The 48,523-nt window shown below is 63.4% G+C and carries 46 protein-coding genes, 1 tRNA gene and 1 rRNA gene (1 of these 48 only partly in view); 35 read left to right on the top strand and 13 right to left on the bottom strand.

Features of this window, described 5'->3' with window-relative positions; translation table 11 throughout:
* Nucleotides 1-186: 186 nt before the first annotated feature.
* From rrf to AB0362_RS04570, 20 genes are all read left to right on the top strand, one after another.
* Nucleotides 187-303: ribosomal RNA gene (gene rrf, locus AB0362_RS04665) — 5S ribosomal RNA — on the top strand.
* 72 nt (nucleotides 304-375) lie between these two features.
* A complete protein-coding gene (locus tag AB0362_RS04660; protein ID WP_094641563.1) occupies nucleotides 376-1,257 on the top strand; it encodes a M48 family metallopeptidase in 882 nt (293 codons plus the stop codon).
* Nucleotides 1,254-2,243 (top strand): HAD-IIA family hydrolase, encoded by a 990-nt coding sequence (locus AB0362_RS04655; protein ID WP_366234959.1) that lies wholly within the window; start codon nucleotides 1,254-1,256, stop codon nucleotides 2,241-2,243. Before AB0362_RS04660 ends, AB0362_RS04655 begins: the two co-directional genes overlap by 4 nt.
* 77 nt (nucleotides 2,244-2,320) lie before the next feature.
* Nucleotides 2,321-2,563 (top strand): hypothetical protein, encoded by a 243-nt coding sequence (locus AB0362_RS04650; RefSeq protein WP_068050998.1) that lies wholly within the window; start codon nucleotides 2,321-2,323, stop codon nucleotides 2,561-2,563.
* 1 nt (nucleotide 2,564) lies between these two features.
* Nucleotides 2,565-3,386 (top strand): TlyA family RNA methyltransferase, encoded by an 822-nt coding sequence (locus tag AB0362_RS04645; RefSeq protein WP_366234958.1) that lies wholly within the window; start codon nucleotides 2,565-2,567, stop codon nucleotides 3,384-3,386.
* Nucleotides 3,383-4,348, top strand: a complete 966-nt coding sequence (locus AB0362_RS04640; RefSeq protein WP_149405664.1) for an NAD kinase — start codon at nucleotides 3,383-3,385, stop codon at nucleotides 4,346-4,348. Before AB0362_RS04645 ends, AB0362_RS04640 begins: the two co-directional genes overlap by 4 nt.
* A gap of 2 nt (nucleotides 4,349-4,350) precedes the next feature.
* Nucleotides 4,351-6,120: a DNA repair protein RecN gene (gene recN, locus AB0362_RS04635; RefSeq protein ID WP_317784993.1), complete on the top strand. Its 1,770-nt coding sequence runs from the start codon at nucleotides 4,351-4,353 to the stop codon at nucleotides 6,118-6,120.
* An 84-nt stretch (nucleotides 6,121-6,204) separates the two neighbouring features.
* Nucleotides 6,205-7,389, top strand: a complete 1,185-nt coding sequence (gene steA / locus AB0362_RS04630; RefSeq protein ID WP_149405666.1) for a putative cytokinetic ring protein SteA — start codon at nucleotides 6,205-6,207, stop codon at nucleotides 7,387-7,389.
* On the top strand, nucleotides 7,386-8,333 hold the full coding sequence (locus tag AB0362_RS04625) for a copper transporter (protein WP_094632063.1): 948 nt from the start codon (nucleotides 7,386-7,388) through the stop codon (nucleotides 8,331-8,333). Before steA ends, AB0362_RS04625 begins: the two co-directional genes overlap by 4 nt.
* Before the next feature lie 150 nt (nucleotides 8,334-8,483).
* Nucleotides 8,484-10,214, top strand: coding sequence for a CTP synthase (locus tag AB0362_RS04620; protein WP_149405668.1), 1,731 nt, complete (start codon nucleotides 8,484-8,486; stop codon nucleotides 10,212-10,214).
* Nucleotides 10,211-10,843, top strand: coding sequence for an NUDIX hydrolase (locus tag AB0362_RS04615; RefSeq protein ID WP_366234957.1), 633 nt, complete (start codon nucleotides 10,211-10,213; stop codon nucleotides 10,841-10,843). The genes AB0362_RS04620 and AB0362_RS04615 overlap by 4 nt, the downstream gene beginning before the upstream one ends.
* A 5-nt stretch (nucleotides 10,844-10,848) precedes the next feature.
* On the top strand, nucleotides 10,849-11,763 hold the full coding sequence (gene xerD / locus AB0362_RS04610; protein ID WP_094641577.1) for a site-specific tyrosine recombinase XerD: 915 nt from the start codon (nucleotides 10,849-10,851) through the stop codon (nucleotides 11,761-11,763).
* 109 nt (nucleotides 11,764-11,872) lie between these two features.
* Complete coding sequence (locus tag AB0362_RS04605; protein WP_068051009.1) at nucleotides 11,873-12,835, top strand: ParA family protein; 963 nt, start codon at nucleotides 11,873-11,875, stop codon at nucleotides 12,833-12,835.
* A gap of 26 nt (nucleotides 12,836-12,861) precedes the next feature.
* Nucleotides 12,862-13,668, top strand: a complete 807-nt coding sequence (locus tag AB0362_RS04600) for a ScpA family protein (RefSeq protein ID WP_256989338.1) — start codon at nucleotides 12,862-12,864, stop codon at nucleotides 13,666-13,668.
* The gene (scpB, locus tag AB0362_RS04595) at nucleotides 13,665-14,348 is read left to right on the top strand and encodes an SMC-Scp complex subunit ScpB (protein ID WP_094668762.1); all 684 of its coding nucleotides are present in this window, start codon (nucleotides 13,665-13,667) and stop codon (nucleotides 14,346-14,348) included. Before AB0362_RS04600 ends, scpB begins: the two co-directional genes overlap by 4 nt.
* 12 nt (nucleotides 14,349-14,360) lie before the next feature.
* Complete coding sequence (locus AB0362_RS04590) at nucleotides 14,361-15,557, top strand: pseudouridine synthase (RefSeq protein WP_366234956.1); 1,197 nt, start codon at nucleotides 14,361-14,363, stop codon at nucleotides 15,555-15,557.
* Complete coding sequence (gene cmk, locus AB0362_RS04585; protein ID WP_094668760.1) at nucleotides 15,557-16,240, top strand: (d)CMP kinase; 684 nt, start codon at nucleotides 15,557-15,559, stop codon at nucleotides 16,238-16,240. Before AB0362_RS04590 ends, cmk begins: the two co-directional genes overlap by 1 nt.
* On the top strand, nucleotides 16,237-17,685 hold the full coding sequence (gene der, locus AB0362_RS04580; RefSeq protein WP_149405670.1) for a ribosome biogenesis GTPase Der: 1,449 nt from the start codon (nucleotides 16,237-16,239) through the stop codon (nucleotides 17,683-17,685). The genes cmk and der overlap by 4 nt, the downstream gene beginning before the upstream one ends.
* A gap of 85 nt (nucleotides 17,686-17,770) precedes the next feature.
* Nucleotides 17,771-17,844 (top strand) — tRNA-Pro (locus AB0362_RS04575).
* A gap of 547 nt (nucleotides 17,845-18,391) precedes the next feature.
* On the top strand, nucleotides 18,392-18,844 hold the full coding sequence (locus AB0362_RS04570; RefSeq protein WP_366234955.1) for a helix-turn-helix transcriptional regulator: 453 nt from the start codon (nucleotides 18,392-18,394) through the stop codon (nucleotides 18,842-18,844).
* Nucleotides 18,845-18,939: 95 nt separating this feature from the next.
* On the opposite strand, the gene AB0362_RS04565 is transcribed toward AB0362_RS04570, so the two are convergent.
* From AB0362_RS04565 to mftR, 3 genes are all read right to left on the bottom strand, one after another.
* On the bottom strand, nucleotides 18,940-19,944 hold the full coding sequence (locus tag AB0362_RS04565; protein ID WP_366234953.1) for a GAF domain-containing protein: 1,005 nt from the start codon (nucleotides 19,942-19,944) through the stop codon (nucleotides 18,940-18,942).
* Nucleotides 19,945-19,998: 54 nt separating this feature from the next.
* The gene (locus AB0362_RS04560; RefSeq protein WP_366234952.1) at nucleotides 19,999-20,814 is read right to left on the bottom strand and encodes an SDR family NAD(P)-dependent oxidoreductase; all 816 of its coding nucleotides are present in this window, start codon (nucleotides 20,812-20,814) and stop codon (nucleotides 19,999-20,001) included.
* A gap of 306 nt (nucleotides 20,815-21,120) precedes the next feature.
* Nucleotides 21,121-21,726, bottom strand: a complete 606-nt coding sequence (mftR, locus tag AB0362_RS04555; protein ID WP_366234950.1) for a mycofactocin system transcriptional regulator — start codon at nucleotides 21,724-21,726, stop codon at nucleotides 21,121-21,123.
* A gap of 106 nt (nucleotides 21,727-21,832) precedes the next feature.
* On the opposite strand from mftR, the gene mftA reads away from it, so the two are divergent.
* The 5 genes from mftA to mftD (AB0362_RS04530) all read left to right on the top strand — a co-directional run bounded on the left by mftA (nucleotide 21,833) and on the right by mftD (AB0362_RS04530) (nucleotide 25,932).
* On the top strand, nucleotides 21,833-21,946 hold the full coding sequence (mftA, locus tag AB0362_RS04550) for a mycofactocin precursor MftA (protein ID WP_080733295.1): 114 nt from the start codon (nucleotides 21,833-21,835) through the stop codon (nucleotides 21,944-21,946).
* Nucleotides 21,947-21,948: 2 nt separating this feature from the next.
* Complete coding sequence (mftB, locus tag AB0362_RS04545; protein WP_366234949.1) at nucleotides 21,949-22,233, top strand: mycofactocin biosynthesis chaperone MftB; 285 nt, start codon at nucleotides 21,949-21,951, stop codon at nucleotides 22,231-22,233.
* 98 nt (nucleotides 22,234-22,331) lie between these two features.
* Entirely contained in the window at nucleotides 22,332-23,573 is a 1,242-nt protein-coding gene (gene mftC, locus AB0362_RS04540) for a mycofactocin radical SAM maturase (RefSeq protein WP_366234947.1), read from the top strand.
* Entirely contained in the window at nucleotides 23,573-24,751 is a 1,179-nt protein-coding gene (gene mftD / locus AB0362_RS04535) for a pre-mycofactocin synthase MftD (protein WP_366234945.1), read from the top strand. Before mftC ends, mftD (AB0362_RS04535) begins: the two co-directional genes overlap by 1 nt.
* A complete protein-coding gene (gene mftD, locus AB0362_RS04530) occupies nucleotides 24,748-25,932 on the top strand; it encodes a pre-mycofactocin synthase MftD (RefSeq protein WP_366234944.1) in 1,185 nt (394 codons plus the stop codon). Before mftD (AB0362_RS04535) ends, mftD (AB0362_RS04530) begins: the two co-directional genes overlap by 4 nt.
* 169 nt (nucleotides 25,933-26,101) lie before the next feature.
* On the opposite strand, the gene AB0362_RS04525 is transcribed toward mftD (AB0362_RS04530), so the two are convergent.
* Nucleotides 26,102-27,547, bottom strand: coding sequence for an MFS transporter (locus AB0362_RS04525; protein ID WP_366234943.1), 1,446 nt, complete (start codon nucleotides 27,545-27,547; stop codon nucleotides 26,102-26,104).
* Between the two features lie 64 nt (nucleotides 27,548-27,611).
* On the opposite strand from AB0362_RS04525, the gene AB0362_RS04520 reads away from it, so the two are divergent.
* Nucleotides 27,612-28,259: a TetR/AcrR family transcriptional regulator gene (locus tag AB0362_RS04520; RefSeq protein WP_366234942.1), complete on the top strand. Its 648-nt coding sequence runs from the start codon at nucleotides 27,612-27,614 to the stop codon at nucleotides 28,257-28,259.
* Nucleotides 28,260-28,329: 70 nt separating this feature from the next.
* Here the strand turns inward: AB0362_RS04520 and AB0362_RS04515 are convergent, their stop codons facing one another.
* Nucleotides 28,330-28,920, bottom strand: a complete 591-nt coding sequence (locus tag AB0362_RS04515) for a TetR family transcriptional regulator (protein ID WP_366234941.1) — start codon at nucleotides 28,918-28,920, stop codon at nucleotides 28,330-28,332.
* Nucleotides 28,921-29,011: 91 nt separating this feature from the next.
* Between AB0362_RS04515 and AB0362_RS04510 the strand changes: the two genes are divergently transcribed.
* The 6 genes from AB0362_RS04510 to AB0362_RS04485 all read left to right on the top strand — a co-directional run bounded on the left by AB0362_RS04510 (nucleotide 29,012) and on the right by AB0362_RS04485 (nucleotide 35,182).
* Nucleotides 29,012-29,839, top strand: coding sequence for a mycofactocin-coupled SDR family oxidoreductase (locus tag AB0362_RS04510; RefSeq protein ID WP_366234940.1), 828 nt, complete (start codon nucleotides 29,012-29,014; stop codon nucleotides 29,837-29,839).
* Entirely contained in the window at nucleotides 29,839-30,231 is a 393-nt protein-coding gene (locus tag AB0362_RS04505; protein ID WP_366234938.1) for an SDR family NAD(P)-dependent oxidoreductase, read from the top strand. The genes AB0362_RS04510 and AB0362_RS04505 overlap by 1 nt, the downstream gene beginning before the upstream one ends.
* 694 nt (nucleotides 30,232-30,925) lie before the next feature.
* A complete protein-coding gene (locus AB0362_RS04500; RefSeq protein WP_366234937.1) occupies nucleotides 30,926-31,783 on the top strand; it encodes an NAD(P)-dependent oxidoreductase in 858 nt (285 codons plus the stop codon).
* Nucleotides 31,780-32,673, top strand: a complete 894-nt coding sequence (locus tag AB0362_RS04495) for a TIM barrel protein (RefSeq protein WP_366234936.1) — start codon at nucleotides 31,780-31,782, stop codon at nucleotides 32,671-32,673. Before AB0362_RS04500 ends, AB0362_RS04495 begins: the two co-directional genes overlap by 4 nt.
* 9 nt (nucleotides 32,674-32,682) lie before the next feature.
* Nucleotides 32,683-34,407, top strand: coding sequence for a dihydroxy-acid dehydratase (locus tag AB0362_RS04490; protein WP_366234935.1), 1,725 nt, complete (start codon nucleotides 32,683-32,685; stop codon nucleotides 34,405-34,407).
* A gap of 7 nt (nucleotides 34,408-34,414) precedes the next feature.
* Complete coding sequence (locus AB0362_RS04485) at nucleotides 34,415-35,182, top strand: TetR/AcrR family transcriptional regulator C-terminal domain-containing protein (RefSeq protein ID WP_366234934.1); 768 nt, start codon at nucleotides 34,415-34,417, stop codon at nucleotides 35,180-35,182.
* Nucleotides 35,183-35,204: 22 nt separating this feature from the next.
* Here AB0362_RS04485 and AB0362_RS04480 read toward each other — a convergent pair whose 3' ends face one another.
* From AB0362_RS04480 to AB0362_RS04460, 5 genes are all read right to left on the bottom strand, one after another.
* Entirely contained in the window at nucleotides 35,205-36,179 is a 975-nt protein-coding gene (locus tag AB0362_RS04480) for a hypothetical protein (RefSeq protein WP_366234933.1), read from the bottom strand.
* Nucleotides 36,176-37,501 carry an aminotransferase class III-fold pyridoxal phosphate-dependent enzyme gene (locus AB0362_RS04475; RefSeq protein ID WP_366234932.1) on the bottom strand — a complete coding sequence of 442 codons (1,326 nt, stop codon included), beginning with the start codon at nucleotides 37,499-37,501 and terminating at the stop codon, nucleotides 36,176-36,178. Before AB0362_RS04475 ends, AB0362_RS04480 begins: the two co-directional genes overlap by 4 nt.
* A 3-nt stretch (nucleotides 37,502-37,504) precedes the next feature.
* Complete coding sequence (locus tag AB0362_RS04470; RefSeq protein WP_366234931.1) at nucleotides 37,505-38,269, bottom strand: amino acid ABC transporter ATP-binding protein; 765 nt, start codon at nucleotides 38,267-38,269, stop codon at nucleotides 37,505-37,507.
* The gene (locus tag AB0362_RS04465) at nucleotides 38,266-39,084 is read right to left on the bottom strand and encodes an amino acid ABC transporter permease (protein WP_366234929.1); all 819 of its coding nucleotides are present in this window, start codon (nucleotides 39,082-39,084) and stop codon (nucleotides 38,266-38,268) included. Before AB0362_RS04465 ends, AB0362_RS04470 begins: the two co-directional genes overlap by 4 nt.
* Before the next feature lie 128 nt (nucleotides 39,085-39,212).
* Nucleotides 39,213-40,157: an ABC transporter substrate-binding protein gene (locus AB0362_RS04460; RefSeq protein ID WP_366234928.1), complete on the bottom strand. Its 945-nt coding sequence runs from the start codon at nucleotides 40,155-40,157 to the stop codon at nucleotides 39,213-39,215.
* A 1,529-nt stretch (nucleotides 40,158-41,686) separates the two neighbouring features.
* Here AB0362_RS04460 and AB0362_RS04455 point away from each other — a divergent pair.
* The 3 genes from AB0362_RS04455 (at nucleotide 41,687) to AB0362_RS04445 (ending at nucleotide 46,009) form a co-directional block, all read left to right on the top strand.
* Nucleotides 41,687-42,547 (top strand): 3-carboxyethylcatechol 2,3-dioxygenase, encoded by an 861-nt coding sequence (locus AB0362_RS04455; RefSeq protein WP_366234926.1) that lies wholly within the window; start codon nucleotides 41,687-41,689, stop codon nucleotides 42,545-42,547.
* 166 nt (nucleotides 42,548-42,713) lie between these two features.
* Nucleotides 42,714-44,339, top strand: coding sequence for a bifunctional 3-(3-hydroxy-phenyl)propionate/3-hydroxycinnamic acid hydroxylase (locus AB0362_RS04450; protein WP_366234925.1), 1,626 nt, complete (start codon nucleotides 42,714-42,716; stop codon nucleotides 44,337-44,339).
* Between the two features lie 32 nt (nucleotides 44,340-44,371).
* Nucleotides 44,372-46,009 carry an FAD-dependent oxidoreductase gene (locus AB0362_RS04445; protein WP_366234924.1) on the top strand — a complete coding sequence of 546 codons (1,638 nt, stop codon included), beginning with the start codon at nucleotides 44,372-44,374 and terminating at the stop codon, nucleotides 46,007-46,009.
* Nucleotides 46,010-46,094: 85 nt separating this feature from the next.
* Here AB0362_RS04445 and AB0362_RS04440 read toward each other — a convergent pair whose 3' ends face one another.
* The 3 genes in view from AB0362_RS04440 to AB0362_RS04430 are tightly spaced (at most 31 nt apart) and all read right to left on the bottom strand, a layout consistent with a single transcriptional unit that may run on beyond the window.
* Nucleotides 46,095-46,808, bottom strand: a complete 714-nt coding sequence (locus AB0362_RS04440) for an SDR family NAD(P)-dependent oxidoreductase (RefSeq protein ID WP_366234923.1) — start codon at nucleotides 46,806-46,808, stop codon at nucleotides 46,095-46,097.
* Nucleotides 46,809-47,618, bottom strand: coding sequence for a crotonase/enoyl-CoA hydratase family protein (locus AB0362_RS04435; RefSeq protein WP_366234921.1), 810 nt, complete (start codon nucleotides 47,616-47,618; stop codon nucleotides 46,809-46,811).
* A 31-nt stretch (nucleotides 47,619-47,649) separates the two neighbouring features.
* Nucleotides 47,650-48,523 carry the 3' portion of a CaiB/BaiF CoA-transferase family protein gene (locus AB0362_RS04430; RefSeq protein ID WP_366234920.1) on the bottom strand. It continues 206 nt past the right edge of the window, so the window shows 874 of its 1,080 coding nt (coding positions 207-1,080); the start codon falls outside the window, past its right edge; its stop codon occupies nucleotides 47,650-47,652.

Below are 48,523 nucleotides of genomic sequence, written 5' to 3'. Positions count from 1 at the left end.
GTCGGGTAACCGATGCAGGTGACTGGTACTAATAGGCCGAGGACTTACCACAAAGAAGCTACGCGTCCACTGTGCAATATCTGAAACAACACACGTTTCAGCACAACACAATTGAATGAACCAGTACGTCACCGATCTTGATCAGGTGGCACCGCTGATGTTCCGTGTGACTTTGTTTCGCAGAGTTACGGCGGCCATAGCGGAGGGGAAACGCCCGGTCCCATTCCGAACCCGGAAGCTAAGCCCTCCAGCGCCGATGGTACTGCACTCGACAGGGTGTGGGAGAGTAGGACACCGCCGAACACCCGTTGTAAGAAGGGGACCCACTTGGTGGGTCCCCTTTTTGCGTTTGTACCGAAATCCGAAAGGACGCCCGTGTCGGAAGACAACAACGATCGTCGCCCGTCCCGTGGGGACGGCGGCAACCGCCCGAGCGAGTCCCGAGACCGCAATCCCCGCGCTCAGGACCGCCGCGGAGACCCGCGTCGTTCGGACGGTCCTCCCCGCAGACGTGGCGGTGAAGGTGGGTTCTCCGGCGATCGTCGCGGAAACAGCGCACCGTCGGACCGTCGACCACCACGTCCAGAAGAGCCGGATCTGCCCGACGAGGTCGAGGCCGGACAGCTCGAACCAGCAGTGCGTCGAGACCTGTTGAGCTTGGACAAGAACAACGCAACCGCCGTCGCTCGTCACCTCGTGATGACCAGCAGGCTGCTGGACGACGATCCCCAGTTGGCGCTGCTGCATGCGCGCGCTGCTCGTCAGCGCGCCGGCCGCATCGCCGTAGTGCGTGAAACCGCTGGTATCGCGGCGTACCACGCCGGTGAGTGGGCCGAAGCGCTGTCCGAGCTTCGCGCCGCCCGACGCATGGCTGGCGGACCGGGCCTGATCGCTGTGATGGCCGACTGCGAGCGCGGACTCGGACGCCCCGAGCGCGCCATCGAACTCGGTCGCAGTGACGAGGCTCGTGAGTTGACCGGCGAGGAAGCGTCGGAGCTTCGGATCGTCGTGGCAGGTGCTCGAATGGATCTGAACCAGTACGACCAGGCCGTCGTCACACTGCAGACCCCCGATCTCGACGCGTCGCGCTCGGGCACGGCTGCCGCTCGCTTGTTCTACGTCTACGCAGATGCGCTGGTTGCGGCGGGTCGCGTCGACGAGGGTGTGAAGTGGTTCCTCAATGCCGCTGCAGCCGATGTCGATGGTGAGACCGATGCAGAAGAGCGGGTCGAGGAGTTGTCCGGAGGCGGTCAGTGACCGCGCTACGCGACCTCCATGACGTTCTGCTGCTCGACCTCGACGGCACCGTGTACGCAGGCAAGGACCCCATTCCCGGTGCAGTAGAAGCGCTGTCGGGTGGTACGGAAAAGCAGTACTTCGTCACCAACAATGCCAGTCGTGCCCCCGAGGACGTTGCCGAACATCTGCGTGGTCTCGGGTTCGACACCACGGCAGAGTTCGTCGTCACCAGTTCCGAGGCCGGTGCCCGTGTGTTGGCGGACAAGTTGGACCCAGGTTCCCGCGTGCTCGTCGTCGGTACCGACGCGTTGGCGAACGAGATCACCAAGGTAGGTCTCGAGCCGGTGAGATCTGCCGACGACCATCCGGTCGCGGTGGTGCAGGGGCATTCGGTCGATACAGGCTGGAAGATTCTTGCCGAGGCTGTCCTCGCCATCCGTGCAGGTGCACTGTGGGTGGCAACGAACATCGACGCAACCCTGCCGACCGAGCGGGGACTCGTTCTGGGGAACGGCTCGATGGTCGCAGCGGTTCGCAACGCCACCGAGATCGAGCCGATCGTGGCAGGCAAGCCCGCCGCCCCGATCATGCACGACGCCATCGAGCGCAGCGGAGCACGTTCGGCACTGGTCGTCGGAGACAGACTCGACACCGACATCGCCGGAGCGAACGAAATCGATCTGCCGTCGCTGCTGGTATTGACCGGCGTGAGTACCGCTGCGGAGTTGTTGCATGCTCCTCGGCATTTGCGCCCGACTCACATCGGCCCCGATCTCGGAGTCCTCAACAAGGACGAGATGTCGTCGAGCGTCGGCAGCAAGACCGGTTGGACGGTCGGCATCGAGAACGAGGTGCTTTCCGTGCAGTACAGCGGGGACGGTGTGCCGGATGCGTTCGAGGGGGCGCTCGCCACACTGCACGTCGCCTGGTCCGGTTCGACGTTCTCGGACGTTCACTTCGAGGGAGATCGACTCGGCGATCTGCGTTCGCTCCTCGGCTGTTGAGGCTGCGTTCGACAGCAGGGTTCGGCGAGCGGCGGCGATCGGGCGTTCGTCGGACCCATCCGATAGCGTGAGTGGCGATGAGCGCGCCTATTCCACTACCAGGACAGCACCGGCCGAGCGGTGTCGTCGACGAGTCGTCGGCAGATCCGGACACTATTCGCACCGAGGTCGGTTCGCTGCTGAATCAGCTCACCATCGAGTCGGCGGACGACGAGGGATCCGAAGCCGTGGACTCCGAGGCCTTGGCACGCGATGCGAGTCTGCTCGACCGAGCGCACGAGGTACTCGTTCGTGCCCTGAACACCGTCGACAAGACCTGACATGGCTCGTCGCGCACGTGTCGACGCCGAATTGGTTCGTCGTGGACTCGCCCGATCTCGCGAGCACGCTTCGGAGTTGATCGAAGCGGGTCGGGTGAAGATCGCCGGGACGGTGGCCTCGAAGCCCGCGACCGCGGTGGAACCGGGCACACCGCTGTTGGTGGCCGAAGAAGACAACGAGATCTCGTGGGCCTCCCGCGGGGCGCACAAGTTGCTCGGTGCCCTCGACGCCTTCGAGCCGCTCGGGTTGACCGTCGAGCAGGCTCGTTGTCTGGACGCCGGGGCGTCCACCGGTGGGTTCACAGATGTTCTTCTCAGCCGTGGAGTGCGCGAGGTCGTTGCCGTGGATGTGGGATACGGGCAGCTGGTGTGGCGTCTGCAGTCCGACGACCGCGTTCACGTCATCGACCGCACCAACGTCCGGTCGATCGACGCCGACACGATCGGTGGACCTGTCGACGTCATCGTCGCAGATCTGTCGTTCATCTCGTTGAAGCTGGTTCTTCCCGCACTCGTCGCATGCTCGAAGCCGGGTACCGACATGGTGTTGATGGTCAAACCGCAGTTCGAGGTCGGCAAGGATCGCGTGGGTTCCGGTGGCGTGGTGCGAGATCCGGCACTGCGAGCCGAGGCCGTGGAGGATGTTGCGAACGCGGCCGTCGGCTTGGATCTGACTGTTCGCGCGGTGGCGGCGAGCCCGCTGCCGGGGCCGTCGGGCAACGTCGAGTACTTTTTGTGGCTGAGGGCAGGTGCAGACGAGGACTCGCCTCGCGCAGACATCACGGATCTCGTCCGGCTCGCGATCGAGGAAGGACCACAGTGACTCCGTCCCACGCAGCACCGGAACGGGAGTCGACTCGAGAGATTCTTCTCGTCGCCCATCCTGGTCGACCGGACATCGCCGAAACCGCGCGCCGCGTGGGCAAGGTATTCGACGAAGCGGGCATCTGTCTTCGCGTGCTCGTGGACGAGGTCGAGCCGTCGAAGATCGAAGCCTCCGATACCGAGGAACACGACCACGTGTTCGTCGCGGACATGAAACTGAACGTCGTCGAGTTCGGACCGGACGCAGCCGCCGGTTGCGAAATGGTCCTGGTTCTCGGCGGTGACGGGACCTTCCTACGCGCAGCCGAACTCGCGCGAGGAGCGTCCATACCGGTGCTCGGCATCAACCTCGGCCATGTCGGGTTCCTGGCGGAGGCCGAAGCCGACCATCTGGAAGATGCCCTGGCCCGCGTCATTGCCGGGGACTACCGCATCGAGCAACGCATGACACTGGACATTGCGATTCGCGTCGGCGACCAGGTGGTCGATCGTGGTTGGGCACTGAACGAGGCCAGCATCGAGAACGGGTCACGGCTCGGAGTGCTCGAGGTGGTCCTCGAAGTCGACGGTCGACCGGTGTCGGCTTTCGGGTGCGACGGCGTCCTGGTCTCCACACCTACGGGCTCGACGGCCTATGCGTTCTCGGCCGGAGGGCCTGTGGTCTGGCCCGAGCTCGAAGCGATATTGGTCATTCCGAGCAACGCACATGCTCTGTTCGCACGTCCACTGGTCACCAGTCCCGAGTCGATCGTTGCGATCGAGATCGATGCCGGCGGTCACGCGGGATTCGTATTCTGCGATGGCAGGCGCACATTGAGCCTGCCTGCCGGCGCTCGCGTCGAGGTGGTTCGGGGAGCGTCACCGATCAAGTGGGTTCGGCTCGATTCGGCACCGTTCGCCGATCGCATGGTCAAGAAATTCGAACTGCCCGTGACCGGGTGGCGGGGGAGAGCGAGGTAGGGATGCTCGAAGAGATTCGGATCGACAGCCTCGGAGTCATATCCGGTGCCAGCGCACAGTTTCACGAGGGGCTGACCGTACTCACCGGCGAAACGGGTGCCGGAAAGACCATGGTGGTCACCAGTCTGCACCTGTTGTCGGGTGCCCGCGCCGACGCAGGCCGGGTTCGGCTCGGCGCTCAGCGTGCTGTGGTCGAGGGGCGATTCAGTACCGACACCGCGTCGGAGCAGGTGATCGACGACGTCGACAGGGTGCTCGAGTCCTCGGGAGGTCAACGGGACGAGGACAATTCGATCATCGCCGTGCGTACCGTCAACTCGGACGGTCGTTCTCGTGCGCACCTCGGTGGGCGCAGTGTGCCGGCATCGGTGCTGTCGAACTTCACCGACTCCTTGTTGACGGTGCACGGTCAGAACGATCAGCTGCGTCTGCTGCGTCCCGATCAGCAACTCGGCGCGCTGGACAGATTCGCCGGGGATGCGGTGGCGTCCCTCGTCTCGAAGTACCGCACCGCGCGCAAGACGTGGCTCGACGCGCGCAACGAGCTGATCGACCGGACCGAACGCAGTCGCGAGCTGGCGCAGGAAGCCGATCGGCTGCAGTTCGGCCTCCAGGAGATCGACTCCCTGGCCCCCGAGCCGGGTGAGGATCGCTCCGTGGCCGAGGATGTGCGTCGGCTGGGGGATCTCGATTCACTGCGTGAGACCGCGGAAGGTGCTTCGGCGGCGCTGGTCGGGAGTACCGAGGAGGCGTCGGACACGGCGTCCGCGCTGTATCTGCTGGGCGAGGCTCGCTCTCGCCTCGAACATGCCGAGGACGCGGCACTGACCGAGCTGCTGCCGCGACTGAACGACGCGATGGCGATCGTGGGCGACATCGGGGCAGACCTCACCTCCTACCTGACGGATCTGCCGTCCGATCCGGGCGCGCTCGACTCGATCCTGAACCGGCAGGCCGAGCTGAAGTCGTTGACACGCAAGTACGCCGCCGATGTCGACGGCGTCATCGCCTGGGCGGAGGACGCCCGTGAGCGGCTCTCGCACATCGACACCTCGGCCGACGCGCTCGCCGAGTTGAGCGCCAAGGTCGACGCGGCTGCGGTCGACGTCGCGGCAGCTGCGTCGAAGCTCAGTGCGGCTCGGGCCAAGGCCGCTGTGAAGCTCTCGAAGGCGGTCAGCGTCGAGCTGGCGGGTTTGGCCATGGGAAAAGCCAAGCTGCAGATCGATGTTCGCGCACTTCCCGCCGGTCCGTCCGACACGGCTCCGATCGTCGTGGACGGGGCCGAACTGCATGCGGGCAGCAATGGCGTCGACGAGGTCGAGTTCAGGCTGTCCGCGCACGACGGTGCCCAGGCTCTTCCGATCAGCAAGAGTGCGTCGGGCGGTGAGCTCTCGCGGGTGATGTTGGCACTCGAAGTGGTGCTGGCGGGCTCGGACAAGGGCGCGACGATGGTGTTCGACGAGGTCGACGCCGGAGTGGGTGGTCGCGCGGCCGTCGAGGTCGGGCGTCGACTCGGCCGGTTGGCGCGCACGCACCAGGTCATCGTGGTCACCCACTTGCCTCAGGTCGCAGCATTCGCCGACACACACCTGGTGGTCGACAAGACCGATGCGAAGAAGGGCGCGGCGAACAGTGGGGTTCGGACGCTGTCGTCGTCGGAACGCGTCGTCGAGCTCGCGAGAATGCTCGCGGGTCTGGACGACACGGAGACCGGTCGCGCGCATGCCGAGGAGCTGCTGGCCACCGCAAACGCCGATCGGGCAGCGTTGTAACTTTTGGTGCTGATGTGATCAGTGTGGTAGTTGTTTCGGCGCGCCTCCGTCGTCGGGCGTGTCGATCGGGTCATCATGGTTCTCATGAAGATGCCGGCTCTGCTGTCACGTAGTCAGGATTCGCTGCCCGGAATCACCGGGATCGCGCGAGTGGATCGCAACACGGCCAAGCTGCTCAAACGGGTCGGCCCCGGTGACATCGTCGTGCTCGACGAGCTCGACCTGGACCGCCTGACCGCTGATGCTCTCGTCGAGGCAGGGGTGCTCGCGGTCGTCAACGCGTCGCCCTCGATCTCCGGGCGTTACCCGAACCTGGGGCCCGAGGCCATCGTGGCCAACGGGATCACCTTGATCGACTCGGCCGGCACCGAGGTCTTCAAGAAGATCAAGGACGGAACCAAGGTTCGTCTCAACGACGGCGGTGTCTACACCGGTGATCGGCGCCTCGCGAAGGGCGACGAGCAGAGCGAAGCCGAGATCTCGGACAAGATGATCGAGGCCAAGACGGGTCTGGTCGACCATCTGGAAGCGTTCTCGGGCAACACGATCGAGTTCATCCGAACCGAAAGTCCGCTGCTCATCGACGGCGTCGGTGTGCCGGACATCGACATCGATCTCAAGGGTCGCCATGTCGTGATCGTCGCCGACGGTCCCGGGCATGCAGAGGATCTGAAGAACCTCAAGCCGTTCATCAAGGAGTACTCGCCCGTCATCATCGGTGTCGGCGCGGGTGCCGACACCGCCATGAAGGCAGGTCATCGCCCCGATCTGATCGTCGGCGATCCCGAGGACGTCACTGCGCAGACGCTCAAATGTGGTGCAGAGGTGGTGCTTCCGGCGGATTCCGACGGCCACGCGCAAGGACTCGAGCGCATTCAGGATCTCGGTATCGGTGCCATGACGTTCCCGGCCACCGGTGCCGCTGCCGATCTCGCGCTGTTGTTGGCCGATCATCACGGGGCGTCACTCATCGTGTCGGTCGGTAGCCCGGCCAGCCTGGACGAGTTCTTCGATCGCGGTCGACGCAACACCAATCCGGCCGCGTTCATGACGCGTCTGAAGGTCGGGGCCAAGCTGGTCGACGCCAAAGCTGTTGCGACGCTCTACCGCAGCCGCGTGTCCGGCGGTGCGATCGCGCTGTTGATTCTGGCTGCGCTCGTTGCCGTGATCGTGGCGCTGGCCGTGTCCAACATCGGCGGTGAAGCGTTGGATTGGGCAATCGATCTGTGGAACCGGTTCGCTCTGTGGTTCCAGGGGTTGCTTTCGTGATTTCGCTTCGCCAACATGCCATTTCGCTGGCCGCGGTCTTCGTGGCACTGGCCATCGGCATCGTGCTCGGCTCGGGTCTGCTCTCGAGCGGGCTGGTATCGGGCCTCCGAGACGACAAGACCGGTCTCGAAACTCAGGTGGACGATCTGCAGGCGACCAACAATCAGCTCGGTGAGCAGCTCAACTCGGCCGACGGATTCGACGCTGCGGTATCGGGCCGGGTGTTGCGAGACACGTTGGTCGATCGCAGCGTCGTGGTCATCACCACTCCGGATGCCGATCCCGGTGACGTGGACGGAGTCACGCGGTCGATCGGGGCTTCGGGTGCCACCGTCACCGGCAGGGTGTCGCTGACCGATTCCTTCGTCTCCGCTGCGAACGGCGACGATCTTCGTACCCGCCTGACCAATGTCATTCCGGCCGGCGTGCAGTTGCGCACCGGCGCGGTGGACCAAGGCAGTCTCGCCGGAGACCTGCTGGGTTCGGTTCTGCTGCTCAACGCCGAGACCGCCCAGCCGCAGTCGACTCCAGAGGAACTCTCGCTGGCGCTCGAGACACTGCGCAGCGGCGGCTTCATCGCGTACGACAACGGTGCCGTCGCGCCCGCTCAGTTGGCAGTGGTCGTCACCGGTTCCGGCACCTCGGACGTGGAGGACGGTAACCGCGGTGCCATCGTTGCGCGGTTCGCAGGCGCTCTGGATTCACGTGGTGCAGGGGCGGTACTGGCCGGCCGATCCGGCGCCGCAGAGGGCAACGGTTCCATCGCCGTCGTGCGAGCAGATTCGGCGCTGTCGTCCGCTCTCAGCACAGTCGACAACGTCGACCGTGAAGCAGGGCGAATCACCACGGTTCTCGCTCTGGCGGAGCAACTGGACGGTGCCTCGGGCCGCTACGGCACCGGAGCGAACGCGAACGCCGTGACCGTCGGAGCGCCGGCGAGCTGATCGTCGTCGGAACGAGCGTGTCGTTGGCGGTGAGGTAGGTACTGGTGTTACCGTGAAGTCCCGTGGGTAGCAGGCCCAATTTTCACGCTTCACCTCTCTTATCAGCCCCCTGATAGGAGCAAGCCCTGCAGACTCGTCACGGGAGCCTCATTGTCACGCCTTCAGTCGCGTTCCGACACCAAGCACATTTTCGTCAGTGGGGGCGTCGCGTCCTCACTCGGAAAAGGCCTGACGGCATCCAGCCTCGGCCAGCTACTGACCGCACGCGGATTGCGCGTGACCATGCAGAAGCTCGATCCCTACCTCAATGTCGATCCAGGCACGATGAACCCGTTCCAACACGGTGAGGTCTTCGTCACCGAGGACGGCTCCGAGACCGACCTCGACGTCGGACACTACGAGCGATTCCTCGACCGCGATCTGTCCGGGTTCGCCAACGTCACCACCGGCCAGGTCTACTCGACGGTCATCGCCAAGGAACGCCGCGGTGAATACCTGGGCGACACCGTTCAGGTCATCCCGCACATCACCGACGAGATCAAGCGTCGCATTCTCGCGATGAACGGCCCGGATCTGCAGGGCCATCAGCCGGACGTCGTGATCACCGAAATCGGCGGCACCGTGGGCGATATCGAGTCGCAGCCGTTCCTCGAAGCAGCGCGTCAGGTGCGCCACGACGTCGGCCGCAACAACGTGTTCTTCCTGCACGTGTCGTTGGTTCCGTTCCTGGCTCCGTCCGGTGAACTCAAGACCAAGCCCACCCAGCACTCCGTCGCAGCACTGCGCAGCATCGGTATCCAGCCCGACGCGTTGATCCTGCGTTGCGATCGCGATGTGCCGCCGGGGCTCAAGAACAAGATCGCGCTCATGTGCGACGTCGACGTCGACGGCTGCATCTCCACGCCCGACGCGCCGTCGATCTACGACATTCCCAAGGTGCTGCACAAGGAAGGCCTGGACGCGTACGTCGTCCGTCAGCTCGGTCTCCCGTTCCGCGATGTCGACTGGACCATCTGGGGTGGCCTGCTCGAGCGCGTCCACCAGCCGCGCGAAACCGTGCGCGTCGGCCTGGTCGGCAAGTACGTCGACCTGCCCGACGCGTATCTCTCGGTCACCGAGGCGCTGCGTGCAGGAGGATTCGCCCATCGCGCGAAGGTCGAGATCAAGTGGGTGCCATCCGACGAGTGCTCGACGCCTGCGGGGGCGCAGGCCGCGTTGGGCGACGTCGATGCCGTGCTCATTCCCGGTGGTTTCGGTATCCGCGGTATCGAGGGCAAGCTCGGGGCCATCGAGTTCGCCCGTACGCGCAAGATTCCGTTGCTGGGGTTGTGCCTCGGATTGCAGTGTGTGGTCATCGAGGCGGCTCGTTCGGTCGGTCTGACCGATGCCAATTCCGCCGAGTTCGACCCGGAGACCAAGGATCCGGTGATCTCCACGATGGCCGATCAGGAAGACGCCGTCGCCGGTGACGCCGATCTCGGCGGCACGATGCGCCTCGGTGCCTACCCGGCCACCCTGCAGAAGGGCTCGGTGGTCGCGGCGTCGTACGGCACCGAGAACGTCTCGGAGCGCCACCGTCACCGTTACGAGGTCAACAACGACTACCGGGATCGAATTGCCAAGAGTGGCTTGGTCTTCAGCGGTACATCTCCGGACGGGCACCTGGTCGAGTTCGTCGAACTGCCTGCGTCGGTGCACCCGTTCTTCGTCGCTACTCAGGCGCATCCGGAGCTCAAGAGCCGGCCGACCCGTCCGCATCCGCTGTTCGCGTCGTTGATCAATGCGGCGCTGAAGTACAAGGCTGCGGAGCGTCTGCCGGTCGACATTCACGGTGACACGGTGGTGGCAGAGGAATCGGACGCGGCCGAGACCGTCGGATGAGCGAGCCTCGGCACGAGTTCACCACTCTCGAGTCGTCGGTGCCGTACTCGGGTGCCATCCTCGCCCTCCGGCTCGATCAGGTCGCTATGCCCAACGGCCGCAAGGCCGAGCGTGAGGTGATCGAGCATCACGGCGCGGTCGGGATTCTGGCCGTCGACGATCAGGACCGTGTGGCGATGATCGAGCAGTACCGGCATCCCGTCGGTCGTCGACTGTGGGAGTTGCCCGCCGGTCTGCTGGACGAGCCGGGGGAGCCGCCGGTGCTGGCAGCTCAGCGTGAGCTCGCCGAGGAAACCGGGCTTGCCGCCGGCACATGGTCGGTGCTGGTCGACGTGTTGGCCTCGCCCGGGTTCACCGACGAAGCCGTACGGATCTTTCTGGCACAGGACCTGACGGAAGTGGATCGGCCGGAGGCACACGACGAGGAAGCAGACATCGAACTCTCCTTCGTGCCGATGGACGAGGCCGTCCGGCGGGCGCTGTCGGGTGAGATCGTCAATGCGTCCGCTGTGGCGGGCGTGCTCGCGTTCGCTGCGGCGCGCGCTGCCGGCACCGAACTGCGCCCCGCCGATGCCCCGTGGCCCGATCTGCCGACAGCATTCGAGAAGCGGAAGAGTTCACGAAAGTAGTCACCGTGATCGGCCAGCAGATTCAGACCTACCTCGACCATCTGGTGGTCGAGCGTGGGTCGGCGCCGAACACGGTGTCGTCCTACCGTCGCGACCTGGTGCGGTACGAGCGGTTCCTCGGCGGCTACGGCATCACCGATCTGGCGAAGGTCTCGGAGAACGACATCACCGAGTTCGTGCTCTATCTGCGGCGCGGTGATGACGAATTCCCTGCTCTCGCAGCAAGTTCGGCAGCTCGGACGCTGATTGCTGTGCGCGGTCTGCACCGGTTCGCGCTCGCGGAAGGGATGGTCGAGCGCAACGTCGCGAGCGAGGTCAAGCCGCCCCAGCCGGCGAAGCGGTTGCCGAAGTCGCTGCCCGTCGATCAGGTGGTGGCGCTACTCGAATCGGCCTCGGTTGCCGGTCCCGATGCCCCGCGCGGACTGCGGGATCGAGCGTTGTTGGAGCTCCTGTATTCCACCGGGGCTCGAATTTCCGAGGCAGTGGGGCTCGACGTCGACGACATCGACACCGAAGCTCGCTCGGTGCTGCTGCGCGGCAAAGGCGGCAAGCATCGCATCGTCCCGGTCGGGCGACCCGCGATCGAGGCAGTCGACGCCTACCTGGTGCGTGGACGGCCGGGGCTGGTCTCGCGCTCGAATCCTGCGCTGTTCCTCAACGTCCGAGGCGGCAGGTTGTCTCGGCAGAGTGCGTGGCAGGTGTTGCAGGATTCGGCCGTGCGGGCCGGGATCACCGCGGGGGTCTCACCGCACGTTCTTCGGCATTCTTTCGCTACGCATCTGCTGGACGGTGGTGCCGACGTTCGCGTCGTGCAGGAGCTGTTGGGACATGCGTCGGTGACGACGACGCAGATCTACACCCTCGTCACCGTGAACACGATGCGCGAAGTGTGGGCCGGCGCGCATCCGCGGGCGAGATAGCACGAGGCCGGCGGCCGTGCGTCAGCGTGTCCGATGACGCTGCCGGCGCACCAAGCGGTAGCGTTCTCAGAACTACTCGAAGACGAACGGGACAGGGGAGCGCTGGAACGTGTCGACACCGCAGCCGCCAGCGGCGGAGTCAGCTTTGGATCATCCACATCTCGACGGTGGCCTGTTCCAGACGCGTCAACCGGAATCCAGTCGGGAGACACGCGACATCATTCCTGCTCCGAACGAGCTCGGGCCCACCGGTCGGATGACTCGGACCGTCCCGGATCCGCAACCGTTGGCCAATCACGGCCCGGCCAAGATCATCGCGATGTGCAACCAGAAGGGTGGCGTCGGCAAGACGACGTCGACCATCAATCTCGGTGCCTCGTTGGCCGGCTACGGCCGTCGCGTGCTGCTCGTGGACCTCGACCCACAGGGCGCACTGTCCGCGGGATTGGGCGTTGCACATCACGAGCTCGATCTGACGGTCTACAACCTCCTCGTCGAGGCGAAGGTCTCCGCCGACGACATCATCATGCGGACTCGTGTCGAGAATCTCGATCTGATGCCCAGCAACATCGACCTCTCGGCCGCTGAGATTCAGCTGGTCACCGAGGTGGGCCGCGAGCAGACGCTCGGTCGAGTGCTGCATCCGATTCTGGATCGCTACGACTACGTGCTCATCGACTGCCAGCCGTCCCTCGGTCTGTTGACGGTCAATGCCCTCACGTGTGCCGACGAAGTGTTGATCCCGATGGAGTGCGAGTACTTCAGCCTTCGTGGCCTGGCATTGCTCAACGACACCGTCGAGAAGGTGCGCGATCGTCTCAATCCGCGGCTGAAGTTGGCCGGCATCGTGGTGACGATGTTCGACGCCCGCACACTGCACTCGCGTGAGGTGATGACGCGAGTGGTCGAGGTGTTCGGCGACGTCGTCTACGACACGGTGATCACACGCACGGTTCGGTTCCCCGAGACCAGCGTTGCCGGTGAGCCGATCACCACGTGGGCTCCGAAATCCGGCGGCGCACAGGCGTACCGCGCCCTGGCGCGCGAGGTGATCTACCGGTCGGGTCCGTGACCGTCGACGCTGCTGACGAAGCCCCGATCGAGGTTCCCGCCGACGCGGATCCGTCGAAATTTCGGGTGCGTCTGCTCAACTTCGAGGGACCGTTCGATCTGCTGCTGTCACTGATCAGTCAACACCGCATGGACGTCACCGAAGTGGCGTTGCACACCGTCACCGACGATTTCATCTCGTTCACCAAGTCACTCGGTGCCGATGTCGGCCTCGACCAGACGACGGAATTCCTCGTCGTCGCCGCGACTCTGCTCGATCTCAAGGCGGCGCGGTTGCTGCCCTCGGGTGATGTGGAGGACGCCGAGGACCTGGCGCTGCTCGAAGTGCGAGATCTCCTCTTCGCTCGACTCCTCCAGTACCGCGCATACAAGCAGGTCGCTCTGCTGTTCGGTGAGCTGGAAGCTGCTGCGCTGCGGCGTTATCCGCGATCGGTGTCGGTGGAGGACAGGTACGCCGACCTGATTCCCGAGGTGCTGCTCGGCGTCGACCCGGCCACGTTCGCAGACATCGCCGCAGCGGCGTTCAGGCCCAAGCCGATTCCCCAGGTGGGACTCGATCACATTCATCAGCACGCTGTCTCGATTCCCGAGCAGGCGGAATGGCTGCTCGAGAATCTGCAGGGGCGAGGCCTGAACGAGTGGGCGTCGTTCTCGGAGTTGGTGCAGGACTGCGAGGTGCAGGTGGAAATAATCGCGCGATTTCTGGCGTTGCTGGAGCTGTTCCGGCAACAGGTGATCGCGTTCGAGCAGCCCGAGCCGCTCGGCGATCTTCGAGTGAGTTGGACCGGTAAGGACGAAGGACCCATCGTGGTCACGGAAGAGGACTACGCATGAGTGCCGACCCCGAACTCGAGCTCGAGGACGTCGACGATTCCGAGGAGCTCGACGACACCACTCTCGCGTCGGCTCTCGAAGCCGTGTTGCTGATCGTCGACACACCGGCCTCGGACGAGCAGCTCGCCTCCGCCGTGGGTGCCTCGGTGGCCCGCGTGCGCGCGACCTTGACGGCGATGGCCGCCGAACTGACCGAACGAACCAGCGGAATCGACCTTCGCTATGCCGGTGACGGATGGCGTTTCTACACCCGAACCGCCTATGCGCCGTACGTCGAACGGCTGCTTCTGGACGGCGCTCGGTCCAAGCTCACACGCGCGGCATTGGAAACCCTGGCCGTGATCGCATATCGTCAACCGTTGACCCGCGCACGAGTCAGCGCCGTGCGAGGAGTCAACGTCGATGGAGTGATGCGTACGTTGCTCGCCCGTGGACTGATCTCCGAAGCAGGAACGGACCCGGAGACGAACGGCACGATGTACTGCACCACCGAGCTGTTCCTCGAACGGCTCGGGCTCGCATCGCTCGGTGATCTACCCGAACTGGCACCGCTGTTGCCGGGTGTGGACCTGATCGACGAGATCAGTGACAGCATGGACACCGACCCGAGAATGACCCGCTCCACCAAGAACCGCGGATCGAAACCCGATCCGGCAGCCGAGCTCGACTCGGACGACTGATAGGTAAGACAAGTGAACAAGCCCGCTCGCCGTGATGGCACACCGGACCGTAACAAGAGACAAGATCCACGCAGGAAGCCGACCGCAGGTAGGTCGGACACTCCGCGTGACGCGCGCCGCGGAGATCGCACCCGCGACGCTGCGCCCCGTGACGGCGCTCCTCGTACCGGAGGACCTCGCGCAGGAGCTCCTCGCACTGGAGGACCTCGCGCAGGCGCGCCCCGTACCGGAGCTCCTCGCACAGGAGCCCGACCTGCCCCTCGCCGTGGCGTCGAGCAGGACGAATCGACCGTTTACACGCCCGTCGAGACCGGCGTCAACGACCGCAGCAACGACGCTGTTCCTCGCAAGAAGCCGTCGCGTCCCAAGCCGCCGAAGCCGCAGAAGAAGCAGGTTCCGTCGACCACGATCAGCAACGCCAAGCCGGCGAAGCATCAGCACACCGATTCCTCACCGCGCAAGCACGTACCCGCCGGTGAAGGTGTTCGGTTGCAGAAGGTGCTCGCACAGGCCGGCGTCGCATCGCGTCGCGCCGCCGAGGAACTGATCGCCGACGGCCGCGTCGAGGTCGACGGACGCATCGTCACCGAACAGGGCATCCGCATCGATCCCAACATCGCCGTGGTCCGTGTCGACGGCACCCGCGTGGTGGTGAAGGAAGAGCTGGTTCATCTCGCGATGAACAAGCCGCGTGGATGGCAGTGCACCATGTCCGACGATCTGGGACGCCCATGCGTCGGCGACATCGTCTCCGAGCGGGTCCAGGCGGGGCAGCGACTGTTCCACGTCGGCCGTCTCGATGCCGACACCGAGGGACTGTTGCTCTTCACCAACGACGGTGATCTTGCTCACCGCCTGATGCACCCGTCGTTCGAGGTTTCGAAGACCTACCTCGCGACGTTGTCGGGCACCATCCCCCGCACGCTCGGCAAGCAGCTGCGCGAGGGCGTCACTCTCGACGACGGCCCGGTGAAGGTCGACGGCTTCCAGCTGCTCGACATCTCGGACGGCAAGTCGCTCGTCAAGGTGACCCTGCACGAGGGCCGCAAGCACATCGTGCGTCGGTTGTTCGACAAGGTCGGATTCCCGGTCGGGCGCCTCGTGCGTACCGATGTCGGCAATATCGTGCTCGGCGATCAGCGTCCAGGAACACTGCGTGTTCTCGGTCGCGGCGAGATCGGCAAGCTCTACGAATCCGTAGGCCTGTGATGAGTGCGCTCGTCGTGGCGATGGACGGTCCCTCGGGCACCGGTAAGTCGTCGGTATCGCGCAGACTGGCGTCGGCACTGGAAGCCAGCTACCTCGACACCGGTGCGATGTACCGCGTCGCGACGGTATGGGTTCTCCGTTCGGGCGTCGAGCCCACCGATGCGGATGCGGTCGCGAAAGCCGTTGCGGCGCTTCCCCTCGAGATCGGCAAGGACCCGCTGTCCGAGACCGTGTTGCTCGACGGCGAGGACGTCAGCGGCGAAATCCGCGGCGACGCAGTCACCAAGGCCGTCTCTGCGGTGTCCGCAGTGCCTGCGGTGCGCGAGTTGTTGGTGCAGATGCAGCGCGACCTCGCGAGCTCGTCGACGCGAATCGTCGTGGAGGGCCGCGACATCGGCACCGTCGTTCTTCCCGACGCCGACGTGAAGGTGTTCCTGACTGCCTCACCGGAGGCGCGGGCAGAGCGTCGCAACAAACAGAACATCGAACAGGGTCGCGACGACGACTACGAATCCGTGCTCGCGGATGTGCAACGCCGCGATCATGCAGATTCGACGAGAGCAGTGTCACCGCTTCGTCCCGCCGAGGATTCGGTGATCGTCGATACCAGCGAGCTGGATCTCGACGGCGTGATCGAGCGTTTGCTGCTCGTGGTGAACGACAGAAGTGGAGCAGTGCAGTGAGTGAAGAATTCTTCTCCGGCGCAGCGGAAACCGCGGGCGACGGAATATGGAGTGACGAAGGCGAGTGGGAGTACGTCGACCTCAACGAGGGCGACGACGGCGAAGACGCCGTTGCCGTACCGACTCTCGCCGTGGTGGGTCGTCCGAACGTCGGTAAGTCGACGCTCGTCAACCGCATCATCGGACGACGCGAAGCCGTCGTCGAGGACGTCCCCGGCGTCACCCGCGACCGGGTGTCGTACGAGGCCAACTGGAGTGGTCGACGCTTCCTGGTGCAGGACACCGGCGGTTGGGAGCCCGACGCCAAGGGTCTGCAGGCATCCGTTGCGCGCCAAGCCGAGTTGGCCATGCACACCGCCGACGCGATCCTGTTGGTCGTCGACGCGCGAGTCGGCTCGACGACGACGGACGAGGCTGTCGCACGAGTGCTGCGCCGGTCGAAGACTCCGGTTTTGTTGGTGGCCAACAAGGTCGACGACGGCCGCACCGAGTCCGAGGTCGCCGCACTGTGGTCGCTGGGTCTGGGGGAGCCGCTGTCGGTTTCCGCGACTCACGGCCGCGGTACCGGTGATCTGCTGGACCGGGTTCTCGAGGCGTTGCCCGAGACTCCGCGCGAAGGAATCCCCGGTGGGGGACCCAGGCGTGTTGCTCTGGTCGGTAAGCCGAACGTGGGCAAGTCCTCGCTGATCAACAAGCTCTCGGGTGACGAGCGCTCGGTGGTGCACGATGTTGCCGGCACCACCGTCGATCCCGTCGACTCGTTGGTCGAATTGGGCGGCAAGACATGGCGATTCGTCGACACCGCCGGACTGCGCAAGCGCGTCAGTCATGCCAGTGGTGCCGAGTTCTACGCATCGCTGCGCACCAAGTCCGCGATCGAGGCCGCCGAGGTCGCGATTCTGCTTCTCGATGCTTCCGAGGTGATCTCGGAACAGGACATGCGTGTGCTCAGCATGGTCGCCGATGCCGGCCGCGCTTTGGTGTTGGCGTTCAACAAGTGGGATCTGGTGGACGACGATCGTCGTCAGCAGCTCGAGAAGGAGATCGATCGCGATCTCGCTCGGGTGCCGTGGGCACAGCGAGTGAACATCTCGGCGCAGACGGGCCGTGCGGTCCAGAAGCTCGTGCCCGCTCTGGAGACGGCTCTGGAGTCGTGGGACAAGCGTGTCCCCACCGGCAGGCTGAACACGTGGCTCAAGGAGGTCGTGGCGGCCACTCCGCCGCCGATGCGAGGGGGACGTCTGCCGCGCATCATGTTCGCGACGCAGGCCAGCACCCGGCCGCCGACGTTCGTGCTGTTCACCACTGGCTTCCTCGAGGCCGGCTACCGCCGATTCATCGAGCGGCGTCTGCGTGAAGAGTTCAACTTCGACGGCAGCCCCGTCCGTGTTTCGGTACGTATCCGCGAGAAGCGGGAACGGCCGGGCAAGGGCAACAACCGCTGATGTAGCCCGACCCCGCCCCTGAGCAGGCGATTTCCTCTCAGGGGTAGGGCTGGGGTAATCTCAGCAAGCGCCTTTCGAGGCGCGGCGGGCTGTGGCGCAGCTTGGTAGCGCACTTGACTGGGGGTCAAGTGGTCGCAGGTTCAAATCCTGTCAGCCCGACACAGAGAGATGCAGGCCAGAGGCGGTTTCGGAGAAGTCCGGGACCGCCTTTGTTGGCCCAAAATAGGGCTCCGTGCCGCTCAGTGTCACTACTCGTTCCCTAGTCGATTTTCGGTGTCCACAGACGTCCGCCTCGACCGCCCTGACTGAGCCAAGGTTTCGGACGGTTCGACCGCGTGAATCTCGAATCCGGTAAATGCTGATCTCAGCCGTCGACGGCAACTGCGATGCGGCAAGGGCGAGCGACGCGAACATGTAGAACTCCCGACAGGAATGATCGGACGGATTCTGTGAACAGACCGACCTGATGTCCCGCGCTACAAGCAGTGCCGAGATAGACAAGCACCGAGGATTCCCTTTTGGGTGCGCATCAGGACTGTAGAACAGGTTTGGTGCACCGCGCAATCGGTTCAGCTTCGCGGAACTCAACTCGGATTGACGCATGATTGCAACAATAGCGCGCAACTATAAAACGCACAAGAGTTCATGGACATCGTCGATCGAGGAAGATGGGACTGTCTTGAAGGGTCGACAGGGAGTTGGGATAGTGCCGCGAAGCGGAGTTCGTGGGTTTCGCGCCGACCGGTTGCGGGAGCTACGGGTACGTGCGGGGTTCAGTGCTGACGACCTTGCGGCGAAAGTGGGCGCGACCAGGCAGGCGGTATCGACCTGGGAGACGGGGCGCTCAACGCCGCCGCCTGCGGCGCTTGGCCGGATCGCGAACGCCCTGCATACGTCGGTCGCGGCGCTGGTTCCCATTCCGGAGTCTCAGCTCAAATTGTCCGACTTGAGGGTGCATGCCGCGCTGTCCCAGGGCGACGCTGCGCAGCTGCTCGGGATGTCGACCACCGTTCTCGCCGACATCGAACGTGGGCGCAAGCCCGAGAACGAGGAGCGCATCGAGTCGTTCTCCAAAGCGTATGGGGTGTCGGCTCGGACGGTGGCGGCTGCGTGGAGTCGAACGCGCGATGCCCGCACGACACGCGCACAGTCCTTGTAGACAACGCAACTATTAAACGCACTTTCAGCGTTCGCGCTTCAACTGCACTCAGTCCGCAACGGGCTATCTGGATCCGTAAGGATCCGCGAACTTATTTACTCCTCGGACAATTCGGTCAGAGTGACGAGTGCGGCCGTGGTGTGCTGATCGAGCGAGACCAAAACCGCATCGATTGTCATCGGCTTCCAATTTCCGTCGAGAGTTCTGAAGCGAAGCGCGCCGTTGGTGCGTTCGCGTGCGAGTGCGTTCGACATTTGCTTCGCAATTGGTACGTCGTCCGGATGAATTGCAGGTACCGGTTCGCCAGGAAGGTTTTCCCAGCAGATATCCGGTGCGGGGTCAGAGTTGTACCAGCGCAACAAGTTAAGTGTTCTGAGGTTCACCAGCGCGCGGTACTCGCCGTCCTTGGTGGAAGCCTCCAGAACGCGATGCTCGAGAATCGTAGGTGGTGGAGCGATATTGATTTCACCTGCGGGGCCGATGTCGTGGGTGATACCCCTCAGGATGACTTCGGTGCCCGAAACCCCGTCTTCGGCAATCATCCGGCACGAGAAGTGCGCGGCCCGAAGTTCACCGTCGTCCCGCCTCACTGTCCAGACTGCTTGGTGAGTGGTGCCCGGCGCTGATTGCACGATCTTGGCCATTGCTTCGCTCTCGTCACGGTTGGTGACAAGTCGCGTGAACGCGCCCGCGAGTGCACGCTGGGTCTCGCGCTCGTCTTGCGGAACGCGGTAAAGGTCGAGTAGATCGTTACTACCGCTTGCTGTGCTCTTCGTAAGGTTGAACTGCCATGCTCCCGCGGCATCCCGTGGAGGCGGAGACTCGTCGCGCTGGCCGAGCCACACCCATGCGCCATGTGTACGGCCCGCAAACGTTCGCAGTGGTTCGGCCAGTACTCGCCTGAATCGGTCTTTGGATAGGCGATCCACTTCGGCGCCTGTGGAGAGCGCCTCCGCTACCGCGGCCACTGCCTCGTTGCGGCTGGCGGAGCTGCGGAGAACATTACGAGGTGAGACAAAGGATTTCGGCGAAGATCCAACTCCGATCACGGACGGCTCTGCGTCTCCGAACGTCTCGATGAGAATCCAGCTATTCGTCATGGTTGATCGACCCCCGCAGGTCTGGTGAGTGAATTGTCCGTTGGTGACGGCTTGTCAGCGCCGCCGCAGTGCTTGGAGCGTAGGTAGCAGTTGTTGGTAATGAGGGCCGAGCACGCGCGTGGTCACGTCGATGAGGCGAGCGTCATTCCCGATTGTCACCTGCGATTTTCCCTTCCACGCACCCGCGATAATCTTGCGGGCGGCCTCTTCAGGGGTGGTTCGGGCTATGTGGCTATCGAATAGTTCGGCAGTCCGCGCCTTGTCAACGCCGGGTGCCGCCCGTGCTGTCCGCGCGATCGACGTTTTGATTCCACCGGGGATAACGCATGTCGCACGCGCGGTTCGTGACGTCAGCCGTAGCTCTTGGTTGAGGGCCTCGGTGAAACCTCGTACGGCAAATTTGGACGCGTTGTAGGCGGAGTAGCCGGGTGCGGACATAACCCCAAATGCAGATGAGACATTGATGATTCGACCTCGACGTGAGTTCAGGATGTCCGGCAAAAATGCGCGGGAGCTGTTCACGACGCTCTCGAAGTTGGTTGCCATCACGAGATCGAAGTCAGCTGGGGGAGTGTCGATGACATCGCCGCTATAGAGGATTCCCGCGACGTTAAAGATCGCATCGATACCGCCCATTGCGGAGCGTGAAGTCGCTGCCCACGAGTCGACTTCGGTCCGGTCGGCGACGTCTAGATGGGTCGCGTGTGCGAAATTGGTGGAAGCCGCACATTGTGACTGGACATCGAGAAGGTCGTCGAAGTTTTTGTCTGCGAGGGAAAGGGACCAGTTCGAGCGTGCTAGCTGCAAAGCGACCTCGCGGCCCACTCCCGAGCCCGCCCCGGTGACCGCGGCTTTCCATCTCCCCGGCATCTGCCCTGCGCCCTCCCTAGCCTCGATATCGTCGGTAACTAGGCACCGTAACGACTTCGTACTCAATGCGCTAGCAACCAGCTGGTCTGTATTGCAGTTTGTGCACAAGGCTTGATCGGAGTGGCCGGTTTGAGCGCCAAATTATTGGACACGGCGAGGTGCTGCCGTTGACTTGTTAGGTGCGGGCCGGCAGCTCGCGCGCGCTGATAGCTGACCGTACGCAGACTTGGGTCGGTCCTGTGTTGTGCGCGTAGTAATGCGGCTGGGCGAAAAGCTGAACGAGTCAGATCGGGTCGAATATCGCCTTCAGAGCGGACCGTCGAGGCCGCCGTTAAGAATGCTGGTTCCGTCGTGCAGGAGTTCAACCAGGCTTGACTCGTCGTCAGCCAGCCACTGCTCGTATGCCGAGATCGCTATGCCGAGCAGAATCCATCCGACTGTGCGTGGCAGATGATCGGTCGGTGCGCGTTTCGTCCGAACAGCTACGTATTCGGCGATAACCAGCCTCCAGCCCTCGTACATGACCATCGAATAGCTCTGCAGTGCAGGATTTCCCAGAATCAGTGCCATTCGCTCGCGGTGGACGGCGGCTTCCTCCGGAGGGAACGTGTTGAACTGCAGCAACGCCGATCGAAGTGCCTCTGCAAGGCCTATGTCGACGGGCAGGCCGTCGAGATGGGCCCGGAGTGCAGCGAGCTGATTGTCGAAATCGCCCCACGGAACGGCGTTCTTGGACGGGAAATAGCGGAAGAACGTTCGACGTGCGATGCCTGCGGCATCGGCTATGTCATCGATGCTGGTCTCGTCGAATCCCTTCGACGTGAACAGTTCGATGCCGAGGTCGCTCAGTTGTCCTCGCGTCGTGGACGGTCGCCGACCTGTCGGTCTCGACGGTGTGGGGCCTGAGGCCATCTTTCTTCTCCGAACTCTAGCTTTATGCACTCAGTGCCATTATCGTGGTGATCCGAGCCACTATCGACTGCGATTGTGGTCCACAACTACTCCTGGAGGTACCTCGATGTCGAAGAACAACGAGAACGCTGTAGTCGGTACGGCTGTCGTCGAATCGGATCTGGTGGAGGAGTCGTTGGTCGAGGAAGTGTCGATCGACGGCATGTGCGGCGTGTACTGATCATGACCACTGCAGTGCAGGACGCACTCGATCTCGATACACAGTGGACTCTGCATCCGCAGGTGGCGCTGCGACCCGAATCGTTCGGGGCGCTGCTCTACCACTTCGGAACCCGCAAGCTCTCCTTTCTCAAGAACCGCACGATCGTAGCGATCATCGAATCGTTCCCCGATCACCCGACTATGCGTGCCGCGATCGCGGCCGCCGGTATCCCGGAGTCGGGGATGGCCACGTACACCAAAGCGTTTGCGACGCTCGCTGATTCGCGCATGATCACCACGCTCTGACTGCCCCGGCCGTTTCGAGCCCTCGACGGTTCGATCGCTCTCTGTCCGACGCAGCCCCGTCGGACATGACTCCTGAAATCTGTGAATGAGGACCACCCATGACCTCCATGTTGGATAGACCCCTCCCGCCGCCCGCAGTAGGCAAACTGGTCGATCAGTTCGAGCTCGGTCTCGACGCGCCGATCTGTCTGACGTGGGAGTTGACCTACGCCTGCAATCTGTCGTGCGTGCACTGCCTGTCCTCGTCGGGTCGCCGTGACCCGCGTGAACTGAGCACCGAGCAGTGCAAGTCGATCATCGACGAGTTGCAGAAGATGCAGGTGTTCTACGTCAACATCGGTGGCGGTGAGCCGACGGTGCGCTCGGACTTCTGGGAGCTCGTCGACTACGCGACGGCGCATCAGGTGGGGGTGAAGTTCTCCACCAATGGAGTCAAGATCGACAAGAAGGTCGCCGCGCGGTTGGCGGCGTCGGACTACGTCGATGTACAGATCTCCATCGACGGCGCGACGGCAGAGGTCAACGACGCGGTCCGCGGACCGGGTTCGTTCGACATGGCGTGCCGCGCTCTGGAGAATTTGAAGGAGGCCGGGTTCCGCGACGCGAAGATCTCGGTCGTGGTCACCCGCCACAATGTCAGCCAGCTCAACGACTTCAAAGCGTTGGCCGACAAATATGCTGCGACACTGCGGATCACGCGTCTGCGGCCGTCAGGGCGAGGCGCGGATGTCTGGGACGATCTGCACCCGACGGCGGGTCAGCAGCGTGAGCTCTACAACTGGCTCGTCGCCAACGGTCAGGGTGTGCTGACGGGGGATTCGTTCTTCCACCTCTCGGCATTCGGGGACGCTCTGCCGGGTCTGAACCTGTGCGGTGCCGGGCGAGTGGTGTGTTTGATCGACCCGATCGGCGATGTGTACGCGTGTCCGTTCGCGATCCACGAAAACTTCCTCGCCGGGAACATCGTCCGCGACGCGAAAGACGGCATGGGCGGCTTCCAATCCGTCTGGCAGACCTCGGAGTTATTCCAGGAGTTGCGCTCACCGCAGACCTCGGGTGCGTGCACCAAGTGCGCCCACTTCGATGCGTGCCGCGGCGGGTGCATGGCGGCGAAATTCTTCACGGGCCTGCCGATGGACGGTCCGGACCCCGAATGCGTCATCGGCAACGGCGAAATGGCGTTGGCAGCGGCGGGGGAGATCCCCAAGTCCAGTGTCGATCATTCTCGTACCGGTCAGCGCAAGACCCCCCGAAAGTCGGTGCCGCTGACGTTGATGATGCGTCCGCCGGCGAAGATCTGCGACGAGAACCCGCTCGCAGGAATGGAACAGGAACACTGATGGCGAAGAGTGCGTGGTTCGAGACCGTTGCCGAGGCGCAGCGGCGTGCGAAGAAGCGTCTACCGAAGTCCGTGTATGCGGCGTTGGTGGCCGGCTCGGAGCGCGGTATCACGGTCGATGACAACATGGCTGCGTTCGGTGAACTAGGATTCGCCCCGCATGTGGCGGGGTTGTCGGACAAGCGTGATCTGTCGACGACGGTGATGGGTCAGTCGCTGTCGTTCCCGGTGATGATTTCCCCGACGGGTGTGCAGGCCGTACACCCGGACGGTGAGGTCGCTGTCGCGAGAGCTGCTGCGGCGCGTGGGATTCCGATCGGTTTGTCCTCGTTCGCGAGCAAGTCGGTCGAGGAGGTCGCGGCGGCGAATCCGCAGACGTTCTTCCAGATGTATTGGGTGGGGTCACGCGAGATCTTGTTGCAGCGGATGGAGCGGGCACGCGCGGCGGGAGCGGTGGGGTTGATCATGACATTGGACTGGTCGTTCTCGAACGGCCGCGATTGGGGCTCTCCGTCCATCCCGGAGAAGATGGACCTCAAAGCCATGGTGCAGTTCGCCCCGGAGGGCGTCATGCGGCCGAAGTGGTTGTGGGAGTTCGCCAAGACCGGGAAGATCCCGGATCTGACGACGCCGAATCTGACGCCGCCGACGGGTGGTCCGGCTCCGACGTTCTTCGGGGCGTACGGGGAGTGGATGGGGACTCCGTTGCCGACGTGGGAGGACGTGGCGTGGCTGCGTGAGCAGTGGGGTGGGCCGTTCATGCTCAAGGGTGTCATGCGGGTCGACGATGCCAAGAAGGCTGTCGATGCGGGTGTGACTGCGATTTCGGTGTCCAATCATGGTGGTAACAATCTCGATGGGACGCCGGCTCCGATTCGTGCTCTGCCGGCGATCGCAGAGGCGGTGGGTGATCAGATCGAGATCACCCTCGACGGTGGAATCCGGCGCGGCAGCGACGTCGTGAAGGCGCTGGCTCTCGGTGCTCGGGCGGTGTTGATCGGGCGGGCGTACCTGTGGGGTCTGTCGGCGAACGGGCAAGCAGGTGTCGAGAACGTCCTCGACATCCTCCGTGGCGGAGTCGATTCCGCGATTCTCGGGCTCGGTCACACCTCCGTCCACGACCTGTCACCCTCGGATGTGGTCATGCCGGCCGGGTTCGACCGCAGGCTGGGTGTGTGACCGACTGGTTCGAGACTGTCGCCGAGGCTCAGCGGCGCGCGAAGAAACGTCTACCGAAATCCGTCTACTCCGCTTTGGTGGCGGGTTCGGAGCGGGGCATCACCTCGGCCGACAACACCGCTGCGTTCGGTGAACTCGGATTCGCCCCGCACGTGGCCGGCTTGGCGAATACCCGTGAGTTGTCGACGACGCTGATGGAGCAGCCGCTGTCGTTTCCGGTGATGATCTCCCCGACGGGTGTGCAGGCAGTCCATCCCGATGGTGAGGTCGCCGTCGCGAGAGCAGCAGCGGCACGGGGGATTTCGATGGGGTTGTCGTTGTTCGCGAGTAAGCCCATCGAGGAGGTCGTCGCGGCGAATCCGCAGACGTTCTTTCAGCTGCATTGGGTGGGTTCGCGGGAGTTGTTGGTGCACATGCTCGATCGTGCACGTGCTGCGGGTGCCGTCGGGCTGATTCTGACGATGGATTGGTCGTTCTCGGAGGGCCGCGATTGGGGGAGTCCGGTGATACCGGAACGCCTCGACGCCAGGGCAATACTCCGGTTGGCACCCGAGGTGCTTGCCCGTCCGCGGTGGCTCGCTCAGTGGGCGCGGTCGGGTGCGTTCCCGGATCTGACGGCACCGAATCTCGCTCCACCCGGTGGGCCTGCGCCGACGTTCTTCGCCGCGTATCGCGAGTGGAGGTCCACTCCGTTGCCGTCGTGGGAGGACATCGCGTGGCTACGCGAGCAGTGGGGCGGTCCGTTCATGCTCAAGGGGATTGCGCGGGTCGACGACGCACTGCGGGCCGTGGACTCAGGTGTCACCGCGATCTCGGTGTCCAATCACGGGGGCAACAATCTCGACGGTTCCCCGGCGTCGATCCGGGTGTTGCCGGCGATCGCCGAAGCGGTGGGCGATCAGGTCGAGATCACCCTCGACGGTGGGATCAGGCGGGGAAGTGATGTCGCGAAGGCGTTGGCGTTGGGTGCGCGGGCAGTGCTGATCGGGCGCGCGTATCTGTGGGGTCTCGCGGCGAACGGTCAGGCCGGGGTGGAGAACGTGCTCGACATTTTGCGCGGCGGCCTGGACTCCGCGGTCCTCGGACTCGGACGTTCATCGGTCCACGCGCTTGCGGCTTCGGATGTGGTCGAAGCCACACATTTCGCTGCAGGGATCGTCGGACACGCGACCGACGACTAGATCCGACAGGATCGTCAGCGAAGTGTGTCACGAGCCTTCATCAATACTCATTCTCGTCGTCGTCGGCCACGCGATATAAGGGAGTGTGATGGGTGTGATTCCTGGCGGAACGAGGTTGCTTCCGACATCACCCTCGAGCGTCTTTCCTCGTTCGGCCGGAACGAACTCGTCAGGAGTGGCCAACCCGGAAAGCGCGCGGTGTCAGCGGCTTACGGCGGCACGCGCCGACGGCTGCATTGCGGCTCAGCAGCAGCGCGGCAACAGCTGCGAGGCAGAGAAGGACGATCCCGGTCCACGCCGCGGCAGTGTAACCGTCTTCGGTCGGTCGGCCTGTGGATGTGGATTCGTTGGCGACGAGTAGCGTTGCGCTGAGGGCACTGCCGACGGAATACCCGATATAGCGGAGAACCTGGTAGAAGCTGTTGGCGCTTCCGGTTTCTTGTGGGGGAGCACCCCGATGGATTTGGGCGGGGTTGATTGCGAAGACTACGCCGATACCGAATCCCGCGAGCGCCATGGTGATGAGGAGCGGCACCAGGTGGGCGCGAGTGGTGAGAAACAGGGCCATCGACGCGATGAGGACGGCACTACTCGCTGCGACCAGTATTTCGAGTGACAACCGCCGCATCGCCCGGACCGCCAACCGGCTGGCCACGAAGCTTCCCAGGGAGTACGGCACGAGCATGAGTCCCGCGAGTGCCGCCGAATATCCGTACCCGTAGCCCTCGCTGAGCGGGGTCTGCACGTAGCGGACGACCAGTGACAGCAAGGGGTAGATACCCGCGCCGACGAGAACGACCATGACGTTCGCAGCGAGTACCGAGGAATGCCGCAACAGACGCACGTTCACCAAGGGCGTATCATGGCGCAGTTCCCACCACGTCCACACAGCTGTCACCACGACCGCAACGGCGGCCGACGACAGCAGTGTGGCGGAAGTCCAACCCCAGTGCGCGCCTTGCGAACACGCCAACAACATCGCAACGACGGCGATGCCGAGAAGGCCGGCACCGACCGTGTCCAACCGTGCGGCCGGGCGGTCGGGATTCGGCGGAAGCGCCCAGGCCGACACTCCGATGGTGACGACCGTGAGTATCCCACCGAACCAGAAAGCGGCAGGCAACCCGCCGTACTCGGTGAGTACCCCGGCAACGGGGTAGCCGATCCCGAGTCCCGCGGCCGTGGTGACACCGATCAGGGCGATACCCGATGCGTGCTGCCGGTCGGGCAGTCCGTCGCGCGCCGCCGTGATCGCCAGGGGAACAAGTCCCAGACCCACTCCCTGCATCGCACGGCCTACCAGCAACCAGGCGAAGTCCAGCGGTAGAGCAGACAGTACGCACCCGAGCGCCACGACAGTCAGCGCGCCGAGAACGACCTCGCGGCGGTGACGTCCATCGCCGAGGCGGCCCAGAACGGGAGCAGCCACAGCGCCGGTGATCAACGAAATGGTCAGGGCCCATTGTGATGTGGACAGGGATACATCCATGTCTGTCATGATCGTCGGCAGCAGCGGGGCTCCCAGGCTGCCGACCGCGGTGGACACCACACCCAACATCACCAGCGCCGGCAGCAGCGCAGCGCGCCGTATCGCATTCCTCGGTTCAGACGTCATGCATCAAATATACAACTGTGTAATAGTTTGCCGGCGGTGAGATGCATCTCGTAGGCTCTGCGATATGGCAGCGGATCGTGGACGAGACTCGGCGGCCGATCCTCGCTCTGTGCGTAGTCGAGAAGCCCTGTCCCGTGCGATTCTGGCCCTGGCCGCGGAGGGTCCGGTCACGGAGGTGACCATCACCGCGTTGTGTGAGCGAGCAGGAGTGACTCGGCGAACCTTCTACAACCACTCCGACTCCCCGGTGGCCTTGCTCAAGCAGGTTCTGACTGCCGAGCTGGATGTCGTTGGTGACCGCATGCGTGCGGACACCGCGGAGCCCGATGCCGATCTGACCACCGCAGTTCGGCACAGTTTCGGGGCCATGATCGATCATGTCCGTCTCCATCGTTCGATCTATCGAGATGCGAAGACCGGGCGACTTCATCCCGATCTGTACATGCTCCTCAGAGACCACTTCTTCGACGCGTTGCGCCACTCGATCGTGACCTCCGTCAGACGAATACCCGAAATAGACCGCGTTCGGGTCGGCACCCCACGCTACTCGTCGGCTGTGGATCTACACGCGGCGTACATCGCCAACGCCTATGCCGGCGTGATCGAATCTGCGATCGAACATCCCTCGGTGACAACCGAATTCGCATTGGATGTCGTTGTCGCGTCCCTGCCGCGGTGGATGCTGGAGGCCCCCACTCGATCGTCGACGTAGTTCGCGCGCGTCGTCCTCCGGAGTCGGAAGTCGTCCGCCCGATTCCGAGGTGTTTCATCGCGGTAGCGCGTCAGCGCGTCGGAAGGCCGGGCAGTAGCATCGAGAATGTCGATTCGAGTGCCTGTGGCAGGTCGCGCCCTGGTCCGCCGATCCAGTATTCGTGCGCCGTCAACATCGCCGCGAGCACGGCATGTCCGACGGCGATCGGGAACAGGTCCGTCTTGGAAGAGCCGCTCCGAATAGCGGCGAATTCGGCCGCCGCATCCTTCCACTCGGCAAATCGAAACGACGCATGCGTTTGGACGGACGGTACTTTCAGCACCAATTGTGCCCGCTGGTAGGCCCATTCGTGCTGCTCCGACGGGTAGGTCAACGCCGCGACAATGGACCGCGTCAACACCTGTTCATAGGGAGCAGAGCCGTCGTCGGCCGCCAAGTTATCTCGTAGCCGGGCGAGTTCGGAGGGCGATTCCACCCACAGCACGTCTGCCTTGGTCGGGAAGTATCGAAAAAACGTGCGTCTGCTGACTCCGACTGCGGACGCGATGTCTTCGACGCTCGTTTCGTCGAAACCCTTCTCGAGGAACAGTTGCTGTGCCGCAGCGGCCAGTTCGTGCGGACTGGTCGCTGACGGACGCCCTCCGCTGTCACCGTGTGCCATTCGCTCATCCTCGCATCTCGAAACGCGTACGTTCTGACACCGTGTGACATAAACTGAGATCCACATCACACTTTCATGTCAGGAGCGCAGCATGGGTTCACTCGAGGGCAAGGTCGCCTTCATCACCGGAGCCGCCAGGGGGCAGGGCCGCAGCCACGCGATAGCGCTTGCAAAGGAAGGCGCGGACATCATTGCCGTCGACGTCTCGACCCAGGTCGACACCGTTCCGTACAGCACTGCGACCGCCGACGACCTGGCCGAAACCGTTCGGCTGGTCGAGGAACTCGATCGTCGCATCATCGCCTCCGAGGCCGACGTTCGCGACCTGGCCGCACTGACCACAGCAGTCGACGCCGGTGCCGCTGAACTCGGTCGCGTCGACATCGTCATCGCGAATGCCGGCATCAACACGATGTCGCCGGCTCTCGAGATGGAGGAAGTCATGTGGCAGACGATGATCGACATCAACCTCACCGGCGTCTGGAAGACCGTCCGTGCCGCAGCACCGCATATCGTCGCGGGCGGCCGCGGCGGATCCATTGTCATCACCTCGTCGTTGGCATCGATGATCGCGAACGGAAACATCGCCCACTACACCGCCGCGAAGGCCGGCCTGGTGGGTTTGATGCAGGTACTTGCCAAGGAGTTGGGGCCACAGAGTATTCGCGTCAACACGATCCATCCGACGACCGTGGCCACCCCGATGATCCTCAACGACGCAACATTTCGACTGTTCCGCCCCGACTTGGCCGAACCGACCCGAGCCGACTTCGAGGAAGCCGCACTGACGCTCAACACGCTCCCCGTTCCCATGATCGAGTCCGAGGACATCTCCAATGCTGTCCTATACCTCGTCTCGGACGCCGGGCGGTACATCACCGGAACCACACATGTGGTCGATGCAGGAGGACGACTCTGATGGGACTTCTCGACGGCAAGACAGTTCTGATCACCGGCGGCGCGCGTGGACAGGGTCGTGCACACGCGCTGGTCTCGGCCCGCGAGGGTGCGGATGTCATTCTGGTCGATATCGCTGATCAGATTGCGACGGTTCCGTACGCGATGGCGAAGGAAAGCGACTTGGCCGAGACGGTGAAGCAGGTCGAAGCCTTGGACCGGCGGGCACTGAGTGTCGTTGCCGACGTTCGGGATCAGAGCCAGGTGGACGCGGCGGTGGCGTCGGGGATCGCGGAGTTCGGCAAGATCGACGTACTCATCGCGAATGCCGGAATCTGGACCCAGGGCCCGTTCTGGGAACTTTCCGAGCAATCGTGGGACGACATGATCGGCGTCAACCTCACCGGCGTCTAAAAGTCGGCGAAAGCTGTTGCCCCGCACACTGTGCCAGCCAATTCGCAAAGGTGCGCATGAGCCCGACGACCGCGTGCTTACTGGCGGCGTCGCCTGCGCCGTTGCCGCCCGCGCCCGACAATCCCTTGGGTCGAGCTCGTCAGGACGATCGCACCTCCTTGCCCTTTCTCGATCATGGTCGGCACGCCGACCTGCACCGTGTTCTATACCCTGAACACATAGGCTCGTCACATGCAAGCCTGGCGGGCAGCTGTTCGACCACGATGACATCGCTCGTTCGGATTGTGTTCGAGGCCTGCACCACGGGTCGGAGCATTCTCACCGAACGGATCTTCATGCATCGAATTCTCGATGACCCTTCAGAACGATGTGCCGTCGGATAACCGTGCAATGCGGATTGCATTATCCGGCCCGGCTGGTCGAAGACACCAGTCAAGCAAAGTTCTGACGCTGCAAGAATATCTGTGAACTCCGGTAGATTTTCGACCGCGCAGTACACCCACCGAAGGGTCCGTCGCGGACATCTCGACGGCCGTGGCTGCAGGCATCATAGGTCCGGGGTGGCCGACGATGGCCATCTCTCGCTCCTCGGGTGAGTGCGCGTTAGCAACACCTCCGAACATTTGCAGATCCGTGTGGTCCGCTCACGCAATCTCTTGTACGGTGTACTAGACGTCACCGACAGGAGTCCTACGTGCGCATCACCTTCATCGCCCCCGGCAACATCGGACGTGGGATCGCGCTCCGGTTGCTGGCCGCTCGTCATGACGTCATCGTCTGGGCCCGGCACCGCGAGCGCGTGCAAGTTCTGATCGACGGAGGCGCGAGCTGGGCAGCCACGCCGGGCCAGGCGGCCGTCAGCGCCGACCTGGTGCTCAGCTGTCTTCGCACGCCGGCGGCTGTGAGAGAGATATTTCTGGACGGAGATGTTCTCGCCTGTGCCCGCGCCGGCCAGGTCTTCGTCGAACACGGTACTTTCTCGCCGGAGCTTGCGATGGAACTGGATTCGGCAGCGCGTGACGTCGGGGCCGCGTTCGTCGACTGCCCTGTATCCGGTGGACCGAGCAGCGCCCATGCCGGAACCCTCACACTGATGATCGGCGGTGACGCCGACACTGTCGACGCATTGCGGCCGGTGTTCGCTGCATACAGTGAACGGGCCGTTCGTGTCGGTCCAGTCGGGTCGGGGCAGAAGCTCAAACTGATCAATCAGGTACTGGTCGCGGTCAATTCGGCGGCAGCAGCGGAGGCGGCAGCTGCCGTAGTGCGGGCGGGTCTGGACTCCGCGGCGTCAGTGGAAGCACTTGCGGGCGGGTGGGCGCAGTCGGCGATGATGCAGCGAAACATGCCGCGCGCGTTCGCTTCCGACTACGCCGATGCCGGTGCGCCTGTGACCGCCATGGCGGGTGTGCTGGTAGAGGTGGATGCATTCCTTCGTCGAATCGCCGCACCGTCACCGGTATTCGATGCTGCACGCTCGATGTTCGATCACGCGGCGCGCGATGGGGGAACCCCCGACATCGCTGCCATCGCACGTCCGCTCATGCCATGAGTCATGCACGCCCCCAGCCGCACTGCGGAGGTGCCCAGCCCGTGGGGACGAGACCGAATCCGGTTGGATTCAGCGCTCATGCCTCGACCATGGCACGCGACGTTCCTCTGCCGGAGCGGTTGACCGTGTTTGCGCGAGCCGGGTTCGATGCATTCGAAATATGGTGGCCGTTCTCGACTGCAGCACCGTCTCGTCGAGACGTGGACAAGTTCCTGTCGCTGGTAGCTGCGTACCCACTTCGGCTCAGCGGTATGAATCTCTACGAGGGGGGATCGAGCTCAGGAGCACGTGGACTCGCCTGCATCCCGGAGGCCGCAGCTGCACTCGATTCGAGCATCGACGTGGCAGCAATCGTTGCGAACGAGACCGGTTGCGGGACATTCAATTTGCTGTACGGAAATGTGTCAGCCGATATCGATCGAGACGCTGCCGATGCCGCTGCGTTGACGTCGTTCCGCAAGGCTGTCGCTGTTCTTCGTGGCCCGAACACCCGGATAGTTCTCGAACACTTGTCGGTGGGAAACAATCCGAACTATCCGATCCGCACTCCGCAGCAGGCACTGGATCTCCTCGACGGACTCGACCCCGATACTCGGCTCCACACGTCGGTGCTGCTCGACGGTTACCACATCGCGGCCGATGCACTCGACGGAGAGTCGGCAGCAGCGCGCTTGATGGCATCGGCCGAATATGCGGCGACGGCAGGCCATGTGCAGTTCGCCGACAATCCGGGCCGCGGTGCGCCGGGTACCGGAGCGCTTCCGATCGGCCACTTTCTGCGTGGAGTACGAGCAGCGGGCTACACAGGTTCAATCGGCTGCGAGTTCGTCTGTACCGCATCGACTGTTTCCTCGGTTGCCCGATCCCTGACCACCCTCATCGACACTTAGGAGTTCACATTGTCCCAGCGAGGATTGCACCAGCGCGGTGGTGCACAATTCCGAAACGGAGGGCAGGACGGTCTGTTGCATCGTGCATTCCTGCGCGGGGAAGGCTTCACCGCCGACCAGGTGCGCCGTACGCCGGTAGTCGGGATCGCCAACAGCGCAAGTGAACTCAATCCGTGCAACGCAGGGCTGAGCGCACTCTCCAGGCGGGTGAAGGAGGGTGTGGAAGCAGCAGGCGGCCTCGCCATCGAATTTCCCACCATCTCGATCTCCGAACCCTTCACCCGTCCGACCAGTTTGTACCTCCGCAACCTGATGTCGATGGATGTCGAGGAGATGATCTCCACCGCCCCGATCGATGGCGTTGTCTTGTTGGGCGGGTGCGACAAGACCGTGCCGGCTCAGGTGATGGGAGCAGTCAGCGCCGACAAGCCGGCAATGATGGTGACCGCTGGACCGCGTCCGGTGTCGTGCTTCAAAGGAAGTGCGACAACGATCGACGACGTCTGGCCGCTGTGCGAGTCGCGTCGTCTGGGAAAAGTGAGCGACGCCGACTGGCTGGAACTCGAGGGCGCCCTGAACATCGGCGTCGGCACGTGCAACGTGATGGGCACGGCATCGACCATGTCCGCCGTCGTCGAAGTTCTCGGCTTCGCGCTACCAGGATCGGCGTTCGCGGAGGCGGGTAGCACCGAACGGTCGGACATCGCGTATCGGACCGGCCGCCTCATCGTCGAGTCGATCCAGCGTGGCACCACCGCGTCCGAATCGATCACGATCGAATCACTCGAAAACGCGTTTCGCGTGGTGTGCGCGCTGGGCGGTTCGACCAACGCGGTCATCCATCTGGAGGCCATCGCAGGGCGCAAGGGGCTGACCATCGGAACCGATCTTTTCGAGAAATGGGCATCGACGACGCCGTACCTTGCCAATATCCGTCCTGGCGGCACGATGCTGCTGCGGGATCTCGACGACGCCGGCGGGGTGCCGGCGATTCTTCACACCCTCGATTCACTCGTGCACGGTGAGACACCCACTGCGTCGGGACAATCGTGGACCGAACAACTCGCCGCAGGCATCTACACCCCGCACCCGGCGATCACACCTTTGAATGCGCCGCTGGCCCCACGCGGTGGGCTGACCATGCTCACCGGCAATGTGGCACCGTCGGGGGCCGTGTTGAAGACAGCCGGCATCACAGACTCTGCTCTGCTGCAGCATCGCGGGCGGGTCGTGATATTCGAGGGGATCGAGGATCTGAACTCACGAATAGACGATCCTGATCTCGATGTCGATGCCGACAGCATTCTGGTCCTGCGGGGAATGGGTGTACTGGGCGCCCCGGGAATGCCTGAGGTGGGGCACATTCCGATACCTGCAAAGCTGGCCACAGCCGGCGTGCACGACATGGTCCGTCTCTCGGACGCCCGGATGAGCGGAACATCGACCGGCACCGTCGTGTTGCATATCAGTCCCGAGGCGGCTGCCGGCGGACCCCTGGGGCTTCTGCGCAACGGCGACGAAGTGGAGATCGATGCGTCCTCGGGAACGATCTCCCATCACGTGCCCGATCGAGAACTGCGGGAGCGACGCCGGTTTCAGCCTCCGGCAACGGCGACTCGTGGTTTCGCCTGGCTCCACAACGCGCACGCCCTCCAAGCCGACAAAGGGTGCGATTTCGACTTCTTACGGGCGGACTTCGTCGAAAGTGCGCACTCACCCCACCTAGGGACATAATCGTCTGATGCCACGCAGTCGTACCAACCGTCAGTCGCTTCCGGACAAGCTTCCGATCAGCCGGGACATGGTGATCGACACCGCATTGCGGCAGGTCGACGAGTCGGGTGTGGAGAAGCTGACCATGCGGGGAGTCGCAGACGCCCTCGGGGTGTACCCCACCACGCTCTATTGGCACGCCGGAACCAAAGCGGACCTTCTTGCCGCGGTGTGTGAGCGATTGCTGGACGGCTTGGAACTGCCGATCCTGTCCGAGGCTGCCGAGTGGGACAGTTGGTTGTTGACCGTGTGCAATTCGGTGCGGGACGGTTTGCGGGAGCATCCGAACGTCGTCCCGTTGATGGCGTCGCAGGTTCAGGTCTCGCCGTCGTCGTTCACCCTTGCCGAAGGAATTCTGGGAGCCCTGTCCGCGGCAGGTTTCGAGGGCGATCGTCTCATCGAGATGTACAACACAGTAGTGGGTTTCGTCTTCGGATGGATATTCTCCGAACTCGCCGCTCTTCCATCCAACGCACAACAAGGCTGGGAGGATCGGTTCATCGAACAGCTCGTGACGGCAGACGCGGATCGATTCCCGCACCTGCGTGAGAACATCGACAAGCTGAAGGATCGGACGTTCATGCTGCGCACGGTGTCCGGTCGAACGGCGCCGATGGACAGTAGTTTTGCTACGGCGCTCGACTTGCTGGTGTCGGGAATTCGCGTGAAATCGAAGTCGGTTCGGCAACAAAGCAAATCAGGTTCCACCAACGCCGAGACCGACAAGCGTAGGTGAAACCTGATCTCGCCGGCTCTGGTCAGGAAAGAAGTCGAGCCGGGTTTCCGGTGACGATCTCATCGAACTCGCCCTTGTCCAGTCCTGCGTCGAGCAGAGCTTGTCGGAATCCTCCGAGAACGAATCCGAAACCGTTGCCGCCGTAGGCCGACAGCTGCGACATGAGACAGACGTCATGGGCGAGCAGAATTTTCTGCAGGTATCCTTCGCGCACGAGCTCCATCACCATGTCGACACGGTGTGCAACCTCTCGCCGATTGTCGGAGTTGATCGTGTCGATGCCGACGAACGCGCCCTGACGTGCAATCTGGAGCGCGAATCCCGGCGTAGGGACGGTGTCGGTGTGACCGATCGCAATTTTCGCCGGGTCCGCACCTTCTTCGCGGAGAATAGCCAGCTGCTCCAACCCCACCTGCCACCGGGCAGCGTGTGTGTACACCGGAACATTGGTCTGCACGTGGGCTTTTGCCGATGCACGAAAAACAACGTCCTCGTGCTCGGACACGAACCACTTGTCCGCACCTATCTCGCCGATCAGACCAGCTTTGGCGGTGGTACCGGGGATTCCTTCGGTGAGGTCGCGGATCATCTCCTCGGCAATCCCGTCGACGCCTTGGGTCCCGATCAGTGCCTCGGAAAGAAACGGATCACGGTAGCGTCCCGCACCCAGAACCACGTGCACACCGGTTGCTCGTGATATCCGTTGAATACCGGCTACAGCCTTCGGATTTCGCGTTTGACCAACCTGTTGGGCGTCGAAATTCGGGTCCGAGTCAGGGGTGGATCCGGGGGTCAGCTCTGCGGTGGTGAGATCGAATATCGTTCCGCCGCCTTGAGCGGCGAAGACCGCGAGCTCGTCCACCAGCAGTGTCTCGTCGTGTACGAGCCCGTCACCGCGCCGTTCTTGCATCATGTTGATGAACAGATGCTCGTGGGTCAGTGTTTTCCCGAGCTGGGACGCGTCGATGTCGCCCAGAGCGGTTGCTACATCGGTCATGCCGGTACCCCTACCATGGCGAGGTCGGCTGCAACATCTGCCAGTGCTCGATCTATGCAATCGACGAGGATGTCGAGTTCCTCGCGGGTGATGTTCAGCGGTGGAGAGATTTGAACCGCGTCGTTGAATCCGCCTGTGCAGACGTAGATCACTGCACCGTGGTCCATGGCAGCTCGAGCGATACTGCGTGCCAGAGCGCCGGTTTCGAGGTTCGTGCTCTTTGCCTCCCGATCCTGCACGAATTCGAGAGCGATCTGCATTCCGACGCCGCGGACATCGCCGATCAGTTCGTGTTCGTCCTGGAGCGACACGAGCTTCGATCGCAGATAGGTGGCTTTCTCGTCACCCTTCATGATGAAATCATCAGCGGTCAGCACGTCGAATACTGCGGATGCCGTCGCAATCGACAACGGATTACCCGCATAGGTATGGCCACCGAGGACTCTTCCTGATCCGCTCTCGATAGCGGCGATGATTCCACCGTCGACGAGAGTTGCTGCAATGGGTGTGTATCCGGCACCCAGACCCTTTCCGATTGCGACCAGATCTGCCTTGACGCCCCAGTGCTGCAATGCAAGTGGCTTTCCGGTTCGACCCAGCCCGGTCATGACCTCGTCTGCAATCATCAGGACTCCGAATTCGTCGCACAGCGCACGCAGACCCTCCAGGTATCCAGCCGGCGGAACTGTCGCGCCGAGCGTGGCACCACCGACCGGTTCGACGACGATTCCCGCCAATCGACTGCCATGCTCCTCGAACTGTTCCCGCGCACCCCTGAGTAGGTCGGCCGCATAGTCGGATTCGGACCGGTCACCCTTCTCCCGGTAGCTGTACGCGGTTGGTAGTGCTGGGAACTGGTGGGCCAACGCACCCGCAACCACACGCCGCGCATGTCCGGACAACGACAACCCACCCAGGGTGTTTCCGTGGTAGCTCCGAGTCATGCTCAGGAACCAGTCGCGATCGGGCTGCCCAGTCTCACGGAAGAACTGCAAAGCAAATTGCATAGCCGCCTCGACTGCTTCGGATCCGCTGTTGACGAACCATGCACCTTGGTAGCCGGTGAAGGCGCAGAGCCGATTGGCGAGGTCATCGGCGTCGGCACTGGTGAACGCGCCACGATGAGTGAACGTGACCTTGGCTGCCTGCCGACCCATCGCCTCGAGTACGTGGGGATGTGCATGACCGATCGTGGCTACGACCGCACCGGAACAGCCGTCGATGTACTTCCTACCGGCGGTGTCGTACAGCCACACACCTTCCGCTCGGTCGATCGACGGCAGGTCGGCATCGAGAACATTGTTGATCAAAGATGACTTCATGGATCAGAGCACCGCCTGGAGAAATTCGATGGTTCGGGGATTGGTGGGACTGTCGATGAGCTGGGCCGGGGGACCCTGCTCGACAATGACACCTTCGGACATGAACACCACTCGATCTGCGACCTGGCGGGCGAACCCGATTTCATGGGTGACCACGACCATCGTCATGCCGCTGAGCGCAAGATCCTTCATCACCGCCAGGACTTCACCGACCAACTCGGGATCGAGGGCGCTGGTCGGTTCGTCGAACAGCATGATCTCCGGTTCCATGGCCAGCGCTCGGGCGATGGCCACGCGTTGCTTCTGACCACCCGAGAGGCTCACCGGATACGCGTCGGCCTTGTCTCGTAGGCCCACGCGGTCGAGGAGTCGAAGGGCGTTCTCGGTAGCCGACTTTCGTGACTGCCGGCGCACCCCTACGGGTGCTTCGATGATGTTCTGCAGTACCGTCATATGCGGAAAGAGATTGAAGTGCTGGAAGACCATTCCAATCTTTTCGCGACGTGCACACACCATTTTCGGTGATAGTTCGTAGAGGTTCTGGCCTACCTGCCGGTACCCGACAGTCTCACCACAAATGAGGATCAGGCCGGCGTCGATCGTTTCGAGGTGGTTGAGCGTACGAAGCATGGTCGTCTTGCCCGACCCGGACGGTCCGATGAGGCAGACGACCTCCCCTGCTTCCACAGTCAGATCCACGCCGCGAAGCACGTGGTTGGTACCGAAGTGCTTGTGGACTCCACTTGCCTGCACGATGGGTGCGGTCATGCTTTGATTCCTTTCGATACCGCTCGTTCGAGAAAGTGCTGGGCGATCGTTGCAACGGAGACCAGTACGAGGTACCAGAACGCGGCGACGGCAAGCATTTCGATGATCCGGTAGCTGGTGGCCGAAATGTTCTGAACCTGAGTGAGTAGGTCACCTCCGGCGATGACCGACACCAGAGAGGTTGCTTTGATGAGCGTGACGAACTGGTTCCCCATCGGGGGAATGATCAGCCGTAGCGCTTGCGGCAACATGATCCGGCGGGTCGTACGCCCCGGTGTCATTCCCAACGCCGATGCAGCCTCCAGTTGCCCACGATCGACAGACAGAACACCGGCGCGGACGACTTCGGCGATATATGCCGCCTCGGCGAGCGCGAGCCCGATAATCGCCGCCGTGAACGGACCGATCAATTCGTTGGTGGGCACAGAAAAGAATGCCACGTCGGTGAAGGGGACGCCGACAGTCACGTTGCGAACGATGAGACCGATGTTGCCCCAGATCAACAGCTGCAGTAGCACCGGAATGCCACGAAAGATGGTCACGTAGATTGTGGAAAGCGTTCGAAGCACGCCGTTGTCGGACATTCTGCCGAGCCCGATGAAAATTCCGACACAGATGCCGACGGCCATCGACAGGATGGACAGCTGGATGGTGACCCATACCCCCTTCAGAACCTGTGGCGCGAAGAGATACTGGACGGTCTGAGTCCAATCGAGCGCGGGGTTCGAGATCAGGAGCCACCCGAACCCGACAGTAAGTGCCGCGGCCACTGCGGCGAGGATCCATGGAAGGTACGAGCGTCGTTCGATCACCACGTAGTCGCTCGTGAAACCCGGATCTTCAGTGCTGTTTACAGATGCTCTAGCTGTGGATCTCGATGCTGTGGTTGCCATGCCTATCGAACTCCTGTGTATGTCTGAGGACGTGCATTCGAATTCGTTCCCTACTCCACTGGGAAAGCGTCGGTGCCGGCACCGTTGATCAGCACCTGCCCGGCTGCGAGTGCAGCACCCTCGGAATCGTATTTCGCGAGAATCGCTGCATAACTGCCGTTTTCGACCATTTTTTGCAGTGCGCCGTGAATGGCTTCGGACAGCTGTTCACGATCCTTGGCCATTCCGATCGCCCACGGATTGTCCGGGTAGCGACCCTCGCCGAGTTCGAAAAGCTGCCCGTTTCCTGCAGTCTCGGCCGTGTAGTTCAGAAGTAGGTAGGGTGCGAAATACGCAGAGATACGACCGGATTGGACCTGAGCCTGCGCTTCGGGTGTGCCTGGATATTCGTTGATACCGATGGGAGACTTGGCGTCGGCCACGCACGCATCGCTATAGGCGCGGACCCTCGGGATTTGCAGGCTGCCTGCATTGACGCCGATTGTCTCACCGCACGCGGTTTCCAGGTCTGTGATGTTGTCAGGATTGCCCTTCTGTACCAGCAACGTTGATTCGTTGGTCATCAGATCGACGAAGTCGAGCAATTCCTGACGAGCAGGAGTATCGCCTATCACGCCCATGGACAGGTCGAAGTTCCCTGCCTGCAAACCTGACACCACACCCGAGAACTGGAGTTCCTGCCACTGCGTATCAACGCCGAGTATCTCTCCGAGACCTGTCGCGACGTCGTGAGCGATGCCAGTCGGTTGACCACTCCCGTCGAGATAGATGGACGGTGCGATGCCATACGGCGACGCGATGGTCAGCTCGCCCTTGTCGCGTATATCCGCAGGCAGCAGTGCCTGAAGAGATGGATCGACGACGTTCGTCGCGATCGTGTCCTCGACTTGCTGGTCGCCGTCGGTCGGCGTGGGGGAACACCCGGTCACAGCAAGCGCGCTGACAGCCACGACTGCGAAACAGGACGCTGCGCTCTTTCGGAGTGGATAAGGCATGACGCTCCTCGATGTGATGTGGGTTACATAGGTGTATCAGATCTCTAGTACGTTGTACAAGAAGAAATCTAAGTGTGGTGTGTTGCCGATGTGTTTCGCCTATTTGTCGGCCCCGAAACGTTTCCGTCGATGCCGTGTCGTACTCGAAGTTGTGGGTCGACGGGACACAGCCGTCCGATGTGTGGGCATGACAACCTCGAATGCCCACGCGGCGACGCCTACTCCTCCCGATTATGGGGGGATTCGTGCCCGAGGCGCTGGTCCTTACCTACATCGAAGAGCGCAGTGTGAGCCGTCGGAGTGCAGGGACTTTCTTCGCCGAGTGGCTTGCGACCACTCCGACGCGGGTGCCGACTGCCGATGTCGACATCAGCGCCGGAACCTGGCTGCGGTCGCTGTGAGACTCGAAGGAGACCGGCGTCGAGCACATGTGGCCGCGATCTCAGTCGTCCCTGTCGGTGACCGGCCCCATGAAGTGGTCACAGCGGTCTTGACCACGGCACGCGCGATTTCCCGGGGACTCGGCGGCTTCACGAAAAGCTAGTAGTGGGAACGAGTACCGAGAACTCGGTTTCGGTTGGCCCCTAGAACGGCTCACCACAGGCACGCTACTGGTCGGGGGGAGGGATACGTGAGATTTTCCATGGTGGCCGGGCAGCAAGTCAGCGCAATTCCCCGACCACGCCGACGAGTCGAGCGCGGTGGCGAATGACACTGGGGCGGTCGCAGTCGGATCGAGTGATTCGGCAATGTATCCGCGGTAACGCTTGCCGTCCTCCGTGCCGTAGTACGCGATGGTCAGTACGCCATCCGGACCGGTTTCCTTGGAGCCGTACCTGATTCGCGCAACACCCGGTGCCGAGACGGCGATTGGTGTCGACCACGAGTTGGCCTGGTCGGACGAGTGGGCCAGTCGCAGTCGATCGTCGGCGTCGGGCCTCAAAGCGAACAGGTTGCCGCGTTGGGCCAATGCGAACGGGCTGTCGATCACTTAGTTCGGATTTATCAGCCCGACTGGAATTTGCTGCGATGTAGGGCCGGTTCGAGCCGGGGATGTCGTCGATCGTCCAGGTCGCTGCGTCTTCGCGACTGATGTCAGCGGCCAATTTCGGTCCGCGACGGAATCCGAGAAAGACGGTGCCGTCGTCAGCCACGACACCGGCACCGAAGATGACCCACTCGCGCCGATCCAGGCCGTGTGCCCGACCCTGAAGACTGATGCGGCTGATGTCCTCGCACGTCGGCCCATTGTCGTGGGACCGATAGATTCGTTGATTCTTGGCAAACAGGAACGGAAAGGCGTACCGAGAGAATTCTGGTGCGCTCAGGCCAACGCTCTTCGGGAGGGGTCCTGAGTGCAGACACCGGCCGGACGGTAGCCGAACCCAGGGTCGGCAAATTACTCATTCGCCCTTCAGCATCGCCCGCGATTTTCTCTGTGTCCGACGGAGAGAAGATCGGTGGCGTCCTTGCAATTGCGTTCGAGGCGTTCTAACGTTCGTGTCACCTGAATATTCTAGGAGGACCGAATGTCGAAGCCCGATCGGCTCGTGGTGTGTGCCAGTCACAGTCCAGGCAAGGACCGCGACGTCGACGAGGTGCACGGCTCGGAGTTTCGGAGTGCGTTGACGCGGGCTCGCTCGGTCGTCCTGGACTTCGACCCCGATTACATCGTGCTCTTCGGCGGCGACCACAGACGTGCGTTCCGCACCATCGTGCCGACGTTCGGGGTCGCACAGTCGGCCGGGATCATGGCCGAGGCCGGTCATCCCTCCGCTGAGCTGAACGTTCCGAGCTCCACGGCGCGCGCGCTGGCCGAGCACCTGTTGGCGTCGGACATAGACATCACGATGTGCCGCGACATCGAACTCGACCACGCTTTTGCACAACCACTGCGCGATCTGACCGGCGACGAGGGCAGATATCCGGTTATTCCGATCCCGATCAATTGCGCGACCGCGCCCCTTCCGCACGCCCGGCGGGTGCTCGCTCTCGGCGACGCAGTCTCGAGCTACCTCGACGGGACCGGTGATCGCGTGCTGGTGATCGGCACCGGCGGGCTGTCGCACTCGCCGCCGAGCCTCGAGGTCGACACCTACGACATCAGTGACGAGGAGCGGGCACGCATCATCGCCAATGGTTCGGCAGCTGCGCGCAAGAAGATCAAGCCCGAGTGGGACCGGGCGTTCCTCACTGCGCTCGCCGGCTGGGATCGTGCGGCGTTGACCGAACTCACCGATCGCGCTCACGCGGACGCCGGAGCGGGTGCCAACGAAGTGCGTACCTGGCTCGCCGCAGGCGCTGCAGGCGGCGGGAAGCCGCTCGACGCCCTCGTCTACCAGCCGGTGGAGGAGTGGATCACCGGTATGGCCATAGCCGCATCGGCTTAGTAGGTCTGCTCGTCGGATAATGCGAAACCGCACACAACGGCAGGGTTGATCTGACACTATGTGCATGTAAAGGTGATATTCGCCCTCGCTCGCGCCTCGACATTCGGCCGCGGCTCAGCGTCGCTCGGCGGATATGTCGACCGAACAGCCGAGGAGGCTCCCGAACGTGGATCTCAACGTGGATGTCGCGATCGTCGGTGCAGGTCCGTGTGGTGCGACATTGGCGAATCTGCTCGGTGCAGCAGGGGTACGAACCGTTGTGCTGGACCGGGACGCGGAGATCGTCGCGCATCCCCGTGCAGTTGCGATCGACGACGAATCCCTGCGCACGTTCCAGGCCGCCGGTGTGCTCGACGACGTGCTGCCGGATCTCATTCAGAACGCCCCGATTCGTTACTACAGCTCGAGTGGTCGGGTCCTGGCCCACGTGCGACCGGTAAGTCAGCCCTACGGGTGGCCGCGCCGCAATCTGTTCTACCAACCGTTGATGGAAGGCGCTCTGCGCCGCGGGTTGGACCGCTTCGAACATGTGGATCTGTTGACCTCCGCTGAGGTGGTCGATGTGACTCAGGATGCCGAGGGTGTCGACGTGACGGCGAAGTCCGAGGGCGGCGAAGTGCGGGTGCGCGCACGGTATGTCGTCGGTGCCGACGGTGGGCGAAGCTTCGTGCGTGACGCCGTGGACGTGGCACTGCAGGGTGAGACCGCACCGTCGAAGTGGCTGGTGGTCGACGTTACCGACGACACCTGGGACGCATTGTATTCGGCGGTGTACTGCGACGCGGATCGGCCTGCGATGACCATTCCACTTCCGTACGGTCACAGGCGATTCGAGTTCAAGCTCTTGCCCGACGAGAGCGAGGACGACGTCGTATCGGACGAGTCGGTGAACGCGCTCGTCGGCCGCTTCTATCGTGGTTCGCCGCTGCCGACCATCTCGCGGCGGCGGGTGTACTGGCACCACTCGCGGACGGCCGAGACGTTCGGCGTCGGCCGTGTGTTCCTCGCGGGCGACGCCGCTCACCTGCAGCCACCGTTCTTCGGTCAGGGAATGAACTCGGGCATCCGTGACGCGACGAATCTTGCGTGGAAACTCGCCGCTGTGACCGATGGGCGTGCGGGGGCGGCAGTACTCGACACATACGATGCCGAACGCCGAGACAATGCAGAAACGATGGTCTCGTTCGCCACCCGTGTCGGCAGCTACTACCAGCCGCGCAACAGGGCCACCGAGATGGTGCGCGACGTCGTGTTCCGTAACACGCAACGGATTCCGGGCGCGCGGGAGTACATACTGCAGATGAAGTACAAGCCGGTGCCGCGCTACCGAAAGGGCGTCGTCGTCGGGGGTGCGACGAACGACAAGAATTCACCGGTCGGACGGATGTTCGGCCAGCCGTCCGTGCAGACGGCAGACGGTGTGCGTGTACGCCTCGACGATGCGATCGGCCACGGCTTCGCGATTCTCGGATTGACCGGCAATCCTGCTCGACATATCGACGGCTCCCATCTCGGACGCCTGAAGACATTGGGCGCGAACCTGTTCCATGTGACGCCCCCGCTGACCGGACGTCGGAGCGGTTTCGAGACCTTAGCTGGAGGAGAGGCCGCCGAGTCCGCGTCGATCGAACTGCGTGACGTCGACGGAGCCTTCCGCGACATGGTGCTCGCACGCGGACGAGACGAGGTGGTGATCCTGCGACCGGATCGCTACGTCGCGGCCGTGTGTCGACTGGTGGATCTCGATGCGGTGCTCGAGCGGGTGCTGCTCGCAATCGAAACTCGCTCCTGACAGAGGACATTCCCCCTGACGAAAGGACTGAGATGACCGTTACCCGTACACATGACGTGATCGTGCTCGGAACCGGCGCAGCCGGTCTGGTCGCTGCGGTCGCAGCCCACGACGGCGGCGCGGACGTCGGAATCTACGAGAAGGCGGAGCACGTCGGGGGAACAGCGGCGTGGTCCGGGGGAATGGTGTGGATGCCCGACAATCCGCACATGTCGGCACTGGGAGTGTCGGATTCGTCCGCCGAAGCGCTGACGTACATCCGTTCTCTGACTCACGATCTCGTCGACGACGCGGTGCTGGAATCGTTCGTCCATCACGGGCCCGAGGTGATCTCCTGGCTCGAGGAACACACGCCGGTCGAGTTCAAGATCATCGAGAACTTCCCCGACTACCACCCGACGCATCCAGGTGCGAAGAAGGACGGTGGACGGACGTTGATGTGCCCCATGTTTCCGTTCGCCGATCTGGGGGAGTGGGCAGATCGTGTCTGGGTGGGACATCAGCTCCCCGTGAACATCTCGCTCGACGAGACGACGTTCGGTGAGGGTGCGTCGAAGGGCCCGTCGGCGGAAGATGTTGCAGCGCGCAAGGCGACCGATGCTCGCGGGACCGGTCAGGCGCTCGTGGGTGCGCTGCTCAAGGGTTGTCTCGATCGCGGAGTGTTTCCGTACACGAATTCGCCGGCGCGATCGCTCATCGTCCGCGACGGACGTGTGGTGGGTGTCCGATTCGCTTCGCACGCAAGCGATTCGGACGCAGGAGATGTCGAGGTTCATGCTCGTCGTGGGGTCGTACTCGCAACCGGTGGCTTCGAGCAGAACAAGGAGATGGTTCGGTCGTTCCTGCGTGGCCCGCTCGAACGACCGGTGTCGGTACCGACCAATACCGGGGACGGGCTGAAGATGGCGATGCGCATCGGAGCAGGGCTCGGCAACATGCGCGAGGCCTGGTGGGCACCGACGATCGACGTCGACCGGCCGGGTCTCGGCCGCGTTCCCTACCTGGTCAACGGTGAACGCTCTCGCCCGCACAGCATCATGGTCAACCGGGCAGGTCGTCGGTTCGCCAACGAGTCGGCCAATTACAACGCGTTCGGCGCTGCCTTCCACTACCTCGACGTGTCCACCTACGACTACAGCAATCACCCGGCGTGGCTGTTGTTCGACGACTACTACATGCAGAAATTCGGACTCGCAGGATATTTTCCGCCCGCCGCACTCCCCGACTGGATCCTCACTGCAGACTCGATCGATGTGCTCGCCAAGACCATCGATGTTCCGGTCGACGAGTTGGAGGCAACCGTGAGACGGTGGAACACTCATGCGGTCGTCGGCAACGACCCGGACTTCGGTCGCGGTGAGTCCACTCTCGACCAGTGGTGGGGTGACCGCGAGGTCGGAGCGGTCTCGGCGGCGAACGTCGCACCGCTCGACACCGCGCCGTACTACGCCGTCCAGGTACGCAGCGGAGCACTCGGAACCAAGGGCGGTCCGCGTACGGATCCGAGCGGACGCGTCCTCGACGTCGACGGTGACGAGATTCCCGGCCTTTACGCTGCAGGCAACGTCATGGCGTCGGCGATGGGGATGACGTACGGCGGTGCGGGGGGAACTCTCGGGCCTGCTCTGGTTTTCGGCTGGCTTGCGGGTCGAGACGCCGCGTCGCGGTAGACATCGAACAGGATATGACAAAGCCCGACTACGAACACCGTTCGGTGTCGTACTCGGGCTTTTTCGTCGGTCGTGCCGGTCGCCGTCAGTCGACGTCGGTGACCGGGATCGATCCACCGGTGACCGCGGCCCCGGCGTCGGAGAGGAGGAAGTCGATCACCCGCGCGATCTTGTCGGGCTTGGCCCACCCCTTGCGCGACGAGTCCGGCATCGCTGCGCGGTTCCCCGGCGTGTCGATCACGAACGGCAACAACGCATTCACGCGGATGTGGTCGTCGATGTATTCCAGCGCGAGTGTTTCCACCAGTGCGACCACAGCCGCCTTCGACGCGATGTACGACGCCGCGCCGGCGAACGGCCGCCGCGTGGCCGCGGCGGACATACAGATGACCGACCCCCCGCCGCCTCTGATCAGGTGTGGTAGCGCTGCCTGGGTGACGGTGTACGCCGTCCGCACGTTGAGGTTCAATTGCGCATCCAGTACGGCGACCGGTTCTTCGTGCACTCGGTGCCCCGAGGTGAATCCACCGACGAGGTTCACCAGACCGAACAGCGGAGCGTCGGTGTCGGCCGACGCGACCTGTATCGCGTCGTCCAGGGCTGTTTGTTCGGACAGATCTGCCTGTACGAGAACCAGATTCGGATGCTCGGGGACTCGCTCGAGTTCTTCCTTCACGAGCCATGGAACCACGACCCGCCACCCCTGATCGAGCAGGTGTGCGGTGACGGCAGATCCGAGTCCGCCGGTACCTCCGGTGACGAGCGCGGTGTGGGACGGCGTCCGGGTGTTGTCGGTCATCTACTTACCCTGCCAGATCGGTGCGCGCTTCTCCGCGAAGGCACGTGGGCCCTCCTTCGCGTCCTCGGAACAGGCGATGGCAGGTAGTGCCTCGGTGGTCATTTCCCACCCTGCTTCTTCCGCGGGGCGTCGGCCGTCGGCCTTCTGCTGCAGCGCGATTCGCTTGTGGGCCTGAACGGCGAGTGGCGCATTGCCCGCGATCTTCTCGGCCAGTTCCAGTGCGGTGCTCAGTACATCGGCGGCGGGGACGACACGGTTGACGAGGTGGAACTCGAGTGCCTGCTGTGCGGTGATCGGGTCACCTGTGAGAAGCAGTTCCATGGCCACGGTCGGCGGGAGTGCGGCAGCCAACCTGAAAGCGCCGCCCGCGCCGGCGATCAGTCCGCGGGTGACCTCGGGGAGTCCGAAGGATGCGGAGTCGGCGGCAACGGCGAGGTCGCTGGCCAACACCAGTTCGGTGCCGCCACCGAGAGCGGGCCCGTTCACCGCGGCGATCGTCGGCTTGGAAATGGCATGGGAGACATACCCGGCCAGGCCCCATTTCTCCCGACCCTCCGGGATGACGCTCTCGCCGCGGGCGAGGGCCTTGAGGTCGGCCCCCGCGCAGAACGCCTTGTCACCGGCACCGGTGAGGACGACGACGCGAACGTCCGGGTCGTTCTCGGCGTCTTCGAGGGCATCGCCGACGCGGATGCACATGTCGGCATTGACCGCGTTGCGGGCCTGTGGGCGGTTGAGCGTGATGATCATGACGTGGCCGCGGCGCTCGATCAGGGCGGGTGCCTCGGCGGCAAGGGTGGTATCGGACATCGAATTCCTTTTCAGAGTCGGTTGATTCGGTTCATTGCCAGAGCGATGCACTCACCGCGGCGAGGCGCGGCAGCGGCGACGGGGGAGGTGACGGGGTTCGCGAGAAAAGCGGAACCGGTCCGGGCTGCACGACGTTGTCGAGGACTGTGAACGTGCCGCGTGTGCGGAAGTGGGGGTCGTTCGGTGCCTCGGCGAAACTGGAGACCGGAGTCACGCACGCATCGATGTCGCCGAACAGGGTAGTCCAGTGCGCCCGAGTCTCGCTGGCGAAGCGTTCCGCGATGACGGTTCGCAATTCCGGCCACCGCTGTCGATCCTGCTGCGTCGGAAGCGCTGTCGGATCGAGCTCGAGTGCCTCCAGAAGCCGAGCGTAGAAGACGGGTTCGAATGCGCCCACGGCCATGTACTTGCCGTCGGAGGTGTCGTAGGTGTCCCAGAACGGGCAGCTGCCGTCGACGATATTGCGCCCCCGCTCGTCCGACCAGCCGCCGAACGCTCGCATCGACCACGATTGTTGTGCGAGCAACGCAGCACCGTCGGCCATCGCGACGTCGACGACCTGTCCGACTCCGGACGACTGTCGTTCCCACAGTGCGGCGAGAATGCCGGTGACAAGGAACATCGAGCCCGCGCCGAATCCGGCGACGAGGTTCAGCGGTGGCACCGGTCGCGAATCCGCTCGGCCCATGGCGTGCAGGATCCCGGTCGGCGCGAGAAAGTTGATGTCGTGCCCGGCCTTGTCTGCATACGGTCCGGTCTGTCCCCACCCAGTCACTCGCGCATAAATTGCCCGCCGGTTCAGCGCGAGTATCGGCTCGGGACCGAGTCCGAGACGCTCGGCGACCCCGGGACGGAAGCCTTCGACGACGACGTCCGCGCGCTCGGCGAGCGAACGGACGGTGTCG

Origin of the sequence: Rhodococcus sp. NPDC079359 (assembly GCF_040702585.1) — a bacterium.
GTDB lineage: Bacteria > Actinomycetota > Actinomycetes > Mycobacteriales > Mycobacteriaceae > Rhodococcoides.
This window is presented reverse-complemented; position numbering and strand designations above follow the sequence as displayed.

Coding starts and splice junctions, on each gene's coding strand:
- AB0362_RS04510 (WP_366234940.1), top strand. CDS start 29,012: ATGGGTTCACTCGAGGGCAAGGTCGCCTTCATCACCGGAGCCGCCAGG.
- AB0362_RS04515 (WP_366234941.1), bottom strand. CDS start 28,920: ATGGCACACGGTGACAGCGGAGGGCGTCCGTCAGCGACCAGTCCGCAC.
- AB0362_RS04650 (WP_068050998.1), top strand. CDS start 2,321: ATGAGCGCGCCTATTCCACTACCAGGACAGCACCGGCCGAGCGGTGTC.
- AB0362_RS04480 (WP_366234933.1), bottom strand. CDS start 36,179: ATGACCGATGTAGCAACCGCTCTGGGCGACATCGACGCGTCCCAGCTC.
- AB0362_RS04615 (WP_366234957.1), top strand. CDS start 10,211: ATGAGCGAGCCTCGGCACGAGTTCACCACTCTCGAGTCGTCGGTGCCG.
- mftD (WP_366234945.1), top strand. CDS start 23,573: ATGGCGAAGAGTGCGTGGTTCGAGACCGTTGCCGAGGCGCAGCGGCGT.
- AB0362_RS04525 (WP_366234943.1), bottom strand. CDS start 27,547: ATGACGTCTGAACCGAGGAATGCGATACGGCGCGCTGCGCTGCTGCCG.
- AB0362_RS04445 (WP_366234924.1), top strand. CDS start 44,372: ATGACCGTTACCCGTACACATGACGTGATCGTGCTCGGAACCGGCGCA.
- steA (WP_149405666.1), top strand. CDS start 6,205: ATGAAGATGCCGGCTCTGCTGTCACGTAGTCAGGATTCGCTGCCCGGA.
- mftR (WP_366234950.1), bottom strand. CDS start 21,726: ATGGCCTCAGGCCCCACACCGTCGAGACCGACAGGTCGGCGACCGTCC.
- cmk (WP_094668760.1), top strand. CDS start 15,557: ATGAGTGCGCTCGTCGTGGCGATGGACGGTCCCTCGGGCACCGGTAAG.
- mftA (WP_080733295.1), top strand. CDS start 21,833: ATGTCGAAGAACAACGAGAACGCTGTAGTCGGTACGGCTGTCGTCGAA.
- AB0362_RS04460 (WP_366234928.1), bottom strand. CDS start 40,157: ATGCCTTATCCACTCCGAAAGAGCGCAGCGTCCTGTTTCGCAGTCGTG.
- AB0362_RS04645 (WP_366234958.1), top strand. CDS start 2,565: ATGGCTCGTCGCGCACGTGTCGACGCCGAATTGGTTCGTCGTGGACTC.
- mftB (WP_366234949.1), top strand. CDS start 21,949: ATGACCACTGCAGTGCAGGACGCACTCGATCTCGATACACAGTGGACT.
- AB0362_RS04440 (WP_366234923.1), bottom strand. CDS start 46,808: ATGACCGACAACACCCGGACGCCGTCCCACACCGCGCTCGTCACCGGA.
- AB0362_RS04505 (WP_366234938.1), top strand. CDS start 29,839: ATGGGACTTCTCGACGGCAAGACAGTTCTGATCACCGGCGGCGCGCGT.
- AB0362_RS04455 (WP_366234926.1), top strand. CDS start 41,687: ATGTCGAAGCCCGATCGGCTCGTGGTGTGTGCCAGTCACAGTCCAGGC.
- AB0362_RS04475 (WP_366234932.1), bottom strand. CDS start 37,501: ATGAAGTCATCTTTGATCAACAATGTTCTCGATGCCGACCTGCCGTCG.
- AB0362_RS04485 (WP_366234934.1), top strand. CDS start 34,415: ATGCCACGCAGTCGTACCAACCGTCAGTCGCTTCCGGACAAGCTTCCG.
- scpB (WP_094668762.1), top strand. CDS start 13,665: ATGAGTGCCGACCCCGAACTCGAGCTCGAGGACGTCGACGATTCCGAG.
- AB0362_RS04565 (WP_366234953.1), bottom strand. CDS start 19,944: ATGACGAATAGCTGGATTCTCATCGAGACGTTCGGAGACGCAGAGCCG.
- recN (WP_317784993.1), top strand. CDS start 4,351: ATGCTCGAAGAGATTCGGATCGACAGCCTCGGAGTCATATCCGGTGCC.
- mftC (WP_366234947.1), top strand. CDS start 22,332: ATGACCTCCATGTTGGATAGACCCCTCCCGCCGCCCGCAGTAGGCAAA.
- AB0362_RS04495 (WP_366234936.1), top strand. CDS start 31,780: ATGAGTCATGCACGCCCCCAGCCGCACTGCGGAGGTGCCCAGCCCGTG.
- AB0362_RS04435 (WP_366234921.1), bottom strand. CDS start 47,618: ATGTCCGATACCACCCTTGCCGCCGAGGCACCCGCCCTGATCGAGCGC.
- AB0362_RS04520 (WP_366234942.1), top strand. CDS start 27,612: ATGGCAGCGGATCGTGGACGAGACTCGGCGGCCGATCCTCGCTCTGTG.
- AB0362_RS04470 (WP_366234931.1), bottom strand. CDS start 38,269: ATGACCGCACCCATCGTGCAGGCAAGTGGAGTCCACAAGCACTTCGGT.
- AB0362_RS04560 (WP_366234952.1), bottom strand. CDS start 20,814: ATGCCGGGGAGATGGAAAGCCGCGGTCACCGGGGCGGGCTCGGGAGTG.